Consider the following 56,218-nt stretch of genomic DNA (forward strand, 5'->3'; position numbering starts at 1 on the left):
CGGCCACTGCTTCGAGGCGGTGTACCGGGCCCTGCCCGGCGAGTACGTCCCCAAGCTCGCCCTCGGCTACTGCGCGGAACGGCTCCGCGGGACCGGGCCGGACCGGGGCACGCGGGGGCACCCCGATCCCCGGACCGCCCGGGCCATGAAGTTCTACGAGGCCGTCTGGCAGCGGGACTCCGCCCACGCGGCGGCCGCCTTCGGGCTGGCCCGCGGCCATCTGGCCTGCGGACAGCGGGACGACGCGGTGCGGGTCCTCGACCATGTCCCCTCGACCTCCCGGCACCACGACACGGCCCGGATCGCCGCGGTGCGCATACGCACCGGCACCCTGCACGGCACCGCGCCGTCCGTGTCCGACCTGCGGGACGCCGTGCGGCGGCTGCCCGAACTGCGGCTGGACGGTGGAGCGGCCGAGGGCGAGTCGCGGGCCCGGCTGGTCGCCGAGGTGCGGGAGAACGTCCTCGGCCGGCGGCCGGCCGGGGGATGGGGGCCGGCGTTCCCCACCGGGACCGTGCTCGGGTCCGGCGCCGAGGACCGGCTGCGCGCCCTCCTTGAACAGTCCTTCCGGCAGCTGGCCGGTCAGGCCCGCACCGCCGACGAGCACGGCCGCCTGCTCGACCTGGCCAACGCCGTCCGGCCCATGACCACCTTCTGACTTCTGGACTTCTGGACTTCCGAATCCCATGACGAGCCGTCGAAAGGGAACACCGTGATGAGCGAGGCCGGTGGCATCGAGGTGACACTGGCGGTCGGCCAGAACAAGTACCTGTCCGCTCCGCCGACAGCCGCCGGTCCGCCCGGGGACCAGGAGATGCACGCCATCCTGGAGATCGGGGTCGGCCACACCGGTGCCGGACCGCTGCCGGGACGCCCCGGCGGCTCGGGGGCCGCCCTCGCCGAGGTGCTGATCATCGACACCTCCAGGTCGATGCTCCACCCCGACACGAAACTGCGCGCCGCGAAGGACGCCACCGTCGCCGCCGTCCGGCTGCTCCCCGACGACACGGCCTTCGCCGTGCTCTCCGGCCGCTTCGACGCGACCGTGGTCCACCCGGCCCCCGCCCCCGGCGCCGAGGCGATGGCCGTCGCCGACCAGCGGCAGCGCGAGGCCGCCGAGTACGCCGTACGGGTGATGGACGCGGACGGCGGCACCGCCATCGGCACCTGGCTCGACCTCGCGAGGCGCCTGCTCAACGGGCAGGACGCCCCCATCAAGCACGTGCTGCTGCTCACCGACGGGCGCAACGAGCACGACGACCGGGGCGCCATGCGGCTGGACACCGCACTCGACGCCTGTGAGGGACGGTTCATCTGCGACGCCTGGGGCATCGGCGACGGCTGGGACGCCGAGGTGCTGCTGCGCATCGCCCGGCGGCTGCACGGAAGGGCGGACGCCGTCCGCCGGGAGTCGGAACTGCCCGCAGCCTACGAGGAGTTGGTGAGCGGTCTGCTCGGCACGGCCGTCCCCGAGCTGCGCATCCGGCTCGTCCCCACCCCGGGTACGGTGATCCGGCAGGTCAAGCAGGTGGTGCCGAGCGAACAGGAACTCCTCGCCGTCGGCACCGGGCCGGGCGAACACGGAGCCGAGTACGTCACCCGGGGCTGGGGCGACGAGGTCCGGCACTACCAGGTCGTCCTCGCCGCGGACCCGTCCGGCCGGGAACTCGGCGAGGACCTCCAGCTCGCCGCGGTGGAACTGCTCGTACCCGACTTCGGCCCCACCGTACGGCTGCCCGCCCCGCAGCCGGTCCTGGTGCACTGGACCGACAACCCGGCCGACGCCTCCCGGCAGCACCCGGGAGTCCGCCGCCACCAGCTGTACGAGCGGTCGGGCGCGGCCGTGGCACGGGCGTACCGGGCATGGCTGCGCGGCGCGGACGGCCGGGCGGAGGCGGACGCCGAACTCGGCCGGGCCCTGTCCCTGGCGCGCGACATCGACGACACCCAACTGCTGCGCGCCCTGCGGCACATCGCGGACGAGGGCCGGCCGCCCGCGGGCCGGGTCACCGTACGCGAAGGGCTCAAGGACGTCGACTGGCAGCACCTGATCCTCTCCAGCGCCATGACCACTCCGCCGGACCCGGCCGCCGAATCCCAGGAGCCCCCGGCCGGATCCGGGGACCCCGGCGTGGCCGGTGAGCAGGGCGAGGATCTCGTGGAGTGCCCGGACTGCAAGTGGCTGGGCCCGGCCGGCTCCGTCTACTGCGGCGGCGACTGCGGTCGTCGGCTCGGGGAGCACGTATGAGCACGGACACCGTGCCCCGGGACACGACGGTCCCCGCCGCGCCGACCGGCCTCGCCCGCCTCCTGGAGCGCGTCCCCGGCAGACGGCACCGCCCGCCGGACGGCGGCAGCACGACCGCCCGCGAACTGGCCCTGCGCCGAAGGCTGCTGCTGGGCCTCACCGCCGCGCTCACGCTCAGCCTCTTCGTCTCCTACGAGGGCGTGCACGGCGACGCCGACCCGCTGCGCACCTCCAGCGCGCCGGCCGTCCTCTCCATCGCCGCCGCGCAGCACGCGCTCGGCCAGGCCCAGCGCGAGGCCACGGCCACCCCGCCGTCCACCAGCGGGTTCCAGGAGCAGATCTCCGTCGCCGCCCAGAGCCTGGCCGCCGCGGCCTCCGACGACGTCGGCGGTCCGGAGGGACAGCAGGCACTGCAGACGGTCGCCGGCCTGATCACCGTGTATGACGGCATGGTCCAGAAGGCGCAGCTGGAGACGGCGAGCGAGCTGCTGCGTGACGCCTACCTCACCTACGCGAAGAGCGTCCTCGACGACCCTGACTCGGGTATCACGACGCGGCTGGACCGGCTCCAGGACGAGCAGCGGGGCGTGGTGAAGCGGCAGACCTCCTTCGGGTGGGCGCTCCGGCTCGCCTGGGGCGTGGCCGCACTGCTCGTCCTCGCCCTCGTGGCGGCTCTGCTGGAGACGCATCTCTTCCTGCGCGGGCGGTTCCGGCGCAGGTACAACCGGCAGCTGCTGGCGGCCGGCGCACTGCTGGTCGCGGGGTTCGTGACCCTGGTCCTGTTCACCGTGTGGACGCACGGCGGCATGGCGCAGACCCGCGCCCTGCTCGACCGGCGGCTGACCGGAGAGCACATCATCGACGCGCGGCGGGACACCGCCACGCACCTCGCGCACACCGGCTTCCGGGCGGCGGCCGCGGTGTGGATCGTGATAGGAGGGCTCCTGCTCATGACGCTGGCCGAGACGGGTCTGCGACAGCACATCAACGACTACCGGTTCAGGCCGCAGTGAGCGCGCCCCGACTGCGCGTCCTCACCGTGGTGGCGAGCTGCCTTGCCCTGGTGGCGGCGGTCACGGTCATCGGCGTGCGCGTCCTCGGCCAGAAGCCGACGGTCACGCTGCTGGCCAACTGGACGGGGCACGACGCGGAGACGTTCCGTCGTGCGGTGCTCGACCCCTTCGAGGAGAAGTACGGCATCCACGTCTCCTACCAAGGCAGCTCCGCCGAGAGCCAGGTGCTCAGCGCCGACGTGCAGGCGGGCACCCCGCCCGACGTGGTGGTGCTCACCGGGCCCGGCGAACTCGCCGCCTACGCCCGGCAGGGCCGGCTCGCGAAGCTCAACGGACTGATCCCCGAGAAGGACTTCAGCGAGTCCTGGGCCATCCCGTTCGACCGCGAGAAGCACGTGTACTGGTTCCCGCTCAAGGCCGACCTGAAGAGCATCGTCTGGCACCCCGAGGGCATGACCGGCGGGCAGATCCAGGAAGCCGCCCGGCAGCCGGGCCAGTGGTGCCTGGGGATGGGCTCCGGCGCCACCAGCGGCTGGCCGGGGACCGACTGGATCGAGGACATCCTCCTCCAGCAGACCGACTGGAAGACGTACCAGGACTGGGCGCGGGGCAAGATCCTCTGGGACTCGAAGACGGTCAAGGACGCGTGGCGGAAATGGGGGACCATGGTCGGTGCCGGGAAGAATCCCGACGTCGTCCGGCGGGCCCTGCGGACCGACTACCGGAAGGCCTCCGAGCTCGTCACGAAGACACCGCGGCAGTGCAGCCTGGAGCACCAGGCCTCGTTCATCCGCAACTCCTCCGACTCCTGGAAGACGGTGAACGGGCAGTACGTGCCGTCTTCCCAACTGCTCGGCAAGGGCGGCTCCGGCGCATGGGAGGTCTCCGGCGACCTGGTCGCCCTCCTGCACGCGACACCGCAGGCGAAGAAGCTGATCGGCTACCTGGCCTCCGCGAAGGCCCAGCAGGCGTGGAGCGACAAGAAGTCGGGCTTCTCCGTCGACACCAGGGTGGCGCTCGACACGTACAAACCGGCTGACGGCTATCGTCGTTCGCTCGCCACCATCCTGCGCGACAAGGGGGCGGTGCACTGCTTCGACGCCTCCGACGCCATGCCTCCCACGGTGCGTGACGCCTTCGCCCAGGCGACCATCGACTATCTCGCCCGTCCGGGAGACCTCCCGTCACTGATGCGCAGCCTGGACACCCTCAGCCACCGCAAAGGCCTGACCTGGCTCGGCTCGGTCTGTGACGGGGACGATTGACGGATTGACCGGGGCCTTCGACCGCGGTCGGCTCAGAGCCAGTCCCGCCGTTTGAAGATCACGTACAGGGTGGTGCAGACGATCCCCATCAGTCCGATCGCGAAGGGGTAACCGAACACCCAGTGCAGCTCCGGCATGTTCGCGAAGTTCATGCCGTAGATCGTCCCGACGAGCGTGGGGGCGAAGAGGATCGCCGCCCACGACGAGATCTTCTTCACCTCCTCGTTCTGCTCGAACCCCGCCTCCGCCAGCGCCCGCATCTCCGCGTTCTGCTGCTGGGTCACCAGGGTCGCGTTCACCGTCAGGATCTCGGTCAGGGCCTGGCGGAAGCCGTCGACGCGTTCGCTGGTGTGGGTGACGTGATCGGCGACGTCACGCAGGTAGCGCTGGAGTTCCTCTTCGGTCTCGTACTTGGCGAACCCGGCCATCAGAGCGTGCAGCATGCCGACCAGGGGGCGGGTGGCCCGCTGGAACTCGACCATTTCCCGGGAGAGCTCGTAGATACGGCGGGAGACCGCGGGGTCCCCGCGGAACACCTCGGTCTCGATCTCGTCGATGTCGTTCTGGACGCCCGCGACGACCGGCGCGTAGCCGTCGACGACCGCGTCGAGGATCGCGTACAGGACCGCCTCCGGGCCGAGTTTGAGCAGCTCGGGGGAGTCCTCCATACGGGTGCGGACCGCGGAGAGGTCGGTGGCCGCGCCGTGCCGGACCGTGAGCACGAAGTCCGGGCCCACGAACACGTGCAGCTCGCCGAAGTCGACCTCCTCCGGCGCGTCGAGGTAGCGGGCGGCACGCAGGACGACGAACAGCGTGTCGCCGTACCGCTCCAGCTTGGGCCGCTGGTGCGCCTCCATCGCGTCCTCGACCGCGAGCGGGTGCAGGCCGAACTCCGCGGCCAGCGAGAGCAGTTCACCCTCGGTGGGGCGGGCGAGCCCGATCCACGCCATGCCGGAGGGCTGCTCGCGCAGTTCGCGGTAGGTGTCGGTGAGACCGGCGGGGGAGGAGACGCGTACCCCGTCCCGGTAGAGGGCCGCCTGCACGATGCTGCCCGCCTCGGCCGGCTCCCCGCCCGGCGGCTCGGCCGGGGGCGCGGAGGACGCGGCGGAGGTCTGCGGCTGGTTCAGGGCGCGCCGCCAGACGGACCTGCGGTGGCTCTTGTCAGCGATGGCGGCACCTCCGTACGAGCGCGGTTCGGCCTGATCACGCAGCAGGATATACGCGACGTTCGCCCCGGACCCTGGTCGGGGGGCCGGGATTCGGTGAGAGTTGCGGACAGAAGGTGTCCGCGAGCGGCGCTAGCGTGCGGGTCATGACGAAGACGACGACCGGGACGACGACCAGGTCGACCACCGGGACGACCACCGGGACGACGACCGGTACGGCCCCCGCGCTCGGCATCCGCGCCCTCAACCGCGCGACCCTCGCCCGGCAGCTGCTGCTGACCCGCTCGCCGCTGTCCGCCGAGGCCGCGGTGGAGCACCTGCTCGGTCTCCAGGCGCAGAACGTCAAGCCCCCGTACTACGCGCTCGCCGCCCGCCTCGACGGCTTCGCGCCCGAGGAGCTGTCCGCTCTCCTGGCCGACCGCGAGGTCGTCCGCATCGTCACCATGCGCTCGACCATCCACACCCACACCGCCGACGACTGCCTCACCCTGCGGCCGCTCGTGCAGGCCGCCCGGGACCGGGAGCTGAACGCCTTCCGCAAGGGTCTGACCGGCGTCGACCTGGACCGCCTGGCCGCGCTCGCCCGTGAGCTGGTCGAGGCCGAGCCGCGCACCATGGCGCAGCTGCGCGCGGCCCTGCTCGCCGAGTGGCCCGACGCCGACCCGCAGTCCCTGTCCGTCGCCGCCCGCTGCAGGCTCCCCCTCGTCCAGGTCACCCCGCGCGGTCTGTGGGGCGGGAGCGGACAGGTCGCCCTCACCACCGCCGAGCACTGGCTGGGCCGCCCCGCCGAGCCCGTCCCGGCCCCGGACGCGACGGTCCTGCGCTACCTCGCCGCCTTCGGTCCCGCGTCCGTGAAGGACATGCAGACCTGGGCCGGACTCACCCGGCTCCGCGACGCCTTCGAACGCCTCCGCCCGCGCCTGGTCACCTTCCGGGACCCGGCCGGCGTCGAGCTCTTCGACCTTCCCGACGCCCCTCGCCCCGACCCGGACACCCCGGCCCCGCCCCGCTTCCTCCCCGAGTTCGACAACCTCCTCCTCTCCCACGCCGACCGCACCCGCGTCGTACCGCCCGGGTACCGGGGCCGTGCCTGGCAGGGCAACCAGGCCCACCGCACCCTCCTCGTCGACGGCTTCCTCGCGGGGGTGTGGAAGCTGGAGGCCGGCGCGCTGGTCGTGGAACCGTTCGGGAAGCTGACCGGGGCCCAGCGGGCGGACGTGACGGCGGAGGGGGAGCGGATGCTCACGACGATGCACGGCGGTGCGGCGTACGACATCCGGTTCGGCACCGTCGTGGCCGGTGGCCGCCGCTGAGGAGCCCGGCACGCATGGATAGGGGGGCGCTGCGGGCCGCTCGTGGTGGCTCGCAACGCCCCCCTGGTATTTACCTGAGGGGTTCTCAGGAGTACTTCTGGGTTACGAGTTGACCTGCGTGGTCACCAGGTCCGAGAAGGTGGTCAGCCGGGTGTACACACCCGGGTAACCGGCCTCCGCGCACCCCTCGCCCCAGGAAGTGATCCCTGCCAGGACGCCCCCGATGAGCAGGGGACCGCCGCTGTCGCCCTGGCAGGTGTCTACGCCGCCGGAGGTGTATCCGGCGCAAACCATGTCGGTCTGGACGAACTCCGAACCGTAGGAGCTCTTGCAGCTGGAGTCGGACACGATCGGCACGGTCGCGGTCCGCAGCTGGTTGGAGGAGCTGCCGCTCTCCGAGGTGGTGCCCCAGCCGAGGATGCGGGCCGTGGTGCCGGCCGCGTACACGCTCGTCTGGGAGGAGGAGACGTACGACGCCGGCGTGTACGACATCGAGGTCGACAGGGTCAGCACGGCCACGTCGTCGCCGTTGGTGGCGTCGGTGTAGTCGGGGTTGACCCAGATCTTGCTGACCCGGCTGACCGTGCCGTTCGTGCCGTTGAGGTACGTACGGCCGCCGACGACGCGCACGCCGCTGGTGGTCTCGCCGGCCATACAGTGCGCGGCGGTGACGACCTTCGTGGCCGAAACCAGGGTGCCGCCGCAGAACTGGTTACCCGACGAGTCGGTGATCTGCATCATGAACGGGTACGCGGTCGTCGTGGTCGTCGTGCCGCCCACGATGGGCTGCGGTGCCGCGACAGCGGTGGGGGCGCTGAGCAGTGCGGTCGCGGCAGCGGCAGCGGTCGCCGCCACCACGGCGGCGGTCTTCTTTGCGCGAGTGAGCCCGAACATGAGTCTCCTCAGTGGGGGTTGCCGGTGGGGGGACGCACGGGTGTGGGGGGTTCAGCACGGGGGCCGCGGGACCGACCCCCGTATGCCCGGGCGAGCGGCACGCCTTTAAGCTATGGCCGGGTGCGGCCTCCTCCCAATGAGGGAACCCCCTAAGGGAGTAGGGCAGGGAAAACCCTCGGTCCGGCCCAGTTAACCGGCAGCTTTCTCACTTCGCGCGCCGCTCCGCCGCCAAACGGACTATGTCCACCCGCGAGCGGATCCCCAGCTTGCGGTAGACCCGGGTGAGGGTCGCCTCGACCGTCTTCACACTGATGAAGAGGCGCGCGGCGATCTCCCGGTTGGTCGCCCCCTCCATGACGAGCGCCGCGACCTGACGCTCCATCGAGGCCAGGCCCTCCAGCCCGTCGAGTCCGCCGAGCGCGGCCGCGGCGGCGGCAGGCTCCGGCTCGGGCGCCGCGAGGGCCGCGTCCACCTGGCGCAGCCAGGGCATCGCACGGCACCGCCGGAACAGCCGGGTGGCCTCGTCGTACGACGTGGATCCGGGCCGTCGGTCGCGCAGCGCGGCCAGCGCGAAGGCGGCCCGTGCCTCCTCCAGGCCGTACCCCAGTTTGGCGAGCCGGTCCTGAGCGGACGTCAGCTGGGAGGTGGCGGCCTCCAGGTCGCCGTGGTCCGCGCGCACCAGCGCCTCCGCCCGGTCCAGGACGGCGAGGACGCTCTCCCGGCCGAGCCGCAGCGCGTGCTCGCGGGTGACGTCGATGACGTCCTGCGCCTCGGCGGCCTCACCGATCCGGACGAGGGCCTCGGCGAGGTCGCCGTGCCAGCGGCCGCGCGCCGGGTCCGTGATCCCCAGGCCCTGCTCCAGTTCGCGCACCCGGCGCAGCGAGCGGACCGTGCCCGCCGGGTCCCCGGCCACCAACTGGGCGTATCCGAGGGCGCCCAGGGCCCGGGACAGGTACATCTGGTCACCGTCCTCCTCGGCGTGCTCCACCGCCTCCCGGGCCAGCGCCAGCGCCCGGTCCACGTCCCCGCCGGAGGCCTCCGCGAGCGAGGTGAGCATGGCCGAGGCCGTCTCGCCGATCCCGGAGTCGCGGGCCAGCCGGAGGCTTTCGCGGGCCAGGTCGAGCGCCCGGCCGCAGTGCCCCGCGCGCAGTTCGGTCTCGGCCAGGCCGCGCAGGAAGTGCACCTCGCTCTCCACCGAGCCGCGCCGCCGCACCTCGCGCAGCAGGGCGGTCACCGTCGTCCGCGCCTCGGACAGCTGGTCGCCCATGACCAGCCAGCGGAACCGGGCGCTGCCGGCGCCGTTGTGGTGGCAGGCCACCTTCGGGTCCTGGGGCTCCTTCAGCGCGCGCTTGATGGTGACGGGGGCGGCCGGATGACCCATGAGGGTCTCGGTCTGGGCCTGGAAGGCCAGCGCGAGGAGTTCGGTGCGCCGGTCGCCGCCGCGCCCGGCCAGCTCCGCGGCGTGCGCGGCCGCCTCGCGGGCCTCGGTGAAGTCGCCCTCCACGATGAGGGCCCGCCAGGCCAGCTGGTAGTGGACCAGCGCGAGCAGCCGCGGGTCGTCGCCGGCGTCGGCCAGGGCCTGCGGGAAGACCTCGTCGACCTCCGTCATGGTGTGGCCCGCCGTGTCGATCACGATGATCCAGGCCCGCACCCGGTCCGCGGGGACGCTCGCCCGGGTCAGTACCTCGCGGGCGATGTCCCGGGCGAGGTCGACCTCGCCGGCGGTGATGGCGTCCTCGGCGGCCTGGAGCCGGCGCTCGTCCGGGCCGGGCAGGGTGTCGGCGGGGGTGTGGCGGGCGGCGAGCAGGCCGAGCTGCGCGGCCACGGAGGGAGCGCCCCGGTCCCGGGCCTGCGCGGCGGCCTCGGCGAGCCGGGCGGCCACCTCCGGGTCGGTGCCGGTGGTGGCCAGGGCGAGGTGACGGGCCCGCTCGATGGGGTCGAAGGCCGCGGTGGACAGCGCGGCGTGCGCGGCCCGTCTCTCGTGGGCGGGGGCCTCCGCGTAGAGGGCGGCCGAGATGAGCGGGTGCGCGAACCGTACGGTCGGGCCGTCGGGATCCGTGGCGAGCAGCCCGAGTTCGGCGGCCTGGGCGCACTCGGCCTCGACGTTCTCCCGGCCGGCCGCGAGCAGCAGCGCCGGTGTGGGACGCGCGCCGGCGCTGGCCACCAGCAGGGTGCGGCGGGCCTCGACCGACAGCATGTCGAGACGGCTCAGCACCAGGGCGCGCAGGGAGGTGGGCACGGGCAGCGGCTCGCCCGGCCGGGGCGGGGTGGGGCTCTCGGCGAGGGCGCGGCCGAGCTCCAGGGCGAAGAGGGGGTTGCCGCCGCTGGTGCGGTGGATCTCGCGGACCGTGGAGCGGGTCAGGCCGGTGTAGCCGCGGTGGTCGAGCAGCGCGGAGACCTGGTTGCGGGAGAGGGGGTTGAGGCGTACGGCGACGGTGTCCGGCGGGCACGCGCGCAGATGGCGGTCGTACTCCTGACCGTCGGTGCGGACCGCGCAGAGCAACTGCACAGGGGTGCCGCCGAGGCGGCGGGCGGCGAATCCGAGCAGCTCCGCGCTGGCCGGATCCAGCCACTGCAGGTCGTCGGCGACGATCAGGACGGTGCCCTCGGCGGCGAGGGCGCGCAGCGCGGACAGCACCGCCAGGCGCAGGGCCAGGCCGTCGCGCTGGAGGGTGGATTCGCCGCGGCCGGTGAGTGCCGACTCCAGGGCGGTGCGCTGGGCCGCGGGGAGCCGTGCGGAGACCTGGTCGAGGACCAGGCCGAGCAGGTCGGCGAGCGCGAGGAAGGGGAGGTGCGATTCGGACTCGGTGGCCGAGCAGCGCAACACGGTGCGGGCGGCAACGGCGTATTCCGCGGCCAAAGCCCGCAGGACGGTCGATTTCCCTATTCCGGCGGGGCCGTGCAGCAGCACACTCCCGCCCGAGGTGAGCTGGTCACGTGCGGCGCCGAACAGCTCCTCCCGGCCGATGACCAGGTCGGGGCGGCATCTGGCAGGCTCCTGGAAGTCCCGTCGCACGGTCACCGCTCCCCTCGTGTGTCGTGTCCGGGCCAAATTCTAGGCAACGAACCTTGTAATTCGGACGGACCGCGTCGTGAGGGAAATAACAGAGGTCAAGCATAGGGAAATTCACAGCGCGGGCGAATGAATGGGCAGGTTTCCTGACGGTTACGGCAGCAGGCCCGACCGGCGTGCGGCCGCCACCGCCTCCCCGCGCGTGTGGGCGCCCAGTTTGCGCATCGCCGAGCGGAGATAGCCCTTGACCGTCTCCGGGCTCAGGCCCAGCCGGTCCGCCACCGCGGCGTTGGTCGCGCCCTCGGCCACACAGGCCAGGACGTCCAGTTCACGCGGCGCCAGGCCGACGTCGCCCGCCGGCGCCGGCGCGGTCAGCAGACCGCAGGCGGCGAGGAGTTCCGACCGCAGCCCGGGGTCCGCGATCCGGGGCGCCAGGGCACGCAGCGCCGCGTGGGCCTCGCGCACCCGCTCCCAGGACGGGTTCGCACCCGCGTCGGCGACCGGCTCCGGCCGGGCCGCCGCCAGCAGGCCCCGCGCCTCCTCCCGTACGACGAGCGCCTGCTCCACGTCCCGCGCCACCGCCACCGCCGCGCTCAGCGTGCGGTCGCCCAGCGGCTGGGCCGCGCGCAGGGCGCCGTACAGCACGCCCCGCACCCGGCGCCGTACCACCACCGGCACCGCGAACACCGAACGGATGCCCTCGGCGGCCACCGGGACGTCGTACTCGTGGCTGATCTGCCGCGACGAGGAGTAGTCCGTCACGGCGCACGGGCGGGCCAGCGCCACCGCCTTGCCGCCCAGACCGTTGCCCGAGGTCACCCTGAGCGAGCGCAGGGCCATGGTGCTGGTGCCGCTCAGTTCGCTGATGCGCATCTGCGGCCGGCCGGACTCGACCAGGCCGCCGAAGGCGACCGGGAGCCCGGTGGTGCGCCGCAGCCGGCCCAGCGCACTGCGTATCTCCACCGCCCCCGCGGCGTCTGCTGCCACCTGTTTGCCCCTTCGTCGCCGCTTTTGTGCGGTCCACACCCCCGTTCGGGGGTAGTGAGACCTGCGTCACGGATTACACGATGCCAGAGAGCCGCCCGGCAATGGTCCGTTAACGAGGAGGACAGATGACGACGGCGACGGAGCTCTTCCGCAGCGCGCGGGACTTCCTGCTGGAGCACCGCGAGGACTACGCCACGGCCTACGAGGGCTTTGCCTGGCCGCGCCCGGAGCACTTCAACTGGGCCCTGGACTGGTTCGACGTCATCGCGGACGGCAACGACCGCACCGCCCTGCACATCGTCGAGGAGGACGGCAGCGAGACCCGGCTGTCCTTCGCCGAGCTGGCCGAACGCTCGAACCGGGTCGCCAACTGGCTGCGGGCGCGCGGCGTCAGCGCCGAGGACCGCCTCCTCGTCATGCTCGGCAACCAGGCCGAGCTGTGGGAGACCGCACTGGCCGCGATGAAGCTGCGCGCCGTCGTCATCCCCGCGACCCCGCTGCTCGGCCCCGCCGACCTGCGCGACCGCGTCGAACGCGGCCGGGTCCGGCATGTGCTCGTCCGCGCGGCCGACTCCACGAAGTTCGACGAGGTGCCCGGCCGCTACACGCGCATCGCCGTCGGCGGCGCGCCCGAGGGCTGGCAGGCGTACGAGGACGCGTACGCCGCCCCCGCCGACTTCACGCCGGACGGCGAGACCCTCGCCGACGACCCGCTGATGCTCTACTTCACCTCGGGCACCACCGCCCGCCCCAAGCTGGTCGAGCACACCCACGCCTCGTACCCGATCGGGCACCTGGCCACCATGTACTGGATCGGCCTCAAGCCCGGTGACGTGCACCTCAACATCTCCTCTCCCGGCTGGGCCAAGCACGCCTGGTCGAATCTCTTCGCCCCGTGGAACGCGGAGGCGACCGTCTTCATCCACAACTACACGCGCTTCGACGCGGCCCGTCTGATGGCCGAGATGGACCGGGCCCGGGTCACCTCCTTCTGCGCCCCGCCGACCGTGTGGCGCATGCTCATCCAGGCCGACCTGACCGAGCTGCGCACCCCGCCCCGCGAGGCCGTCGCCGCGGGCGAGCCGCTCAACCCCGAGGTCATCGAGCAGGTGCGGCGCGCCTGGGGCGTCACCATCCGGGACGGCTTCGGGCAGACCGAGACCGCCGTGCAGGTCTCCAACAGCCCCGGCCAGCAGCTGAAGACCGGCTCCATGGGCCGGCCCAGCCCCGGCTACCGCGTCGAACTGCTCGACCCGGTCTCCGGTGCCCCCGGCGCGGACGAGGGAGAGATCGCGCTCGACCTGTCGGCACAGCCGGTGGGTCTGATGGCCGGCTACCACGGCGACGCCGACCGTACGGCGGAGGCGATGGCGGGCGGCTACTACCGCACCGGCGACATCGGCTCCCGCGACGCCGACGGCTACATCACCTACGTGGGCCGCGCGGACGACGTCTTCAAGGCCTCCGACTACAAGATCAGCCCGTTCGAGCTGGAGAGCGCCCTGCTGGAGCACGAGGCGGTCGCCGAGGCGGCCGTCGTGCCCGCCCCGGACGACCTGCGCCTGGCCGTACCCAAGGCGTACGTCGTCCTCGCCGAGGGCTGGGAGCCCGGACCCGACACCGCCAAGGTGCTCTTCGAGCACTCCCGCCAGGTCCTCGCCCCCTACAAGCGCATCCGCCGCCTGGAGTTCGCCGGGCTGCCCAAGACCGTCTCCGGCAAGATCCGCCGGATCGAGCTGCGCGAGGCCACGGCCGCGGGCTCGCAGAACGAGTACCGCGAGGAGGACTTCCGGTGACCGAACCGTCGTACACGCGGCTGTCGTACACCCACGGGACGAGCGGAACCGCCCTGCTCGGCGACACCATCGGTGCCAATCTGGACCGGGCGGTCGCCGCCTGGCCGGAGCGGGAGGCGCTCGTCGACGCGCCGTCCGGGCGGCGCTGGACGTACGCCGAGTTCTCCGCGGACGTGGACGAGCTGGCGTACGCCCTGCTGGCGAGCGGCGTCGCCAAGGGCGACCGGGTGGGCATCTGGGCGGTCAACTGCGCCGAGTGGGTGCTGGTCCAGTACGCCACGGCCCGCGTCGGCGCGATCATGGTCAACATCAATCCGGCCTACCGCACCCACGAGGTCGAGTACGTCCTCAACCAGGCCGGCGTCCGTCTGCTCTTCGCCTCCGTCGGCCACAGGACCAGCGACTACCGCGCGATGGTCGACGAAGTGCGGGGCAGATGCCCGCAGTTGCGGGAGACCGTGTACATCGGCGACCCGGGCTGGGAGGCGTTCACCGGGCGCGGGACGCCGGAGCGGCGCGCGGAACTGCTCGCGCGGGCCGCCGGGCTGTCCTGCGACGATCCCATCAACATCCAGTACACGTCGGGGACGACGGGCTTCCCGAAGGGGGCCACGCTCTCCCACCACAACATCCTCAACAACGGTTATTTCGTAGGTGAGTCGATCTCCTGCACGGAACAGGACCGGATCTGCATCCCCGTCCCGTTCTATCACTGTTTCGGCATGGTCATGGCCAATTTGGCCGCTACGTCCCACGGTGCGTGCATGGTCATTCCGGCGCCGGCCTTCGACCCGAAGGCGACGCTGGAGGCGGTCCAGCGGGAGCGGTGCACCTCGCTGTACGGCGTCCCGACCATGTTCATCGCGGAGCTGAACCTCCCGGACTTCGCGGCGTACGACCTGTCGTCCTTGCGCACCGGGATCATGGCGGGGTCGCCCTGCCCGGTCGAGGTGATGAAGCGGGTGGTGGCCGAGATGCACATGGAGGAGGTCTCCATCTGCTACGGCATGACGGAGACGTCCCCGGTCTCCCTGCAGACGCGGATCGACGACGACCTGGAGCACCGCACCGGTACCGTCGGCCGGGTCCTGCCGCACCTGGAGGTGAAGGTCGTCGACCCGGTGGACGGCGTCACCCGGCCCCGGGGCGTCGCGGGCGAGTTGTGCACCCGCGGCTACAGCGTGATGCTCGGCTACTGGAACGAGCCCGAGAAGACCGCCGAGGCCGTCGACGCGGGGCGGTGGATGCACACCGGGGACCTGGCGGTGATGCGCGAGGACGGGTACGTCGAGATCGTCGGCCGCATCAAGGACATGATCATCCGGGGCGGCGAGAACATCTACCCGCGCGAGATCGAGGAGTTCCTCTACGCCCACCCGAAGATCAGGGACGTCCAGGTCGTCGGCGTGCCGCACGAGACGTACGGCGAGGAGGTCCTCGCCTGCGTCATCCCGCACGACACGGCGGACCCGCTGACCCTGGAGGACCTGCGCGCCTTCTGCCAGGGGCGGCTCGCGCACTACAAGGTCCCGAGCCGGCTGTGGATCCTCGACGCCTTCCCGATGACGGTGTCGGGGAAGGTGCGCAAGGTCGAACTGCGGGAGAAGTACGGCGAGTAGGCCGGGCCAGGTCAGGCGCCGGCGGCGTTCAGGTCGTCGGCGCGGCTGTTCACCGGCTGCGGGGTGCCCGTGAGGTCCAGGACGAACAGGGGGACGCCCAGGGAGTCGGCGCGGCCGCGGGCGTCGTCGGTGTACCCGGCGAGGGAGAAGTAGACACAGTCCGCGGACTCCGTCATCGCCGTCAGCCACAGGCATTCCACGTCCCGCAGCGAGGCCGGGGTGATCGTGGGGTCCACCTGGGCCACGACCCCGCGGGCGGCCAGCCCGATGCCGGACGGCGGCCGCTGGTCGGCACGGCGGATGTCCCGGTAGCCGAGCCACCGCAGATAGAGGGCGGCGGCGGTGACCACGTCGCGGGCGGTGCGGATCGCGACGGGCTGAAAGGCGGGGCGACGCGGCGGCGTCCCGGGGGCGGGCCGTGAGCCGGAACGGCCCCGGGGTGTGCGGCGCGCCGCGCCGGAGCGACCGGAGCCGGCGTTCCCGCCCGCACCCGGGCCGGGCCCCGTGCCCGCGCCCCCGCTTGCGCTTCGGTCCGGGCCGGGGCTCGCGCCCGCGGGGTTTGTGCCCCCGCCCGCGGGGCTCGCGCCCGCGCCTGCGCTTCGGTCCGGGTCCGAGCCTGGGCCCGTATCCGCGCGGGGGTCTGCGTCCGGGCTTGCGTCCAGGGCTGCGTCCGGGCTTGCGTCCAGGGCTGCGCCCCGACCGGCTTCCGCGCCCGGGTGCTGATGCGAGCCCGGCTTCGGGTCCGGACTCGTGTCCGTGACCGGAATGCGCAGCAACGTGCCGCACTCGCACCCCAGTTCCGGTCGCGGCCACTCGTCCCGGCGTCCGCAGGACGGGCAGCTCACGGTGACCCAGTCCTGGTCCCACACGCGGTGGGTGGCGATCGTCGCCGGGGCTCCGCGGTCGAGCCGCGGTGCGACCGCGGCACCGCACGCGCAGGGATACGACGGCGCGGCGTAGACGTGCTCGCGCCGACAGGCCGGACAGCGCACCGGCACGCTCTCGGACATGGCTCCCATCGTCCACGAGAAACCCCCCGCTTGTCCCTCCCTTGACGACCTTCGCCCACCCTCTTACATTACTTTCAGATAGTAGAAATTATTTTCCGTAATGCGGAAGTGCTACCGCGGGGCGCGACGGGAGTACGCATCCGACAGCCGAAGCAGGAGTACTCGATGGCTCGAATGACCGCTGCCCGCGCGGCAGTTGAGATCCTCAAGCGCGAGGGCGTCACCGACGCGTTCGGCGTGCCGGGCGCGGCGATCAACCCCTTCTATGCGGCGCTCAAGGCCTCCGGCGGCATCCACCACACCCTCGCCCGTCACGTCGAGGGCGCCTCGCACATGGCCGAGGGCTACACCCGGACCCACCCGGGCAACATCGGCGTCTGCGTCGGCACCTCCGGCCCCGCCGGCACCGACATGATCACCGGTCTGTACTCGGCCATCGGCGACTCGGTCCCGATCCTGTGCATCACCGGCCAGGCCCCGACCGCGGTGATCCACAAGGAGGACTTCCAGGCCGTCGACATCGCCTCGATCGCCAAGCCGGTCACGAAGCTGGCGGTCACCGTGCTGGAGGCGGCACAGGTCCCGGGCGTCTTCCAGCAGGCCTTCCACCTCATGCGCTCCGGCCGCCCCGGCCCCGTCCTCGTCGACCTGCCGATCGACGTCCAGCTCACCGAGATCGAGTTCGACCCGGAGACGTACGAGCCCCTCCCGGTCTACAAGCCCGCCGCGACCCGCCCGCAGATCGAGAAGGCGATCACGCTCCTCAACGAGTCCGAGCGCCCGCTGATCGTCGCCGGCGGCGGTGTCATCAACGCCGACGCCGCCGAACTCCTCGTCGAGTTCGCCGAGTTGACGGGCATCCCGGTCGTCCCCACCCTCATGGGCTGGGGCGTCCTCCCCGACGACCACGAGCTCAACGCCGGCATGGTCGGCCTGCAGACCTCGCACCGGTACGGCAACGCGACCTTCCTGGAGTCCGACTTCGTCCTCGGCATCGGCAACCGGTGGGCCAACCGCCACACCGGCAGGCTGGACGTCTACACGGCCGGCCGGAAGTTCGTCCACGTCGACGTCGAGCCCACCCAGATCGGCAGGATCTTCGCGCCCGACTACGGCATCGCCTCCGACGCGAAGGCGGCGCTGAAGCTCTTCGTCGAGGTGGCAAGGGAGTTGAAGACGGTGGGCAGGCTGCCCGACCGGTCCTCCTGGGCCGCCGCCGCACAGGAGAAGAAGGCCACCCTCCAGCGCCGTACGCACTTCGACGACATCCCGATCAAGCCGCAGCGTGTCTACGAGGAGATGAACAAGGCCTTCGGCCCGGAGACCCGGTACGTCTCCGCCATCGGCCTGTCGCAGATCGCCGGGGCCCAGCTGCTGCACGTCTTCAAGCCGCGGCACTGGATCAACTGCGGTCAGGCGGGCCCGCTCGGCTGGACCGTCCCGGCCGCGCTCGGCGTCGCCAAGGCCGACCCGGAGGCGTCCGTGGTCGCCCTGTCCGGCGACTACGACTTCCAGTTCATGATCGAGGAGTTGGCGGTCGGGGCGCAGCACAGGATCCCGTACGTCCACGTCCTCGTGAACAACTCCTACCTGGGCCTGATCCGCCAGGCGCAGCGGGCGTTCGACATCGACTTCCAGGTCGCGCTGGAATTCGAGAACGTCAACTCGCCCGAGCTGGGCGTCTACGGCGTCGACCATGTCAAGGTCGCCGAGGGGCTCGGCTGCAAGGCGATCCGGGTGACCGACCCGAACGAACTCGGTGCCGCCTTCGAGCAGGCCAAGAAGCTCGCCGCCGAGTTCGGGGTGCCGGTGGTCGTCGAGGTGATCCTGGAACGCGTCACCGACATCTCGATGTCGACGACCAACGACATCTCCGACGTCGTCGAGTTCGAGGAGCCGCCCACAGAGCCGTCCCACGCCCCGACGTCGATCAGGACGCTGAAGGTCTGAAGGTCTGAAGTTCCGACGGGGACGGACCGCCCCCTTGTATACCCTCGGGCGCATGCGGATGACCGTTGCCACAGCGCTCGGAGACGTCGCCGTACGCTGCGACGGCCCACCCGGCGCCCCCGCGCTGCTGCTCCTGCACGCCAACCCCGGAGACGGGCGCGACTACGACGCCGTGCTGCCCGCCCTCGCCGCCCGCCACCGCACCTACGTGGTCGACTGGCCCGGCTACGGCGACTCGACCGCGCCCGACCCCGGGCTGGTCTCCCCGGAGGGTTTGGTGGAGGTGGCCGAGCGGGTCCTGGACGCGCTCGGCGCAGAGAGCGCGGTGACCGTGGTCGGCAACAGCGTGGGCGGGTACGTGGCGTGCCGGCTCGCCGAAGGGGCCCACGTGGAGCGGATCGCCGGGCTCGTGCTGGTCGATCCGGCGGGCTTCACCGCCCAGAACGCGCTCACCCGCTGGTTCTGCCGCGAGGTCATGGGCCGCCCGGCCGTGGCCCGGCGGCTCGTGGTTCCGCTGGCCCGTGCCTACCTGGGCCGACGGCGCACCCCGAGCGCCCGCGCCACCTTCGGGCGCGCCCGCGGGCTGCCGTACCGGCGCGAGCGGCTGGCGGTGCACTGCGCGATCTGGCGCGGCTTCGCGGACCCGGGGTTCGGCCTGACGGACCCGGGCGCCCTCGACATACCCGTGCTGCTGCTGTGGGGCCGCCGCGACCCGGTCGTCCCGGCCTTCCTGGACGGCCGCCGGGCCCGGCGGGCCCTGCCCCGGCACACGGTGAGCGTGCTGCTGCCGACGGCCCACGAGCCGTACAACGAACGCCCGGACCTGTTCCTGCGGCACACGCTGGCGTTCCTGGAGGATCCGCGGGCCATCACACCGACCCGCAGGTGAACCCCCCTCCGCCGCCGGAGGACCTCGGCAGCTCCCGCTCGGTGGTCCCGCCGCGGCCGGTCAGCCCCGCCTCCCGTGCGAAGCGCGGAGTGAGTGCGGTCAGGGCCCGGTCGCCGTACAGGGCGACCGCGAGCAGGGTGTCCTCCGCCGACAGCCCGGCCCGGCCGGCGGGCAGGGGATGGCGTTCGCGCAGTTCCTTCAGTGCGCGGCGGGCGGCGCGGGTGCGGCCGGGCGGGAAGGCACGGAGCAGTCCGGCGGCCGCGAGTTCGCGGCGCAGGTCGGCGAGCGCCGAGCGCACGCCCTGCCGGTCCAGCAACTGCCGTAAGCCCGCGGGCCGGTAGAGGGCCGCATGCACGGCCTTGGTCAGGGGCGGCAGTGTCTTCCCGGCTTGCCCCGCCTGGCCCTTGACGGGGCCCGAAGACCGCATCGTGCCCGCCCGGCCCGCGCCGACCGCGCCGCGCAGATGCAGGTCGAGCACGCTGACCTGCACGGCGGCCCGGGGACCGCCCCGTATCCAGGCGATCTCGTGCGGCTCCAGCCGGATCGTCGAACTGCCGCTCATGGCACACCCCCGTGCGGGGGCCCGCCGCCCCCGTGCCGGCAGGCCCCGCATGACGGGTACGTGCCCACCGGCGGGGGTGGTTGAAGCCTCGGCGGCCGTGTTCAGAGGTTGAATTGAGGATGGCGTAGCCGACGGTACGCCCGGTGCCGTACGCGTCTCGTCACGGCTCGGGCTCCGACAGCCCCGGCCACTCGTCCGGCCCGCCGCCCTGCCATTCGATGAGGTCGCTCTCCTCGACCTCGATCCGGTCCAGGTCGGCCATGCGCAGGATCTCGACCACGTCGTCGAGGTGGGAGGCGATCCCGAGGGTCACCTCGCCCTCGGTCACCCGCCGGGAGCCGTCCAGGGCGGGAGAGTGCACCACGATGTGCGGATACTCCGTCGGTGGATACGTCATGCCTCAAGACTCCTGCGGGGCGGAGGAATCCGCACCCCGGACGGTGGTGGGGCCTCACCTGTTCCGGGCGGCGCCGACGCCTGGGCGCGACAGGACAGTTGTCGGCGGCGGCGCCGCCCGGAGTCTGGGTGGCCGGGCTCAGGCCCGGGCGCCGGAGAGGCGCTCCACGGCCCGCAGCAGGGCCGAGTGGTCCAGCCCGCCGTCGCCCTGGGCACGCAGGCTCGCGACCAGTTGGGCGACCACGGCGCCGGCCGGCAGGGCCGCGCCGACGGCGCGGGCGGCGTCCGTGACGATGCCCATGTCCTTGTGGTGCAGGTCGATGCGGAAGCCCGGCTCGAAGTCGCGGTTCAGGAAGTTGGCCTTCTTCCGTGCCAGCACGGTCGAGCCCGCCAGGCCGCCGCCCAGGACCTCCAGGGCGGCCGGCAGGTCCACGCCCGACTTCTCCAGGAAGACCACGGCCTCGGCGCACGCCTGGATGTTCACGGCGACGATCAGCTGGTTGGCGGCCTTCACGGTCTGACCCGAACCGTGCGGACCGCACAGCACGACGGTCCTGCCGAGCGCCTCGAAGACCGGCCTCGCCTCGTCGAAGTCGGCCTGCTCGCCACCGGCCATGATCGACAGCACGGCCTCGACGGCGCCGGCCTCACCGCCGGAGACCGGGGCGTCGAGGACGCGCATGCCCCTCTCCCGGGCGGCCGCGGCCAGGGCGACGGAGGTCTGCGGGGTGATCGAGGACATGTCGATCAGCAGCGCGCCGGACCGCGCGTTCTCCAGGATGCCGTCCGGGCCGTAGGAGACCGCCTCGACCTGGGGGGAGGCGGGCACCATCGTGATCACCACGTCGGCGTCCCCGACCGCCTCGGCGATCGAACCGGCCGCGGTGCCGCCGGCGGCGGCCAGGCGGTCCAGCTTGTCCTGTTCCAGGGTGTAGCCGGTGACGTCGTAACCCGCCTTGATCAGGTTCTCGGACATGGGGGAGCCCATGATGCCGAGGCCTATCCAGGCGATCCTGGGAAGTGCGTTGCTCATGGGGTTCCCTTCCGTACGGGTGGTCAGCGGGGCAGCCAGTCGAAGGCCTCGGCGCTCGGGCGGTCGCCGGGCTTGTACTCAAGGCCGATCCAGCCGTCGTAACCCGCCTTCGTCAGCCGGCCGAGGAGGTCTTCGAGGGGCAGCGAGCCCGTGCCCGGCGCTCCGCGCCCCGGGTTGTCGGCGATCTGCACATGGCCGGTCTTCGCGGCGTACCGCTCGATCACCGACGGCAGGTCCTCGCCGTTCATGGACAGGTGGTAGAGGTCCATGAGGAAGCGCGCGTTGCCGAGGCCCGTCGCCTCGTTCACCCGGTCGACGATCCCGACCGCCGCCGGGGCCGACACCAGCGGGTACAGCGGTGACTCGGGCCGGTTCAGCGCCTCGATCAGCAGGATCGCGCCGATCCGGTCGGCGGCTCGGGCCGCGAGGACCAGGTTCTCCAGCGCCAGCGCGTCCTGTTCGGCAGGGTCGACGCCCTCGACGCGGTTGCCGTAGAGCGCGTTGAGGGCCCCGCAGCCGAGCGACCGCGCGAACTCCGCCGTCACCTCGATGTTGGCGCGGAACCGCTCCGACTCCTCGCCGGGGACCGACAGGGCGCCGCGGTCCGGGCCGGGCAGCTGCCCCGCGTAGAAGTTCAGACCCGTGAGCCGCACGCCCGCGTCCTCGATCGCCGTCCTCAGCGCGTCGAGCTCGGACCGTTCGGGTGTGGGCGAGTCGGTCCAGGGCCACCACAGCTCCACCGCGGTGAAACCGGCCGCGGCGGCCGCCGCGGGGCGCTCCAGGAGCGGGAGTTCCGTGAAGAGGATCGACAGGTTGACGTCGAAGCGCCGGTCTGCGGCTGTGCTCGATCCAGGACCTGACATCGGGGCCGCGCTCCCTTCCGTTCAGTAAATTCCGTATTGCGGAAATTAGTTTCTGTGTAATGGAAGATTGCAGGGCTGGTTCGGGGCTTGTCAAGGGGGCCCGGCGGGAACGGCGGTGGCCCGGACAGCGCGGTGCCCCGTTCCCGCCGGACGCGGAAACGGGGCACCTGGGATGCGTTTGTACAGGTGAGAGCCTATGTCGTGAGGAAGCGGGTGATGCGCAGCCGCATGCCCGCGCTGCCCAGCCCGTGCACGATGGCATGCTGGCGCGGACTGCCGTAGCCCCGCACCTCGTCCCGGCTCACGCCCAGGGACAGCAGTCGGTGCGGCCGGTCCGGCAGCGCCTCGGCCACCTCCCCGGCCGAGGTGCCCGCCAGACAGGGCTCGGCCAGCACGACGTTCGCCGCCTCCTGGCCGGCCAGCACCGCGCGCAGGGTCGCGGCGTCGAAGGGCCGGACGGTGGCCGCGTACAGGACCGTCACGTCCAGACCCTCGGTGGCCGCGAGGACGGAGTCGGCGAGCGGTCCCACCGCGATCACGGTGGCCGCGGCGCCGGTGCGCAGGACGCGGAAGCCCGGTCGCCCGTCGGCTGCGAGAGGGCGCTCGTTGGACTGGTTGGACAGGCGGACGTAGACCGGGTCGTCGCCGCGGGCCGCGGCGCGCAACTGGGCCTCGGCCTCGTCGGGGTGGCCCGGGACGTGGATGGTCCACTCCGGCAGCGTGGACAACAGGGCGACATCCCCCGGGGACTGATGGGTGCGGCCGCCGCCCGCGATGTCGTACGAGGCTCCGGCGCTCACCAGGATCGCGCCGACCCCCTGGTGGTTGAGGTCCAGCTTGATCTGCTCGAAGGGCCGCTCGATCAGGAACGGCGCGAAACTGTGCGCGATCGGCCGCATCCCGGCCAGGGCGAGCCCGCCCGCCACCCCGATCAGCAACTGCTCCCTGATGCCCAGGTTGATCACCCGGGACGGATGAGCGGCCCGCGCCTCGTCGAAGAGCCTGGCGCTCAGGTCGGCGGTCACCACCGCCAGCCGTTCGTCGGTGCCGAGCAGGTCGGTGGTCACTTCGGCGAAGCGCTCGCGCATGGCACCGGGCATGGGGTCCTCCGCATTCTGGTCGGGCGGCGCGGCGGTGGCCGGCCGGGGCGGGGCGGCTCAGTGGTGGTCGGCTCAGTGGTGGTCGACTCAGTGGTGGTCGACTCAGTGGTGGTCGACTCAGTGGTGGTCGGCTCAGTGGTGGTCGACGGGCTCGTCGACGTCGGCGACCACGAGCGCGGGCCGTCCGGGGGCGGGCGTGTTCATCGCGGCCGCCAGAGCGCCGTGGTCGCGGCCGTCGACGCGGGCGGTGGCCCAGCCCTCGACGGCGAAACGGGATTCCAGGCCGCCCGGCCAGCCCTGGGTCGCCGAATGGTTGTCGATCACGACGACCCGCAGGCGGTCCAGGCCGGCCCGGGACGCGTACGCGATCGCCTCGAAGTTGGAGCCCTCGTCCAGCTCGCCGTCCCCCATGAGCACCCAGACGTACGGCTCGTGCAGACCCCGGGCGCGCAGTCCGAGGGCGGTGCCGACGGCGAGCGGCAGGCCGTGTCCCAGCGAGCCGCTGGAGATCTCCACGCCCGGCACCAGCATGCGGTCCGGGTGGTGACCGAGGCGCGAGCGGAAGGCGCCGAAGGTGCCGAGCTCCTCCGGCTCGAGGAAGCCCCTGGCGGCCAGCACCGCGTAGTACGCCATCGGGCCGTGGCCCTTGGAGAGGTAGAACCGGTCGCGGTCCTCGGCCAGGTCCGGGGTCACCCGCAGCACGCGGTCGTAGAGCACCCACAGCACGTCGAGCGTCGAACTCGCGGCCGGGGCGTGCTTCTCGTCGCCGGTCATGCGCGCCATCAGCGCGGGCAGGTCCGCCCAGCCGTACGGGGCCGTCGTGGCGGCCGTCACCGGTTCCGTGGTCGTCGTCATGAGGGGCTCCCGGTGTTCAGGCGGCTTCGGCGAGCGCGGAGGACGGGGCGGCGGACCCGGGCGCGGCGGCGTCCGGCCGGTGCCGTTCGGCGGACCGGGCGACCGGCACGACCGCCGCGGCGCACACCAGCACCGCGCCCGCCACCGCGGCCCAGCCCCAGCCGCCCCAGGACATCGTGGCCGCCGCCACGACCCCCGGCCCCAGCACGCTCTGGAGGATCATGTGCAGATGGAAGGTGCCGAGGTATTCGCCCTGCGCGTCGTCGGGGGCCAGCCCGTGCGCCAGCCCCCAGCCCGAGGCGGCCTGCTGCAGCTCGGCGACGGTCAGCAGCAGCATGGCCGCGCCCAGCGCCACCGACGCGGTGAGCGCGTCGCCGGTCGCCGCGGCCGCCGCGGCGGCGCAGGCCGCGGCGAGCCACAGCCCGGAGCGCCGGGCCAGCCGCGCGGCCCCGGCCACCGTGTCCGCGCCGCGGCTCGCCGCCACCTGGAAGGCGATGACGAAGACCGTGTTGGCGATCATCAGCAGCGGGATCAGCCCGTGCGGGGCATCCGTGCGCTCCACCGTCCACAGCGGCAGGACGACCAGGATGATCGAGGCGTGCAGCGCGAGCGGCGCGGACAACGCCGTGACCCCGACGAACCGCAGGTCCCGCAGGGCACCGAAGCGCCGGGCACGCCCGCCGGCCGCCCCCGTGCGCCCCTTCGGGAGCCGGGCCACGAGCAGGGCGGCGCCGACCCACAGCACGCTGCTCGCCCAGGGCAGGGCCCGTACGAAGGAGCCGCCGCCGAACAGCGCGAGCGCCGCGAGTCCGCTGCCCACGCTGAACCCGATGTTGAACATGGTGCGCAGGATCGCCCGCACCTTGACCCGCTCCTCGGGCTCGACCACCGCCGAGACGAAGGCGCCGAAGCTGGGCCCGACCCCGTACTCCACGAAGCCCACGGACACGATGAGCGAGTAGAACGCCGTCGTCGAGTGCACCGCGGGATACAGCGCGAATCCCACCGCCTGGAGCAGGAAGACCACCGCGAGCATGCGCCGGGCGCCCACCCGGTCGGCCAGCACGCCGAGGAGCAGGGAGGCCACGAAACCCGACAGCGCCGCGGCCGAACTCCCCAGCGCCACCTGCCCGGCGGACAGTCCGGTCACCGTGGTGAAGTAAACGACGCTGCCGCTGAGGAAGACGCCCCGGCCCACCGCATAGGCGAGGTTGACGAGGGACAGCAGACGTTCCGGACCCGGCCGTGGTATCAGCGCGTTCCTGACGTGCTGTAATGCGGGCATCCTCACCACGCTCCTTCGGATCCGATTCGCTGGAGAGGGTAGGAGAAGCGGAAAGAGCCCTGCCGGAAAGGGACTTGAGAGCCGCTGGAGGCGGGGGCGGGAACCGCGTCGAGGCCCGCAAGACGAATCGCGGCCGGTCCGGACAGGGCCCCTACGCTGCCCGCCATGAGGCATCGGAGACTGGGCGGGAGCGGGCTGCGGATCAGCGAGATCACCTTCGGCAACTGGATCAACCTCACCGAGGGATCGGCCGAGGAGGTCGCGCGCACGGCGCTCGAAGCGGGCATCACCACGTTCGACACCGCCGACGTGTACGCGGGGACCCTCGCCGAGACGATCCTCGGCCGCGTCCTCGGCAAGGCGCGCCGGGAGTCCGTGGTCATCAGCACCAAGGTGTGCGCGCCGGTCGGGACCGGCCCCAACGACCGCGGCCTGTCCCGCAAGCACGTCATGGAGGCCGCGCACGGCTCGCTGCGCCGGCTCGGCACCGACTACATCGACCTCTACCAGGCCCACCGCTACGACGAGAACACCCCGCTGGAGGAGACGCTCCGCGCCTTCGACGACCTCGTGCGGCAGGGCAAGGTCCTCTACGTCGGCGTCTCGGAGTGGACCGCGGACCAGATCTCCGCGGCCCTCGGGATCGCCGGGGAGATGGGGCTCGACCGGATCGTCGCCAACCAGCCGCAGTACAACATGCTGTGGCGGGTCATCGAGGCCGAGATCGTCCCGTTGTGCGCCCGCGAGGGCATCGGCCAGCTCGTCTGGTCGCCGCTCGCCCAGGGGCTGCTGACCGGCAAGTACCGGCCCGGCGTGCCGCTGCCGGCCGACTCGCGCGCGGGCGGCCCGGCACGCTCGCAGTTCTCCGTCGGGGCGCTCACCGAGGACGTCCTCACCCGGATCGGCCGGCTCGGCGAGATCGCCGACGACCTGGGCATCGGCATGGCGCAGCTGGCCGTCGCCTGGGTGCTGCGCAACCCCGCCGTCTCCACCGCGATCGTCGGCGCCACCGAGCCCCGGCAGATCATCGAGACCGCCGCCGCCTCGGGGATCGACCTCGACGACGCGGCGGCGGAGCGCATCGACGAGATCCTCGCCCCGATCGTCGAACGCGACCCGGCCAGGACTCCGGCACACCCCACCGACTACCGCAAGTAGGGGGGGTAGGGTGCCGACGGCCGCTCGAACACCGCACCCCGCCCCTGGCAAGGAGCAACCGACCCGTGACGTCCGCACCCACCTCCGTACGGCTGGTCGAACCGTCCGACGCCCCGGCGCTCGCGGCCCATCTCGCCCGTGACGCCGCCGAGTTCGCCCGCTGGCAGCCCGCCCGCCCGGACGGCTTCGCCACCCCGGCACACCAGGCGGAGCGCATCGGGACACTGCTGCGGGGCCACCGGGACGGCGACGGCTGGCCGGGGGTGGTGGTGGCCGGGGCCGAGGTGATCGGGCAGGTGACGGTGAGCACCGTCCTGCGCGGCCCGCTGCAGAAGGGGTTCCTCAGCTACTGGATCGCCACTGCGCACCAGGGCCACGGCCATGCCCGCCGCGCGGTGGCGCTCACGCTGCGGGTCATGGCCGGGGAACTGGGCCTGCACCGGGCCGAGGCGCACACCCGCACGGACAACCTGGCCTCGCACGCCGTGCTGAAGGCCAACGGCTTCACGTCCTGGGGCATCGCGCACCGGCACATCCACATCGGCGGCGTCTGGCACGACGAGATCTTCTGGGAACGCCACCTCACCGAGGGATGAGTTCCCGGTCGCCGACGCCCGCACCCAGCGCCGCCCGTACGGCCGCGATGCCGTCCAGCCGTTTGCGGTCCCAGGCGTCCCGCCGCTCGTCCGCCAGTTCCGGCTCCAGCACCTCGGCCGACGCCGCGGGCAGGTGCGTGCGCCACCGCTTCAGCAGCAGGGACGGGCGCCGGTCCCGGAAGTGCAGACCGTGCGCCACCCGCAGTGCCGCCTCGGCCGCGGCGGGCGTCAGCAGTCCCTCACGCGTCTTCGCGGTCAGCAGCCAGCGGACGTTCACCAGCGGGATCGTCACCGGTTCGTAGCCCTCGGGGTCGTACAGCAGGGCCACGTCGCCGTCGGACTCGATCGCGCCCGACAGGTACTGCTCGTACACCCAGCCGCTGCCGGTCATGCCCAGCGTGCGGCACTCCACCGCCCGTAGCGCGCCCATCGACGACGCCCCGGACAGGGGCTGTCCGGCGGCCAGCACGGCGCGGATCTCGGTGATGCTGACCGCCAGGCTCTGCCCGAACTCCCCGTCCAGCATGAGCACTTCGTGCTGTCCGGCGGAGTCGAGCAGCCCCAGCAGGTCGAGCCGCCGCACCGGTGGCCGCAGTTCGAGCGTCCGGCCGTGCCGGCCGGCCAGGTGACCGAGCTCGCGCAGGTCGGCGCTGCGCAGCGACGGCCCGGCGAACACGACGACGCGCCCGGCGCCGGCGGCGTGTCCGCTCGCGGTGCCTGCGGTGCCTGCGGCGCCGATGGCGCTCGTTGTCCCCGGAGTTCCCGTCGCCCCCGTAGTTCCTGTCGTCCCCGTCGTCCCCGTCGTCCCTGTGGGGCCCGTCGTTCCCGTGGTGCCCGTGGTGCCCGTGAAGCCCGTCACAGCAGATCCTTCGCCATCCCGGCCCGCACCATCTCGCGGTGCAGGCGAACTCCCAGCCGAGCCCGGTCGTGGTGGTACACCTCCAGCCCCGGGACGATCACCTTCGTCACCGAGAACGGCAGGTCGTCCGGGGCCAGTTCGGTCGCGAAGACCAGCGGCAGGCCGGCCTCGCGCAGGTTCTCCATCACCTGGTCGAGGTCGCCCGCCGTGGTGCCGGTGCTGTTGTCCGGCAGCCCCGAGAAGTCGGTCTCGTCGCGGTCCGCGCTCCAGGCGTGCAGCATCTCGCGCATCGCCGGGTACGAGGCGTGCCTGCGGTAGGCCTGGCCGTTGAGGTCCTCCCGGGCGCCGTTGATCACGGCGAGCCGGGACTGGGCCGCCTCGGTCAGCGCGCGGGTGACGGCCACGACGGGGTCGGGGTGACAGCCGGCGCCGCCGTTGATCAGCATGCCGTCGGCGGCGTGCGTGTCGTCCGTGGTCGCGAACACCGTGGGCACGCCGACCGCGTTGGCGTAGGCGAAGACCTGGACGCGCACGCCCTGCCGCTGGAATCGGTCGACGATCCCGGCGGGCACCTCGGGCAGCGATTCGAGCCGGATACGGCTGCCACGCCGCAGCGTCTCCCCGAAGGCCGTGCAGTCCTGCTCGACGGCCTCCAGGAGTCCGTGCAGCAACGCCTCCTGGGGGCTGTTGCCCACCGCGAGCCCGATCGTGTTCGAGTTGAACAGGCCGCACTCGTGCGGCCAGGGCACGAACACCGACAGCGCGGGCACCATGACCTCGGTGTCGGTGTACAGCTCGCGCACCGGCCACCAGCCCAGCTCCGCCTCCTCGGTCCAGGTGTGGCCCCGCCGGGGCACCAGCCGCCGGGGGTCGAGGACCCGCACGCCCTCCCGGCGCAGCCGGGCGTACGAGGTGTGCCTGGCCGGCGCGTGTGCGGGCGCCTCGCACCAGGTGCGCTCGATCGCCTCCATCAGCGCCGAGACCCGGGCCGCCTGCTCGGTGGCCCCCTTGCCGCTGGTCACGGTGTTCAGGCCCGGCGCGGCGGCGGGCCGCATGGTGTGGAAGACCGGGATGCCGAGCACGTCGAGGTCGGTGACGGCCGCGATCCGGGTGATGCCGCAGCGCTCCATGGAGGCGCGGGCCAGCGCCTCGGTCTCCTCCAGGGTCCGGGTGCGCAGCGAGGTGCCGCAGGCGGTGAGGGGGCCGGTGGCGGCGGGCGGGAACCAGTGGCTGCGCGGCGCACTGGTGACGGCGGTCGACGCGGCGGGGGTCATCGGATGAGCGCCTCCTCGGGCGGGTACGGCGTCGCCAGCACGCTCCGGCAGGCCCGGAGGATCCAGCGGGACCAGGCGGTCAGGTTGTCCGGCCGGCGGATGGCGTGTGCCTCGCCCGGCAGCAGCATCAGTTCGACGGCGACGCCGTGGCCGTCCAGCGAGCGGTGCATCGCCCGCGACTCGCCGACGGGCACATGGGGGTCGTCGCACCCGTGCGACAGCAGCACGCGCACGCCGGGGTCGAGGGCGGTCAGGTCCAGGCTCTCGGTGCGGTAACCGGGCGCGGTGTCCACCGGCCCGTACTCGCGCAGCCAGTGCCAGTGGAGGTCGCAGCCGCGGGCCACGGCGGCGAAGTCGGCCCACCCGGCGTGGCTGAGGACCAGCCGGACCTCGGGGAGCAGCGTGGCCAGCGCCAGGGCCAGGTAGCCGCCGAAGCTGGCGCCCATGGCGGCCACGCGCCGGCCGTCCAGGCGCGGGTCGTCCAGCGCGGACCGGACCTGACGCGCCGCGACGGCGGCCACCTCGGACGTCCAGCGGCCCCAGCCGCGCTCCACCGCCCGCTGCCCGTAGCCGACGGACAGCGGCGGGTCGGGCATGAGCACGGCGTACCCCTCGGCCACGAACGGCCACGGGTTCCACCGCCACGACCAGTCGGTCCAGCTCAGCAGCGGCCCGCCGTGGCACCACACGAGCACCGGCAGCGGCCGCTCGGCCGGCTCCCGGGGCAGACACAGCAGACTGCGCCAGTCCGACCCGTCGGTCTCCCGGTGGGTCAGCCGCTCCACCCGGCCGGTCGGGGAGACGGACCCGGCGGGGGAGAACAGCGCGGGCGGCGGCGGGTACCGGCCCGGCCGGCCCCGTTCCGCCCGCCGCCGTGTGCCGAGCGGCGGCGCGACCACCTCGGGCGGCAGGTCGACCGCCGACTGCACGACCAGCGCCTCGCCGTCGGTGGCCGTCACGTGCTGCGCCGAGCCCGCGAGGGGGACCGCCTCCACGCTGCCGTCGTACGGATCGACGTGCCACAGCCGGCGGCGGCCGTCCTGCTCGCCCACGCACAGCAGCGCGTCCCGGCCCGCCCAGGCCCGCGGGCGCAGCCAGTCGGGGTGACCGGGCGCGGCCCGCACCACCGCCGAGCCGTCGGCCGCCACCAGCGCCGCCTCCCGGCGCGGGCCCCGTCCCGGCCGGGCCACCCGTTCCGCCGTGCACGCGAACCAGGCGCCGTCGGGGGAGGGCACCGGCTCGGACAGGTCGTCCTCGAACCAGACTTCGCGGGCGTCCCGCGGCCGCCGTACGGAGAACAGGAGCAGGCCGTGCCGACGGTGTCCGCCGCGCAGGAAACGGGCCAGGCCCGCGGCGCAGCGCAGCCCGTCCGGGGTGAGCGCCAGCTCGCCGGTCAGCCGCACCCCGGGCCCCAGGGGCAGGGCCAGCACCTCGGGTCCGCCCCGGCGGCCGGGCTCGTGGCCCAGGCGCAGCAGGCGCAGCGTCTCGCCCGGCCGGTGGTAGGCGGACAGGGGCCACAGGTCGGCCTCGACCAGGGTGGCCGTGGAGGGGGCGGCCGGTTCGTGCGCCCGCAGCGCCGCGTCCTCGGCGAGGGTGCGGGCGCGGTCCTTCAGCCACACGGCCGCGACCGCCGCCGTGGCGCCCGCGGCGTACGAGGTGACCCCGACGGGAGTGCCCAGGAGCAGGCGCGGCTCGGGCCGCGCTCCGGGGTGGTGGTGCCACAGGGAGCGGCCGCCGTACCGGTGGCCGGGCCGGTCCTTGGGCCGCAGGTCCGACAGGAACAGGTAGCCGCCGTCGGCGGTGACGGTGACCTCCGCGGCGGCCGCGTGGGCGTGCCGCAGCGTCCAGCCGCCGTCGTCGCGTGCCCCGTAGCCGAGGACGAAGGGCACCAGATCGCGCCGGTTGGCGCGAAGCAGTTCGGCCTCCAGGAGCAGGCCGGTTCCGTGCCGGTGCGCGGCCTGAACGCGCAGCGGTGACTGCAGCGCCTCCAGGAGGGCGCCGCCCGGCCCCTCGTCCTCCTTCACCATGGCCGGGCTCAGGCCTTCTCGGCGCCCTGGTGGGCGCGGACCGCCCGGCTCACCAGCTCGCCGGTGTCCTGCCCGGACAGATACGCGGTCAGCTCGGTGCGCAGCCAGGCGACCTTCTCGGCCGGCGACATGTAGTGGTGGGTGCCCGCGACGGCGTCCGCCACCGCGCTCTCCAGGAACCCGGTGACGGCGGCCACGGCGAACTCGCGCGGCCCCGGCCGGCTCACCGACAGCGCCAGGTGCAGGGACTCGTCGCCGCGTACGCTCCCGGCACGGGTGACCCCGGCGGGGACGTACAGGGCGTCTCCGGCTTCGAGGGCGAAGACCTCCCGTTCGGCCGCGTCGCCGGTTTCCCACACGGTACGGCCCCGCAGCTGCACCACGATCACATGGTCGCGGCGGGAGCGGGCCGGGGCGCCGACGGTGCCGGCCGGGGTGAGGAAAAGGGCGGAGCGGACGGCCGCCCGGAGGTCCTCGCGCACCGCGGCGACCAGCTCCCCGATCCCGGGGTGCCAGTCCTCGGGCTGGTTCAGCCGCACGGTGTGCCCGGTGGCGAAGTGCGCGCGTACGGCGGCCCCGTCGGCGTAGCCGACCCGCGGCTGCTGCTGCACGACACGGGTCTCGGTGACCGCGCCCAGCGGTACCGGCGTGTCGTCGCGCAGCACCGTGAAGTACGGGGTGACGAACAGGCCGCAGTCGAACTGCTCCCAGATCTGTGCCGGCGAGGGCGCGTCGGGCAGCGTACGGCACCGGTAGGAGCGAGGGCGCACGCCCCAGGTCCCGGTGAGGAAGGCGTCCGTGTCGCCGACGATCCCCGCCGGCCCCACCGGCGGAAGCTGCGCCGCGCCCTGCCCGCCGGGTTCGAGCGTCGTGGTCATGGGGTCATGCCTTCCTGGTCCGCATGCGGGTCACGGCCCGCTCGACGAGGGGCCCGGCCTCGACCGAACCCACCTGGTCCAGCAGGGCCTTGGTCACCGCCTCCGCCTCCTCCTCCAGCCCCGCCCCCGGGCGGCCCTGCGGTTCGCGCGCGATGTCCTCGGCGAGGCCCGTCAGCAGGGACTCCAGCAGGTCCCGCGGGGTCGGCTCGGTGATCGTGAACGTCACGTGCAGCGAGGTGCCGCCGCGCGCGGTGGCCACGTGCGGCATGCCGTGCGGCAGGTAGAGCACGTCACCGGGTTCCATGACGAAGGAATGGGAGTGGCTGTCGACATCCACGTCCAGCCCGGAGCGGGCGTCGATCTGGCCCTCCTCGTCGTAGATGCGCCACTCCTTCGCGCCGGCGAGCTGCAGGGCGAGCACATGGGAGCCGTCGCGGTGCGGGAGCATCCCCGTGCTGTCGCGCGGGGTGTAGAAGACGTACGTCTTCACCTCGGCGGGCAACCGGGCCTCGATCTGCTTCAGCACGCCGCGCAGCGGAGCGTGCCAGTCCTCCAGCTGGCTCATCTTCATGGTCGCGCCGGCCGCGAGGAGCGCGCGGACCTTCACCGGGTCGGCGAAACCCGGGACGGGCCGGCCGGCCACCTGCCGGGTCGTCGTGAACGCCGGTATCTCCGGCTGCCGGCCTTCGTTGAGGAGCATGAAATAGGGCCAGCGCAGAAGCCCGGTGTCGAGCATGTCCAGAATTGCGGCCTCGTCGATCAGGCCGTCGACCGGAGAGGCCTTTTTGAACAGTCCGTGTTTCTTGTTCCAGTAGGTGCCCGGCAGGTCTGCCTCGTCGATGAGACGGGCGAGTGGATGATCAGTGCCCACGGCCGTTCCTTCAAGGATGAGTGCTGAACGGAAGCAATTCCGGGGGCGGCCGTCTGCCGTCCCCCGGAATCAGTCCTGGCCAGGACGCGTCACGCCATGTTGATTTCCGAGATGAGGGTCGGGCGCGCGTTCGTCTCCGAGAGCTCCTCGATCTCCGCCTCGGCGGCCGCGATGATGTTCTCTTCCTTCGTGGACTCAAGCCTGTCGTCGTCGAGAGACATTCACATTCTCCTTTGCCCTGAAAGTCGATGACTGCCTCGTGGCGTCGAAAACGCTAACGGCGTGCTGCGGCAGGGTCAACGGAACATTTCGGCACTCCGACGGTGTTCTAGTGCCGTTGTGGTGGGACTCAGGGAATAAGCGGGGCACATTTGGAATGTAATTATTCGAGTGCCGGGCGAGGGGAATTCGAGTCTTCGGGGTTTCCCCTGGCCGGGGCGGTGCCCGCGGCCCCGGATCCTCGGGGTCTGCGTGCGGGCCGCTCCCGCGGGGCGGTCCGTTAAGGTCGTCTCCGAGCGACCGGGGCGAGCGATGCCATGGGGGCACAGTGCGATTGCGAGTGGAGTTCACGACGGAACCCTTCGACCTGGACGAGGCTCCGGCGCACGCGCTGGCGGCCCGCGAGGTCATCGAGGCGGCCGGACTGGATGCGGTGGACGTCGGCCCCTTCGGCAACACGGCGGAGGGCGGCGCCGACACCGTGCTCACCGCCGTCGACGCCCTGCTCCGCAGGACCCTGGAGGCCGGTGCGACCCGGATCTCGCTCCAGGTCAATGTGATCGGGGAGGCCGAGTGACCCGGACCGGGGACGAGCCCTTCATCGCGGCCGTGAAGCCGCTGGTCGACGCCATGGGCGGAGAGCTGCTCCCGCCGGACGAGGCCGGCCCCGACGACGTCGTCCTCTCCTGGGAGGGCGCCGACGTGGTCGCCGTACGTCTGCCGCAGCTCGCCGACTCCCTGGATCACATCCTGGCGGCCATGGAGCGCAAGAAGGGCAAGCCCCTGGCCGATCTGGACCGCAAGTCCAAGCAGGAGGTCGTACGGATACTGGAGGCGCGCGGCGCCTTCTCGGTACGGCACGGCGTGGAGACCGTGGCGAGCGCGCTCGGGGTGAGTCGCTTCACTGTCTACAACTACCTCAACCGCGAGAAGGGGAGCTGACCCGCGGGGGTTGTAACGCGGAATTTTCAACAAAGTGTTGACGCGGCGTTCCGGAGGGCGTTAGCTGACGGAAGCCCGTTCGGCACGAGGGCCGTTCGCGGCCACGGAGGCTCCCGTGACTTCGACTTCCACGCCCCCGGCCCTGGCCCGGTTCAACGTCCTGGAGGAGCACGCGGCCCTCGCCGTCCTCCACGAGGCGTGCGCCTCCACCACCTGGGCCGCACGACTGCTCGGCGCCCGGCCCTACGCCTGTGCCGACGACCTCTACTCCGCCAGTGACGCCGCCATGGCCGAGCTGACCGCCGAGGACCTGGCCGAGGCGATGGCCGGGCACCCGCCGATCGGCCGCCCCAAGCCCGGCGACCCGGCCTCGGCGCGGGAACAGCGCGGCATGGCCGGCGCCTCCGAGGAGCTCAGGGCGGAGATGCTGGAACTGAACCTGGCCTACCAGGACAGGTTCGGCCATGTCTTCCTCATCTGCGCCACCGGGAAGACCGGAGAACAGATGCGGGACGCGGTCAGGGCGCGGATCGGCAACTCGCCGGAGCAGGAGCGGGAGACCGTCCGCACCGAGCTGGGAAAGATCAACCGCATCCGGCTGGCCCGACTCGTCGAAGAGGACGCCTGACACCATGAGCACCAGCACCACCGCCTCCGTGTCCACCCACATCCTGGACACCAGCGTCGGCCGCCCCGCCCCGGGTGTCGCGGTCCTGCTCTCCGCCCGCACCGGGCGAGGGGGAGACTGGCGGACGCTCGGCGGTTCCGCGACCGACGCGGACGGACGGTGCAAGGACCTTCCGGCGCTGCCGGAGGGGACCACCCATGTACGGCTCGACTTCGCCGTCGAGCGGTACTTCGAGGAATCCGCGAAGAAGCAAGCCGATGCGCAGCAGGACGCCCCCGCGAACCGGGACAGCGGAGCCGGTGTGTTCTTCCCGGAGGTGGCGGTCACGTTCGCCGTCGTACCGGGCGAGCACTACCACGTGCCGCTGCTGCTCAACCCGTTCGGCTACTCCGTTTACCGAGGGAGCTAGCGCACATGCCCATCCTGGGACAGAACCAGTACGGCAAGGCCGAGAACCGAGTCGTCAGGATCACGCGGGACGGCGCCACCCACCACATCAAGGACCTGAACGTCTCCGTCTCGCTCTCCGGCGACATGGACGAGGTCCACTACTCCGGTTCGAACGCCAACGTCCTGCCGACGGACACCACCAAGAACACGGTGTACGCGTTCGCCAAGGAGTACGGCATCGAGTCCGCCGAGCAGTTCGGCATCCACCTAGCCCGGCACTTCGTGACCGGCCAGGAACCGATCCACCGCGCCCGTATCCGCGTCGAAGAGTACGCTTGGGAGCGGATCGAGGCCTCCGGCGCCAACTCCGGGTCCACCGGCGCGGACGAGGCCAGGCACTCCTTCGTCCGCAAGGGCCAGGAGACCCGGCTGACCCAGATCACCTACGACGGCTCGTCGTGGGAGGTCGTCTCCGGTCTGAAGGACCTGGTCGTGATGAACTCGACGAACTCCGAGTTCTGGGGCTACGTCAAGGACAAGTACACGACGCTCCCGGAGGCGTACGACCGCATCCTCGCGACCGAGGTGTCCGGCCGCTGGCGGTTCAACTGGACCGACGACGAGCAGCGGATGCCCGACTGGGAGGAGTCCTACGAGCAGACGAAGAAGCACATGCTCCAGGCCTTCGCCGAGACGTACTCCCTCTCCCTGCAGCAGACTCTGTACCAGATGGGTTCACGCATCATCGACAACCGCGGTGAGATCGACGAGGTCCGCTTCTCGCTGCCGAACAAGCATCACTTCCTCGTCGACCTGGAGCCGTTCGGGCTGAAGAACGCCACCGAAGAAGGTGCCGTGTACTTCGCCGCCGACCGCCCGTACGGCCTGATCGAGGCCACCGTCCTGCGGGACGGCTGCGAGGCGCGGATCCCCGTGGACCTCACCAACCTCTGAACCACAGCGTTTTCGGCACCCGTGGCCGGAGAGGCGGAATCTCCGGTGATCTCTGGTCATCGCCGGTTGTCTCCGGGCTTCCGGCCGCGGCACTCAAATCTCCCAGGGTCCTGCCGTGCCCTCTCCACATCAGCGCAAAGGACGAACCATGGCAGCAGACCGGCGCATCGTCATCGAGAACTGTTCGATCGCGACCGTGGACGCCGATGACACCGAGTACGCGAACGGGCACGTCGTCGTCGCCGGCAACCGCATCGAGTCGCTCGGTGCGGGCAGGGCTCCCGAGGGCCTGGAGAACGTCGACCGCCGTATCGACGCCACCGGGCACCTGGTCACCCCCGGACTGGTCAACACCCACCACCACTTCTACCAGTGGATCACCCGGGGCCTGGCCACCGACCACAACCTCTTCAACTGGCTCGTCGCGCTCTACCCGACCTGGGCGCGCATCGACGAGCCGATGGTCCGCGCGGCCGCCGAGGGCTCCCTCGCCATGATGGCCCGCGGCGGTGTCACCACCGCCATGGACCACCACTACGTCTACCCCGAGGGCTCCGGCGACCTCGACGGCGCGATCATCGGCGCCGCCCGCGACATGGGCGTCCGCTTCACACTCGCCCGCGGCTCCATGGACCGCAGTCAGAAGGACGGCGGCCTGCCGCCGGACTTCGCCGTCGAGACGCTGGAGGGCGCCCTCGCCGCGACCGAGGAGACCGTCAAGCGGTACCACGACGCCTCCTTCGACGCGATGACCCAGGTCGCCGTCGCCCCCTGCTCGCCGTTCTCCGTCTCCACCGAACTCCTCCGGCAGGGCGCCGAGCTGGCCCGCAGCCTCGGGGTGCGCCTGCACACCCACGGCTCGGAGACCGTGGAGGAGGAGAAGTTCTGCCACGAGCTGTTCGGCATGGGCCCGACCGACTACTTCGAGTCCACCGGCTGGCTCGGCGAGGACGTGTGGATGGCCCACTGCGTCCACATGAACGACTCCGACATCGCCGCCTTCGCCCGTACGAAGACGGGTGTCGCCCACTGCCCGTCGTCCAACGCACGTCTGGCGGCCGGCATCGCCCGCGTCCCCGACATGCTGGCGGCCGGCGTCCCGGTCGGCCTCGGCGTCGACGGAACGGCGTCGAACGAGTCCGGCGAACTCCACACCGAACTGCGCAACGCGCTTCTGATCAACCGCCTGGGCGCCCACCGCGAGGCCGCCCTGAACGCCCGCCAGGCGCTGCGCCTCGGCACGTCCGGCGGCGCCCAGGTGCTCGGCCGCGCGGGCGAGATCGGCTCCCTGGAGCCGGGCAAGCTCGCCGACCTGGTGCTCTGGAAGCTGGACACCCTCGCCCACGCCTCCATCGCCGACCCGGTGACCGCCCTCGTCCTCGGAGCGGCGGCACCGGTCACAGCCTCGTTCGTGAACGGCCGTCAGATCGTGGAGAACGGCCGCCTGCTGCACGTCGACGAGGACGGCATCGCCCGCTCCACGCGGGAACAGGCCCAGCGCCTTGCCCGGATCACCGCCCAGGGCTGATCCGCCGAAGGACCCCGGCCGGGAGGGACGGCTCCCGGCCGGCGGCCGTGGACCCGAGAGGGGTCCACGGCGGCCGTCTCCGGGGCGCGCGCGTCGCCGCGCGCCCCGGAACGGTCCCCGTCCGCCGGTCCGGCACAACGCACTCACCCGGCGGTCCGATGGGGCACCCTGTGTGCCATGACAACCGAGTCCAGCCGCGTCGAGGCCTTCAGCGACGGTGTCTTCGCCATCGCCATCACCCTGCTCATCCTGGAGATCAAGGTCCCCGAGGCCGGTGAACACGGAGGCCTGTGGCACGCGTTGGGCGCGCAGTGGCCCTCGTACGCCGCCTATGTGGTGAGCTTCCTGGTCATCGGCATCATGTGGGTCAACCACCATCAGCTGTTCAGCTACGTCGCCCGCGTCGACCGCACGCTGATGTTCCTGAACCTGCTGGTGCTGATGGTGGTCGCCGCGGTGCCGTGGCCGACCGCGATGCTCGCGGAGTACCTGCGCGAGGACGAGGCCTCGCACGTGGCGGCCGCGGTCTACAGCATGGTGATGGTCGCGATGGCGGCGGCCTTCCAGGCCCTGTGGTGGCATCTCACCCGCACGGGCCACCTGTTCGACGCCCGCGTCGACCCCGTGGCGGCCAGGGCGACCCGGGCACGCTTCGCGCTGGGCTCCCTGGCCTACCCGGTGACGGTGGGCCTGGCCTTCGTCTCGGCCCCCCTCACCCTCGCCGCGCACGGACTGATAGCCCTGTACTACGGCTTCAACCAGGCACCGGTGCCGACCCGGGACCCGGCCACATCATGAGGTTGGCCAGCAACTCGGCCTGCTCGACGGCGTCGTCCAGCGCGTGATGCGTGTGACGGCGCCTCGACAGCAGGTGCCGCGGCATCGTCCCCTTCGCGACCGCCCGCAACGGCAGCCCGGCCTTCGCCGCGTACAGCGTCTTCATGTCCAGACAGCCCGAGTGGCCGAAGGGGCTCGCCCCGGTGAAGCGGATCAGGTACCAGTACAGGAACGTCCAGTCGTACGACGCCGGGTAGCCGCACATCACCGGCTGGGCGCCCGCGCTCACCTCGCGCACCCAGTCGGAGAACTCGGCGAGCGCGACGGCCGGTTCGGCTCCCTCCGCCATCAACCGTCCCCGGTCGAGCCCGCTCACCGCCAGCGCCTCGGGCACGAACTCCTCGCTGATCGGGCGCAGCTCGCGATAGAAGGTCAGCTGTTCGGGATCCGTGGCGGTGAACCCGTCGGCGTCCTGCGTCCCGGCGACGGCCGCGCCCAGGCTCAGCATGGAGTACGGGCCCGGGATCGGGCCGTCGGCCTCGATGTCGACGGAGACGTACAGGCTCGGTCTGACGCGTCGTGCGGGCATGGGACCGCAGCATCGCAGGGACGGGTGCCCGCCGCATCCGAATTCAGGTGCGGGGGCCCATGGTGCAGGGAGTGGTCGCGGGCAGCCTGCCGGTGAAGTACGAGCGCGGCGGGACGCCCATCAGGGCGCGGAAGTCGGACGTCATGTGCGACTGGTCGTAGTAGCCGGTGGCGGCGGCGAGTTCGGCCCAGGGCGCGGACGTGGCGTGGGTGAGCACCGCGCGTACGCGGTCGATGCGGGCGTAGTGCTTGGGGGACAGACCCACGCCCTCCGTGAAGAGGTTGCGCAACTGCCTCTCGCTGACGGCCAGTTCCCGGGCGACCTGCCGGACCTGCTCCGGTGCGTGGCCGATCCGCACCGACAGCGCCTCGGTGCCGGCCCGTACCAGCTCGGTGCGGGTGCGGTCGGTCTTGGCGGTCAGGCGCTCGGGCAGTACGTCGGCGAGGTGGGCCACCGTCTCGTCGGAGGTCAACCACCGTAACTCGTCGTCCAGTTGACGTGCCGCGCCGCTCGGCAGCGCACGCAGTGGCACGACCTCGCCCACCAGCTCGGACGCCGGGACGCCCAGCAGGGGGAGGGCCGTGCCCGGCGCGAGGCTCAGCTCCACGCAGGAGGCGAGGACCTTGCCCTCGTGGTACGAGGCCCGCACCCGTGGACCGATGGCGAGGACGTCACGGTGCCCGGACACGCCCACGCGTACGACGACCTTCGTGGAGGCGTCCGGGAGTCGGACGAACGCCTCCTCGGACGGCCGCGCGACGGACATGGTCCTGATCCCGGTGATCCAGGGACGCAGGGCCTCGGGCATGGGCAGGGCGGGCTCGGCGCGGGTGTTCGTCACCCCTTCACCGTAAGCGAGCCGCACGGCCCGGAAGGCGGGCGAACCGTGCCGGAATTTCCAAGAGATCCGGGCTCATCCGGCTCACCGTGGAGACCATGATCCTTGTGACCGGTGCCACGGGCACCATCGGCAGTGAAGTCGTACGACAGCTCGCGGCGCGCGGTGAGAAGGTGCGTGCCCTGACCCGGGACCCGGCGAAGGCCCGCGTGCCCTCGGGGGTGGACGTGGTGCGCGGGGACTACCTCGACCCGGCCTCCCTCACGGGTGCGATGCCGGGGGTGACGGCCGCCTTCCTGCTGGGCGCACCCGGTCCGGACTCGCGGCACGACCAGGAACTGGTGGCGGCCGCGCGGGCGGCGGGTGTCCGTCGGCTGGTGAAGCTCTCCGCGATCGGGACGGGCGATCCCGAGGTGGGCCCTTCCGGCACCTGGCATGTGGCGGGCGAGCGGGCCGTGCGGGACAGCGGTGCCGAGTGGACCGTGCTGAGGCCCTCGTCGTTCGCCTCCAACACGCTGAGCTGGGCTCCGGCCGTCAAAGAGGGCAAACCGGTGGCGAACATGACCGGTGACGGGCTGTCGGGGGTGATCGATCCGCGGGACGTGTCCGAGATCGCGGCACGGATCCTGGCCGAGGGCGGGCACGCCGGGCGCACCTACACCCTGACCGGGCCGGAGACGATCTCCGTGCCCCAGCAGGCCGATGTGCTCGCCTCGGTGCTCGGCCGCCCGGTCACCACGCAGGACCTGTCGCCGGACGGGACACGCGAGCACCTGCGCACCGTCTGGGGTTTCGACGACGCGCAGGCGGAGGGCGTCCTGGCCGGCGTCACCTTCGTCCGCGCAGGCGGCAACGCGGTCGTCACCGAGGACGTGCCGGAGCTGCTGGGGAGGCCGGCCCGGACCTACCGGGAGTGGGCGCAGGACCACGTGGCGGCGTTCGCGACGGCCTGACACGCGGGGCGGGGCGGCGGACACGGGGGCCGCGCCGCCCCGCCTCCCCTCACGCCCGCGGTCGCAGCACCCCCGCGGCCACGGCCAGCGCCCCCACCGCGATCCCCGCCGCCACCCGGAACGCCAGCCGGTAGCCCTCCGCCGTGGCCGGTATCAGTTCCACGCCCCGGCCCAGGAGCCCGTCCGTGTCGCTCGCCGCGAGCGTCGACAGGGCCGCCAGACCCAGCGAACCGCCCACCACCTGCGTGGTGTTGAATAGACCGGAGGCCAGACCCGCGTCCTCCTCCCGGACCCCCGACATGGCGAGCCCGGTCAGCGCGGGCATGGCGGCCGCGAACCCGGCGGAGAGCAGGAGCAGCGGCGGCAGCACGTCGGGGAGGTACGAGCCGTCGGCGGGCGCGCGGCCGAGCAGCGCCATTCCGGCGGCGATGAGCGTCAGCCCGGCGAGCAGCACCCGGTACGCGCCGAACCGGCCGACGGTCCGCGCGGACAGGCCCAGCATCAGCACGCCGATCGCGACCGGGGCCGGCAGGAACGCCGCGCCGGTCGCCAGTTCGCCGTATCCGAGGACGCGTTGCAGATACAGCGCGCCGATGAACTGGAACCCGTACATCGTCGCGATCATCAGGACCTGGACCGTGTTCGCGCCGGTCAGCAGCCGGGAGCGGAACAGCCGCAGCCGCAGCAGCGGGCGTGCGGTCCGTGCCTGGCGGACGGCGAACGCCGCGAACAGGCCGAGGGCGAGCAGGGCCAGGAGCAGGGTGGCGGTGAGGCCGCGGTCGCCGGAGCCGACGATGACGTACACCGTGAGCATCAGCGCGCCCGTGACCAGCGCGGCCCCCGGGAAGTCCGCTCCCTCGCCGAGCCCCGTACCGCTCTGAGGGGCGAGGACGCGGACGGCGGCCAGCCAGGCCGCGATGCCGATCGGCAGGTTGATCAGGAAGATCCAGTGCCAGCCGAGGGCCTGGGTCAGCGCCCCGCCGAGGAAGGTGCCGAGGGCCCCGCCCGCCGCGCCGACCGCGCTGAACACGGCGATGACGCGGGCCTGTTCGCGAGGCTCGGGGAAGAGCGCGACCAGCATGCCGAGCACCACGGCGGAGGCCATCGCCCCGCCCGCTCCCTGCAGGGCGCGCGCCGCGATCAGCACGCCCTGGCCGGTGGCCGTCCCGGCCAGTACCGAGGCCGCGGTGAACACGGCGAGTCCGGCCGCGAACATCCGCCTGCGGCCCACCAGGTCGCCGAGCCGGCCCATCAGCAGGAGCAGTCCGCCGAAGGGGATCAGGTACGCGTTGACGACCCAGGCGAGCCCCGGCCCGCTGAAGCCCAGGTCGCTCTGGACGGCGGGCATCGCGACCGTGACGATGTTGCCGTCCAGGACCGTCATCAGCGTTCCCGCGCACAGGACGGCGAGGGACGCCCAGCGGGAGTACGTTCGGGACGGCGCCGGCGTCTTCGCCGGTGACTCGATCGTGGTCGGCATGGCTCCGGACCTCCTCATGGTGCACGACTTGTAACGGGGTTCATCGTGAGTGACCATGAGGGGAGGCGTAAGGAGGCAGTCCGATGTCCCAGAGGAACACCGGTGTTACCGTCCAGGCAGTGAACGCGCACGCGTGCCCGGTGCGCGAAGTTCTTGACAGGGTCGCCGGAAAATGGAGCGTCCAGATCCTGGTCGCCGCGGCCCAGGGTCCCATCCGTTTCACCGAGTTGGAACGCGGAATCGAGGGCATCAGCCGTCGCATGCTGACGCTCACCCTGCGCAACCTGGAGCGCGACGGGCTGGTGACGCGCACGGTGTACCCGACCGTTCCGCCGAAGGTGGAGTACGAACTCACCCAGGTCGCACGTGAGTTGCACGACACGCTCCAGCGGCTGACCGACTGGGCCGAGCGCAACCGCGTCCACGTCGCCGAGTCGCGGGCGGCCTACGACGCCGAGCACCAGCCGGAACTGCTCGACGCGTAGGTGACGCGAGGGCGCGGGAGCGTACGGCGGCTACAGCCCGAACAGGGCCGGATCCGTCGTCAGCTCCTTGAATATCTCCCGCGGGTCCGCGACCAGCTTCCGCTCCTTGAGGTCCATGATGCCGCCGACCGCGGTGATCTCGGCCGCCACCGTGCCGTCGGTCCTGCGTAACGTCTGCTGGATCCGGAACGTCCTGCCGTCGCCCCATGCGAAGGCACATGTCACGTCGACCTCGTCGCCCGCGAGCAGCTCGTGCCGGTAGCGGATGGTCGTCTCCAGCGCCACCGGGCCCACGCCCCGGCCGACGAGCCGGGCCTGGCTCACCCCGGCGGCCTGGAGCAGCGACCAGCGGGCGTGCTCCGCGTAGTTGAGGTACACCGCCTGGTTGAGGTGACCCAGCACGTCGGTCTCGTACCCGCGGACGGTCACGCGGACGGAATACGGTTCGCTCACGACTTCCCCTTCTCGTGTACGGCGCGTTGATCCCCCGATCCTGGCACGCCGTTCACACCCGGCGCGGGGACGCCAGCAGATAGCGCGCCCGGGTCCGCGGCTCCGTGTACTCACCGGCCTGCCAGCCCGCCCCCTCCAGCGTGGCCGCACACGCCCGCAGGGCCTCGCCGTCGGGCGCGTACACGGCGACCGCCTCCGGCTGCGGGGTCGCGCGCACCCGGTACCCGTCGGCGTCCTTCCGCGCCGGCCGGTGCCCGGCCGCCTCCAGGGCGAGTGCGGCGGCCCGCACCAGATGCGTGCGCTCCCACCCGCACGGCCGGTCCGTGGCACCGTCCGGATTGGTCATCCTGCGCAGCTCGAGGAGTCCCTGCCAGGCGCTGTGCACCTCACGCACCCGGGACGGACCGGACCCGGCCCCCGGCTCTTCCCCTTCCTCCTCGCCGCCGACGCGCGCCGCGAAGACCCCGCCGGCCGGGGCGGGATCCACCGGGCCGGCGGTGCTCTCCGGCACCGCCTCCCGTACGCGATGTCCCGCCGGTGTCAGGAAGTGGTCGTGCGGCGGACGCGGGTGCCGGAAGGCGAGCCCCCGCTTCACCAGCGCCGCGAGCTGCGCCTCCGTGCCCCGCAGCCGTCCGGTGACCGGGTCGGCGGCGTCGATGACACGCCGCTGCGCGGCGGTCGGCGGTCCTGTCACGGCCTGTTCCTCCCCGGTGCCGGCCCCTGTGGCCGCCTGCCGGGCGGCCCACTCGAAGACTACGGCCGGGGTCCGACAACGGGGCGGGCCGCCGGCACCCGGGGCCACGGGCCCGTGCGCGCGGTTACGCGGGTCCGTGCGCGCGGTTACGCGGGTCCGTGCGCGGCTATTCGGGCGAACCGGGCGGCCGGAGGTTCCACCCGGCGATCACCGGCCGCTCGTGCTCCGTGCTCAGCATGCACAGCGTCCCGGTCGCGAGCTGGAACAGCGCCCCGTGCGACGGGTGCAGCCCGAGGCGGCGTGCGGTGAGGACCCGCAGGAAATGGCCGTGCGCGACGAGGAGGACGCCCTCGGCGCCGGTGAGGGCCGCGTCCACCTCGGCCAGGACGCGGTCGGCGCGTTCCCCGACCTGCTCCGGGGTCTCCCCGGGGTGCTCCGGCGGCCCCGGAGCGACCCCGTCCCTGAACAGGAACCAGCCGGGCCGGGTGCGCTGGATCTCGGCGGTCGTCACGCCCTCGTAGCCGCCGTAGTCCCATTCCCGCAGGTCGGCATCGACGCGCGCGTCGCGCGCGCCGATGAGCTCGGCGGTCTCGCGCGCCCGCAGCAGCGGGCTGACGAACGCGGTCCCGATCCGGTGGGAGCGGATCAGCGGTACCAGCCCGCGTGCCTGCTGCCGCCCGTGCTCGGTGAGCGGCAGGTCCGTCCAGCCGGTGTGCCGCCCGGACCGTGACCACTCGGTCTCACCGTGCCGGACGAGAAGGAGATCACCCATGAGCCCCACACTAGGAGGCCGTTACTGCCGGTACCCGCTCAGGAACCGCCCGATCCGCCCTATGGCCGCCTCCAGGTCGTCCGCGTGGGGGAGGGTGAGGATGCGGAAGTGATCCGGCGTCGGCCAGTTGAAGCCCGTCCCCTGGACCACCTGGATCTTCTCGCGCAGCAGCAGGTCCAGGACGAACCTCTCGTCGTCGTGGATCGGGTGGACCTTGGGGTCGATCCGCGGGAACGCGTACAGCGCGCCCTTCGGCTTCACGCACGACACACCCGGGATCTCGTTGAGCTTCTCCCAGGCCACGTTGCGCTGTTCGTGCAACCTCCCGCCCGGCGCGGTGAGTTCCCGGATGGACTGGCGGCCCCCGAGCGCGGCCTGGATGGCGTACTGGGCGGGCGCGTTGGCGCACAGACGCATGGAGGCCAGCATGGTCAGGCCCTCCAGGTAGTCCTTCGCGTGCTGCCGCGGGCCGGTGACGACCAGCCAGCCCGAGCGGAAGCCCGCCACCCGGTAGGTCTTCGACAGGCCGCAGAAGGTGAGGACGACCAGGTCGGGGGCGAGGGCGGCGGCCGAGTGGTGGACGGCGTCGTCGTACAGGATCTGGTCGTAGATCTCGTCGGCGAAGACCATCAGGCCGTGGCGGCGGGCGAGGTCGAGGATGCCCTCGACGATCTCCTTCGGGTAGACCGCGCCGGTGGGGTTGTTCGGGTTGATGATGACGACGGCCTTGGTGCGGTCGGTGATCTTCGACGCCATGTCGTCGAGGTCCGGGTACCAGTCGGCCTGTTCGTCGCACAGGTAGTGGACCGCCTTGCCGCCCGCGAGGGTCGTCACGGCCGTCCAGAGCGGGAAGTCGGGGGCGGGGATCAGGATTTCGTCGCCGTCCTCCACCAGCGCCTGCACCGCCATCGACACCAGCTCGGACACGCCGTTGCCGAGGAAGACGTCGTCGACGCCGACCTCCAGGCCCAGCGCCTGGTAGCGCTGGGCCACGGCGCGGCGGGCCGAGAGGATGCCGCGCGAGTCCGTGTAGCCGTGTGCCTGCGGGAGCATCCGGATCATGTCCTGGAGGATCTCCTCCGGCGCCTCGAAGCCGAACAGCGCCGGGTTGCCGGTGTTCAGGCGCAGCACGCTGTGGCCCGCCTCCTCCAGCGCGTTCGCGTGTTCGATCACCGGGCCGCGGATCTCGTAACAGACCTCGCTGAGCTTGTTCGACTGCCGGAACTCCATGCGCCCCTCCGGAAACTCGTGTTACTTGGTTTTACCAAGTGTGAGCTTGGAAAGTCCAACAACACGTCTAGACTGCGTCGCATGTCACCTCGCCGAAGCTACGACCAGTACTGTTCCGCAGCCCGCGCACTCGACCTCGTCGGCGACCGCTGGACCCTGCTGATCGTCCGGGAGCTGCTCGCCGGTCCGCGCCGCTACACGGACCTGCACGCGGACCTGCCGGGGGTCAGCACGGACGTACTCGCCTCGCGGCTGAAGGACATGGAGCGGGACGGTCTCGCGACGCGGCGCCGCCTCCCTCCGCCGGGTGCGGCCTACGTGTACGAACTCACGGCACGGGGACGGGAGTTGCTGCCCGTGCTGCAGGCGCTGGGGAAGTGGGGGGAGCCCGAGCTGGGGGAGCGGCGGCCCACCGACGCCGTACGGGCGCACTGGTTCGCGCTGCCCCTGACGCGCGGGCTGGAGGGTGCGGGGCTGGTCGAAGTCCACTTGGAGGAAGGGGACTTCCATCTGTTCCTCGGAGCCGAGGAGGGTGCCGTGTACGGCGACGGGCCCGCACCCGCCGAGCCCGACGCGCGGCTCGTCCTCGACTCCGCCACCTGTACGGCCGTCATACGGGGCGAGTCGGACGTGCTGGACGCGGTGCGGGACGGCCGGATCGCGGTGACCGGTGACGGCGCCCTGGCCAAGGCGCTTCGGGAGGCCTGAAAAGGACCGTGCAAGGACCGTGCAAGGACCGTGAAAGGGAAAGGGTCCGCCACGCGAGCGTGGCGGACCCTGTGCGGTGACTCAGACGCCCGGCGGCACCCGGGACGGCCGCCCCGAACCGCGCGTCAGCGCGTACCCGCCGATACCGGCGAGTGCGGCCAGTACGCCGCCCAAGGCGGTCCACACCCAGCGGTCGGTCCACCAGCCGGAGGACCAGCCGTCGCCGGGCTCGATGCCGGACAGCACGGCGGGCTTCGCCGAGTCCGAACCGTCGTCCCCGGACTCCGACTTGACGGCGATCCCGGGGACGAGCGGCTTCGCCAGCGAGCCGTCCACCGCGGCCGAGCCGCCGATGTCCTTGGAGTCGACCCGGACCTCGGCGCCGACCGGCTGACCGAGGTCGGACGCGCCGAGGTTCACCACCGTCAGCCGGATGTAGTACGTGCCCGGCAGCGGGTCGTTGGCCCACGGCTCCGACCAGGCACGGACCGTGCGCAGCACGCAGGCCAGCTCCACCGAGGACGCGCCCTGGGCGGCGGTGCGGCTCTGGGCGCCGTACTGGCAGGCCTGCCGGCGGCGCAGACCGTCGTACACGTCGATCTGCCACGTCTCGGCGCTGTGCGAGTCCGGCAGCTTCACCGTCGCCTTGACGGTGGGGCGCTGGCCGGCGTCGGCCGGGAACGACCAGTACATGTAGTCGCCGGTGGAGCCGCTGGCGGTGGCCTGCTCGCCCTGGTCGATCTCGGTCGCCGTACGGAACGAGGTGCCCGCCCGGGTGGGTGCCTTGCTGTCGTCAGTGGCACTCGGGGAAGGGGAGGAGTCGGCGACGGCCGGACCCGCGGCCAGTCCGACGGCCAGCAGTGCGGCACTCAGCACATGTGTGATTCTCATCAGTTGGTCCTCCAGACCGCTACCCGCCAGCGCGACAGCCAGCCCCACAGCAGACCCGCGACGAAGCCGGCCAGTACCAGCGCGCCGAGCAGCCACCAGCCGCGTCCGAGGCCGAAGGAGGCCACGTCGCCCGCCTTGTCCGGACCGTCCACGACGTCGACGGTCAGCTCCAGCGGCAGACCTGGCGTGGTCTTCACGCCGGCCGCCGCCGAGAAGGAGTTGGTGACCTGGAGACACACCGTCTCGGCCGTCGCCGTGTCGTCGTCGCTCTCCGGCCTCGGATAGCGCAGACCCGTGGAGATCATGTCCGTACGGCCGTCGCCCGCGGCCTCACCGCGCACGATCTCGCGGCCGTGCACCGTGACCGCCCGCAGCAGCACGCCGTAGTCGGGGTCGGTCGCCCGGTCGTCGGCCACGCTCACGGAGGCGCGCAGCTCCTGGCCGGGGTTGACGGCCACCTTGTACCAGCGCTGCTGCCCGAACTCCTCGTGGTCCGTGTAGAGGCCGGACTTCAGCGCGGGCGCGTTCGCGCACTGCGCCGCACCCTCCGTGGCCACCGGTGTCACCACCGGATCGGCGGCCCGGTCGACCAACTCGCCGACCCGGTCGCTGAGTTCCTCCTTGTGCCGCACGTCGGTGTAGGTGCCGCCCGTCGCGTCCGCGATGCAGCTGAGCTGGTCACGGGTCTTGGCGTCCGGCACCAGGCCGAGGGTGTCGATGGTCAGCCCGATGCCCTTGGCCGCGATCTCGCGCGCCACCTCGCACGGGTCCAGCGGCTGGCAGGTGTCCTCGCCGTCGCTGATCAGGACGATCCTGCGGGTGCCGTTGCCGCCGTTCAGGTCGTCGGCGGCCTTCAGCAGCGCGGGACCGATGGGGGTCCAGCCGGTCGGCGTCAGCGTGGCGACCGCGGTCTTCGCCTCGGTGCGGTCCAGCGTGCTGACCGGGTAGAGCTGTGCGGTGTCCTTGCAGCCCGTCTTCCGGTCGTTGCCGCGGTAGTTGGCGCCCAGGGTCCGGATGCCGAGCTGGACCTCCTCGGGCGTCGCGTCGAGCACCTCGTTGAACGCCTGCTTCGCCGCGGCCATCCGCGACCCGCCGTCTATGTCCCGTGCGCGCATGGAACCGCTGACGTCGAGGACGAGTTCCACCTTCGGAGCGGCCTGGTCCGTCTCGTCGGCGACCGCTCCGGCGGGGAACGCGATCCCGGCCGTCAGGGCGGCGAGCAGGGCGCAGACTCCTGCCGCCAGCCGTTGTGTTCTGATCATCGGCGGATCTTATTGATCAGAGGTGTCGGGCTCCAAAACGAGCGGGTTCGGCAGGCCGAACCACTGGTCGCCGGGAGTCTGCGGCGACAGCCGCATCAGCGTCAACGCCTTCGCCGGCAGCGGCTCCTCGCACAGCGCCGTCAGATCGGGGGTGCGCGGCAGGTCCCGTACGGCGGTCTCCAAGGCCGTCCGCAGCGCGGCGCCCGAGCCCGCCGTACCCGCCAGCGCGCCCGCCACCAGGGAGCCGAACAGCTTGCGGCGCAGGGCCGTTTCGTCGTCCGTGACCAGGCGGCCCGACAGGCCGGGCGGGCGGATGCCGTGGCGGGCCAGGCGGGCGGGGCTGACGCGGATGTCGGCGAGGTCCCGGTAGACCAGGCGCAGGGGAGCGCCCGTTGCGGAGAGCACCACGAGGAGGTTCTGGCCGTGCGCCTCCAGGGCCACACCCAGTTCGAGGAGGCGCAGGCCGACCCCGAGGGCGAGGCGGGTGAAGCCGGCCAGCCAGGCGGGGGAGTCCTGCAGGCCCGTCGTGGCCAGGGCCCCCACCGGCAGGACGTGCTCGCCCGGCCCGGCGTACAGCCGCGGCGACTCGCGCAGCACGGCCGCCAGGTCCGGGGAGTGGGCCGTCACCGCGCCCAGCGTGCGCGTGACGTGCAACAGCCCGTCCGTACGGGCCGCCAGGTCCTCCGCGAAGGACGACAGGGTCGCGGACACCCCGATCGAGTACTCCGAGATGTCCCGCACCGAGGACGTGAGCCGTGTGCTGAGCGCGGTCTTCACATGCGGCCCGTCGGGCAGGGCGAGGGTGCGCAGGGACATCAGGGGGTGTGCGGGCTGCCCGCCCTCGCCGGAGAGCTTGAGGACGTGGGCCGCCTGCCAGGGGTGCACCGGGATCAGCAGACGCTCCCCGTCCGCCGGCCACGACCCGGTCAGCAGGCACTCGTCCCGCGGGACGGGGACGGTCCTCAGCTCCACCACCGGCCCGTGCTCCGGGCCGTACGCGAGCTGCTCCGCCACCGAGAAGCCGGGACGGGAACGGCAGTTGGGATGGAACGGATGCCCGTCGACCACGCGCTGCTCCCACTCCCAGTCCCGCGCGGGCCACTCCTTCGGGTGGGCCGGGTGTCCGGCCCGGGACAGCGCCAACGAGGCCACGCTGTGCCCGAGTTCGGCCGCGAACCCCGCCGAGTGCGGCACCGCGAGGTCGGTCATCAGGCGTGCCGGGTCGTCGTACTGCTCGTCGTCGAGATGTACGGCGGTGACGTAGGCGCCGGTCGCGTACGGGTCCGCGCGCGGCCCGTGCAGCGCGCGGCCGTCGGCAAGGCGCAGCGCAAGGCCCTGGGGGCCGGGCGCCCGGCGGGTGATCCAGGGCAGCGGTTCGTGGGCGAGCGCCCGCCACAGACGGGTCAGCACGGCCGCCCGGGCGCCTGGCAGCTCGGCCGAGTACCGGGGCACGAGGCCGGGCCGGGCATCGGCCAGCTCGGCGGCGACCTGCGCCTCGACGGTGGGGGGACGGTGCACGGGCGGGCTCCTCGGGGAATGGACAGGAGGGTCACGATGGTCAGCGACGACGGAGGCGACGGAGACGACCTGAACGACAGACATACTGATCGCGATCGGACCCTGTGGACGCAAGAGAACGAATGGATCGCGTGGACCTCATGCCCCCCAGCGACGACGTCGGACGGCGTGCCGACGCGTACGCGGCAGCTCCCCTGCTCAACTGCCTGCTGCGGGAGGTGGCCCAGCCGCTCCCCGGATCCGGGGAACCGCGGGTGTACCGGCTGCCGGGCGGCCGTCTGCTGCGCGTGCGCGGCGGCCGGCGGCCCGCCGGCCCCGAGGTGCACACGGACGGCGCCTGGCAGCCCCTCGGCCACGCCGATCTGGTGAAGCTGGTCGCCGACGAGCTGCGCGGGCACACGGGACTGTCCAACGACGAGCTGCCGGTCGAGATGACCGACAGCCGGGACGCGGTCGCCGCGCTGCTCACCGCACGCGCCGGGGCGACGCCGCCCGACGACCTGTATCTGCGCTCCGAGCAGTCCCTGATCACCGGCCATCCGTACCATCCCGCTCCCAAGGCCCGCGGAGGCGGCCCCGTCGCGGGCTGGCTGCCGTACGCCCCCGAGGCGCACGCGCGCTTCCCACTGGTGCTGCTCGGCGTACGTGAGGACACGGTCGTCGAGGAGGGCGACACCTCCGCGCTGGACGCCCTCGGCACCGCCCCGCCCGGCTACCGGCTGCTGCCCGCCCACCCCTGGCAGCTCGACCTGGTCGGCCGGGACCTCGCCCCCGCCTTCGCGGACGGCCGCCTGGTCCGGCTGGGCACGACCGCGTTCGAGGCGCGGCCCACGGCCGCGATCCGCACCCTGTACGTGCCGCGGGGCGACTACGTGCCGCGGGCTGATCTCTTCGTGAAATTCAGCCTCGATGTGCGCATCACCAACGACATCCGCCGCCTGTGGCGCCACGACCTGCTGAGACTGCGCCGCACCGACACGGCCGCGACCCGGGCCTTCGCCGCGATCGACCCGCCGGCCGCCTGGCTGAGCGACCGCGGCTACCGCACCGCCGGCTTCGCCTTCGAGGAGCTGGCCGTCCTCGTCCGCGACGGACTGCGCGGCCACCTCCTGCCCGGTGCGACCCCGCTGCTCGCCGCGGGCCTGGCGGAGGGTTTCGACGGCAACCCGCTGGCCACCGCCCCCGACCCCGCCACCTGGTGGGAGGCGTACCTGCGCCAGGTGGTCCCCCCGGTCCTGGCGGCCTTCGCGGACCACGGCGTCGTCCTGGAGGCCCACCTGCAGAACACCCTGGTCGCCGTGGACGCCTCCGGCGTCCCGGTGCAGGCGCTGTTCCGGGACGCCGAGGGCGTCAAGCTGCTGCCGGACGTGTCCCGGGCCGCCGGGTGGGAGCGCCTGGTGTACTGCCTGGTCGTCAACCACCTCGCCGAGATCGCCGCCGCCCTGGCCGAGCACCACCCGGGCCTCGACCCCTGGCCCGCCGCCCGCCGCGAACTCGCCCGCCACGACCTCCCCGAGATCGCCGCGCTGCTCAACTCGCCCACCCTGCCCGGCAAGACGAACCTCCTGCTGCGCTGGACCGGCGCGGACGGTGCCGACGCCCGCTACCTGCCGCTGCCGAACCCGCTCGCCGGCGCCGTGGTGGTGCGGCGGCCCGGGGAGTGAGACCCTGTTCCTGCTCTGGCGCGGGCCATGGGCCGGGAGCCGACGACGAAGTCCTGTGGATCACACGGGAGCGCAGCGAAGTGCACACTGGAAGTACTTGGCTAAGCAAGTATATGCTCCCCAATGGGGGCAGTTGGGGCAGAGGGCCGCACGTCTCCGGGAGAGCCGTGCCGCCATCGCCTGTGATCGGTCCACGGCTCGGCAACATGTCCAGCGTGTCGCTGTTTGCGCCGGTCGACCGCCGTCCGGCGCGGACGTGCGTCGAGCTGTCCGGTGGCACCGCAGCGATATCGATGTCATCCACCCCTGGAAGGAAGTGCCGTGGCACCGGTGCTTGTCGGGCTCCAAGGTCTGCTGGCGGGAGAGCGCATCCCGATCCTCGACACCCGCGTCACCTTCGGACGCAACTCCGAGAACACCGTCGTCATCTCCAGTCTGAGCGTCTCGCGCTTTCATGCGGAGATCGTCTTCGACGAGGACGAGGGATACGTGCTGCGCGACTGCGAGAGCAGCAACGGCACGCTGGTCAACGGGGAGGAGGTGGAGAACCGGCTGCTGCAGCCCGGTGACGAGATCACGTTGGGGGACCAGGAGTTCCGCTTCGAGGTGGCGGACGCCATGGAGACCCTCATGGCGCTCTCCCTGCCCCGGTCCGTGACCCACGGTGCCGAGGGGGAACAGGGGCCGGTGCTGCGGGTCACCGTCGTGGGCGGGGGCCCCGTCGGGCTGTCCTTCGCCCTGCTGCTGGAGCACTTCCTCGGGGCCCAGGCGCAGATCACCGTCTACGAGGGCAGATGGCGCAAGCAGGGTCGCACCGTCGTCTGGAAGAGCCAGGACGAAGGCAATGTGCGGCGCCAGCAGGTGGTGACCGTGCAGAGCCGCCAGTACCTCGCGTGGCCGGAGGAGGTCCGGGCCCGCCTCTTCGATCCGAAGCATTACACCGAGATGTGGCCCTCCGGCCCGGACTCGGTCGGCGACCACCACCCGCGCAACATGCGTATCGCCTACATCGAGGACCGGCTGCTGGAGCTGGCGAACGAGAAGCGGGACCGGATCCGGCTCATACCCGCCCGGTTCGACCCGGCGGAACAGCAGGACGCGCTCACCACGCAGCATGTGCTCGCCATCTGCGACGGCGGGCGGTCGCGCACCCGGGAGCACTTCGCCGCCCGGTTCGGCAAGGCCGACGAGTCCATCTACTCGCTCGACGGCCGCCATCTGCAGGACGTCATCCTCGGCCTGCGCGTGCAGTCCGGCCTGCCCGACCCCATGGCGGTCCTGCTGACGGTCGCCCAGAACCGCTTCCTGCTCAACTCGCTGCGCGGCGAGGGCTTCCTCAACATGCGGCTGACCGACGCCGAGGCGGCGGAGGTCATCGGCCTCGACCCGGTCCGCCGCGTCTTCGAGGAGTGCATAGCCTCCCGGCCGTGCCTGATGAACCGCGACGAACACGGCGACTTCCAGTGCTCCACCCACGGCACGCTGTTCCTGCCCGCCCTGATCAAGGGCTCGCCCCTGTGGAAGCGGGTGCGCGAGGGACTGCTGCTGTTCGGCGTCCAGTCCGACGACCTGACCGCGGTCACCAGCTTCCGCCTGGACATGGTGCAACGCCCGCGCTTCTCCGCCGAACTGCTGCCCCCCACCGCCAACTCGCCCGGTACCTACGGCTTCCTGCTCGGCGACGCCGCCAACGCCATCCACTTCTGGCCGGGCCGCGGGCTCAACAGCGGTCTCGCCTCGGCCATATCGCTGGCCCGCTCCCTCAACGGGGCCTGGAACGGAAGGGCTTTCCGGGACGCGGACTTCCTGCGGCACGAAGCCGCCATGTCGATGCTCCAGTACCGGCACAAGAGCCGTGCGTGGAAGGCGATGGTCACCACCGACGACCAGGGTGTCACCTGGGCGATCAAGGACATCATCGAGCACGGCATCAACGGGATCACCGATGAGCCCGACCGCGAGTCGGACACCGCGACGCTTCTGGAACGCATGCGGGCCATTCGTGAAAGGCTCGCCTCCCGTCTGCCCGGAATGCCGGACGACGAGGCGATCCTGGAACGCCTGGGCACCCTGCAGCCCGCCACGCTGCGCATGCTCGTCCTCAGCGGCGCCTGGGACACGTTGACCATGGGCGGCGAAGAAGTCGACATCGACATCTTCTACGGCCAGGACTCCTCCGCGGCCGCCGCTGCCGTCGAAGCGCTGGAGCCGGCCGCCCAGCCGTAGTCCGGACAGTTCCGGGCGCTGTTCCGTGACCGGCAGCGCCCGGCTGTCCGGTGTGACGAGGCCGCCCGGGCCGGCCGCCTCCCTTGAGGATTCGCTCCGGTCACACGGCGACGGTGGCGTGCATCTCCCACACGAGGATCTCGGCGGGCCCGGTGGCGCTGATCCGGTGGCCGCCCGTGGCGGTGAAACGCACGGCGTCGCCCTGGTGGAGTGCGCCCGTGCCCTCCAGGTCCACCGAGCCGCGGGCGACGAACAGGTGCAGGTACGGTGCCTCGGGCAGGGCCACATGCTGTCCGGGGCGCAGCCGTGCCGCGTGCAGCGCGGCATGCCGGTTCCGGATCCGGATGGCGCTCGCGCCTTGGTCCCTGTCCATGCCGGACGCCACCGTGACCAGCCCTCCGGACAGCAACTCGCCGTCGATTTCGAGCTGTTCGTAGCCCGGCGCGACGCCGGCCTCGTCGGGCAGGACCCACATCTGGACGAAGTGCACCGGGTCGGTGGGAGGTTCGCCGGTCGCCCTGTAGGAGTCGTTCTTCTCCGAGTGCAGGATGCCGGTGCCGCCACTCATCCGCTGGGCCAGCCCGGGGTAGATCACGCCGGAGTGGCCGGTGGAGTCCTGGTGGACCAGCGAGCCCTGGAGAACCCAGGTGACGATCTCCATGTCCCGGTGCGGGTGCGTCTCGAAGCCCGTACCCGGCTGCACCAGGTCCTCGTTGTTGACCAGCAGCAGACCGTGGTGCGTGTTGGCCGGATCCGGCTGGTGGGTACCGAGGGAGAACGAGTGCTTGGAGTCGAGCCAGGACAACCGGCTGGCCGGCCGCCGGCCGGCGCGTCGTACGTCCACGCTGGGTGCCGGCAGTGCGCTCATGGTGCGCTTCCTCTCCACGAGGGTCCAAAAGTTTCAATGTTCAACATTCTGAATTCACGATACGCCTGGATCGCTTGAATGTTAAAGTCATTGAACGAAACGCTCGGCCGGGAAGCCCCGGCCGAGCGTTTTGCCCCCTCGGTGGCGTCACTGTGTGGGCGGCAGCTCCGTGGTGGCCCCCTCGTCGCCGATGGCGACGGGGGTGTCCGGCAGTGGCGTGGGCTCCTCCAGCGGCACCGCGTCGTCCGGCAGGTCCACGCCGGGCACCTCGGTGAGAGTGGTCTGCTCGTCCGTGCCTTCGCCGGTCTTGAGGTCGCGCACCTTGGTGGGGGTGGCCGGCCGAATGTGGTGCGGGTGGGGGTTGCCGGACACCTTGGTGATGGTGACGCCGTCGTGCTTGGCCGTGCCGTGATCGCCCGAGGCCGCCGCCGCGGCCACTCCGCCCGAGGTCAGGAGGGCGGCCACCGTGCCGGCCAGCACCATGCCTCGCCGACGCGAGATGCCGTGCCATCGCGTGTTCATGGGATCAGCTCCTTCGCGAGGGGGCCCAGGCGTGCCGGCCTTGATCCGGCCCCGGTCCCGCCGGGATCGAGTACGGGGCAACTCTTGCTCCCGGCGGCTGAGGGGCCGCTGAACGTCCTGAAGATCGCGTTCAGCGCCCGATGCGATCAGTCGGGCAAGGGGTGGGGCGACGGGTCCGGCGCGATTGCTCGGGCGCTCCTCACCAACTGTTACGCTCGGTCACTATGGTCGTTTCGTGTCGGAGGCCGGAAGCAAGGGGCGCACCGCCTGTTGGGGGCTGGACGTGGAATGTAAGGCGATAGCGCCGTGAGGTCTGGGAAAACGCTGAGGCGGGTGACTGCAACCCGCTACATCGAGCCCCTGAGGTCCGGAGGCTCCGTGCCCGGAGTCGTCGAGGCCGACGACCTGGGGACGTACGTCGTGAAGTTCACCGGCTCCGCGCAGGGCCGCAAGGCGCTGGTCGCCGAGGTGATCGTGGGCGAGCTGGCCCGCGTGCTCGGCCTTCGCTTCCCCGAACTGGTCCTGGTGCACTTCGACCCGGCGGTCGCCGACGCCGAGCCGCACCAGGAGGTACGGGACCTGCACGCCGCCAGCGACGGCCTCAACCTCGGCATGGACTTCCTGCCGGGCGCGAAGGACTTCACCCCGGAGGCCGCGAAGACCTTCCGGGTCGATCCCCTGGAGGCGGGCCGGATCGTCTGGCTCGA

The 56,218-nt window shown here is 72.3% G+C and carries 54 protein-coding genes (2 of these 54 cut by a window edge); 24 read left to right on the plus strand and 30 right to left on the minus strand.

All coding sequences use genetic code 11. The features are described from left to right. The 4 genes in view from ACIPSA_RS11445 to ACIPSA_RS11460 are tightly spaced (at most 57 nt apart) and all read left to right on the plus strand, a layout consistent with a single transcriptional unit that may run on beyond the window. Positions 1 to 658: the 3' portion of a tetratricopeptide repeat protein gene (locus ACIPSA_RS11445; protein WP_402632043.1), read on the plus strand. The gene continues 1,646 nt to the left of window position 1, outside the view; only the last 658 of its 2,304 coding nucleotides appear in the window; its start codon lies beyond the left edge, outside the window; it ends in the stop codon at positions 656 to 658. 57 nt (positions 659 to 715) lie between these two features. Further along, entirely contained in the window at positions 716 to 2,248 is a 1,533-nt protein-coding gene (locus tag ACIPSA_RS11450; protein WP_402632046.1) for a VWA domain-containing protein, read from the plus strand. Beyond that, positions 2,245 to 3,261, plus strand: a complete 1,017-nt coding sequence (locus ACIPSA_RS11455) for a hypothetical protein (protein WP_402632049.1) — start codon at positions 2,245 to 2,247, stop codon at positions 3,259 to 3,261. Before ACIPSA_RS11450 ends, ACIPSA_RS11455 begins: the two co-directional genes overlap by 4 nt. Beyond that, complete coding sequence (locus tag ACIPSA_RS11460; RefSeq protein ID WP_402632052.1) at positions 3,258 to 4,526, plus strand: ABC transporter substrate-binding protein; 1,269 nt, start codon at positions 3,258 to 3,260, stop codon at positions 4,524 to 4,526. The genes ACIPSA_RS11455 and ACIPSA_RS11460 overlap by 4 nt, the downstream gene beginning before the upstream one ends. A 32-nt stretch (positions 4,527 to 4,558) precedes the next feature. Here the strand turns inward: ACIPSA_RS11460 and ACIPSA_RS11465 are convergent, their stop codons facing one another. After that, on the minus strand, positions 4,559 to 5,695 hold the full coding sequence (locus tag ACIPSA_RS11465) for a magnesium and cobalt transport protein CorA (RefSeq protein ID WP_402633728.1): 1,137 nt from the start codon (positions 5,693 to 5,695) through the stop codon (positions 4,559 to 4,561). Positions 5,696 to 5,838: 143 nt separating this feature from the next. On the opposite strand from ACIPSA_RS11465, the gene ACIPSA_RS11470 reads away from it, so the two are divergent. Beyond that, the gene (locus tag ACIPSA_RS11470; RefSeq protein ID WP_402632055.1) at positions 5,839 to 7,005 is read left to right on the plus strand and encodes a winged helix DNA-binding domain-containing protein; all 1,167 of its coding nucleotides are present in this window, start codon (positions 5,839 to 5,841) and stop codon (positions 7,003 to 7,005) included. Positions 7,006 to 7,107: 102 nt separating this feature from the next. Here the strand turns inward: ACIPSA_RS11470 and ACIPSA_RS11475 are convergent, their stop codons facing one another. The 3 genes from ACIPSA_RS11475 to ACIPSA_RS11485 all read right to left on the minus strand — a co-directional run bounded on the left by ACIPSA_RS11475 (position 7,108) and on the right by ACIPSA_RS11485 (position 11,899). After that, on the minus strand, positions 7,108 to 7,899 hold the full coding sequence (locus ACIPSA_RS11475) for a S1 family peptidase (RefSeq protein WP_402632059.1): 792 nt from the start codon (positions 7,897 to 7,899) through the stop codon (positions 7,108 to 7,110). Between the two features lie 205 nt (positions 7,900 to 8,104). Beyond that, positions 8,105 to 10,921: an AAA family ATPase gene (locus ACIPSA_RS11480; protein WP_402632061.1), complete on the minus strand. Its 2,817-nt coding sequence runs from the start codon at positions 10,919 to 10,921 to the stop codon at positions 8,105 to 8,107. A gap of 144 nt (positions 10,922 to 11,065) precedes the next feature. After that, positions 11,066 to 11,899 (minus strand): response regulator transcription factor, encoded by an 834-nt coding sequence (locus tag ACIPSA_RS11485; protein WP_402632064.1) that lies wholly within the window; start codon positions 11,897 to 11,899, stop codon positions 11,066 to 11,068. Positions 11,900 to 12,024: 125 nt separating this feature from the next. Between ACIPSA_RS11485 and ACIPSA_RS11490 the strand changes: the two genes are divergently transcribed. Beyond that, complete coding sequence (locus ACIPSA_RS11490) at positions 12,025 to 13,695, plus strand: AMP-binding protein (protein WP_402632067.1); 1,671 nt, start codon at positions 12,025 to 12,027, stop codon at positions 13,693 to 13,695. Further along, the gene (locus ACIPSA_RS11495) at positions 13,692 to 15,314 is read left to right on the plus strand and encodes an AMP-binding protein (protein ID WP_402632070.1); all 1,623 of its coding nucleotides are present in this window, start codon (positions 13,692 to 13,694) and stop codon (positions 15,312 to 15,314) included. Before ACIPSA_RS11490 ends, ACIPSA_RS11495 begins: the two co-directional genes overlap by 4 nt. Positions 15,315 to 15,325: 11 nt before the next feature. Here the strand turns inward: ACIPSA_RS11495 and ACIPSA_RS11500 are convergent, their stop codons facing one another. After that, the gene (locus ACIPSA_RS11500) at positions 15,326 to 15,664 is read right to left on the minus strand and encodes a hypothetical protein (protein ID WP_402632073.1); all 339 of its coding nucleotides are present in this window, start codon (positions 15,662 to 15,664) and stop codon (positions 15,326 to 15,328) included. A gap of 825 nt (positions 15,665 to 16,489) precedes the next feature. Between ACIPSA_RS11500 and gcl the strand changes: the two genes are divergently transcribed. Both gcl and ACIPSA_RS11510 read left to right on the plus strand, forming a co-directional pair. Further along, entirely contained in the window at positions 16,490 to 18,274 is a 1,785-nt protein-coding gene (gene gcl / locus ACIPSA_RS11505; protein ID WP_402632076.1) for a glyoxylate carboligase, read from the plus strand. 52 nt (positions 18,275 to 18,326) lie between these two features. After that, entirely contained in the window at positions 18,327 to 19,163 is an 837-nt protein-coding gene (locus ACIPSA_RS11510; RefSeq protein WP_402632079.1) for an alpha/beta fold hydrolase, read from the plus strand. Here ACIPSA_RS11510 and ACIPSA_RS11515 read toward each other — a convergent pair. The 7 genes from ACIPSA_RS11515 to ACIPSA_RS11545 all read right to left on the minus strand — a co-directional run bounded on the left by ACIPSA_RS11515 (position 19,144) and on the right by ACIPSA_RS11545 (position 25,257). After that, positions 19,144 to 19,776 (minus strand): TIGR04222 domain-containing membrane protein, encoded by a 633-nt coding sequence (locus ACIPSA_RS11515; RefSeq protein WP_402632081.1) that lies wholly within the window; start codon positions 19,774 to 19,776, stop codon positions 19,144 to 19,146. The two genes, ACIPSA_RS11510 and ACIPSA_RS11515, sit on opposite strands and share 20 nt — an antisense overlap. A gap of 109 nt (positions 19,777 to 19,885) precedes the next feature. Continuing rightward, positions 19,886 to 20,122, minus strand: coding sequence for a hypothetical protein (locus ACIPSA_RS11520; protein WP_402632084.1), 237 nt, complete (start codon positions 20,120 to 20,122; stop codon positions 19,886 to 19,888). A 138-nt stretch (positions 20,123 to 20,260) separates the two neighbouring features. Then, complete coding sequence (locus ACIPSA_RS11525; protein ID WP_402632087.1) at positions 20,261 to 21,154, minus strand: 2-hydroxy-3-oxopropionate reductase; 894 nt, start codon at positions 21,152 to 21,154, stop codon at positions 20,261 to 20,263. A 23-nt stretch (positions 21,155 to 21,177) separates the two neighbouring features. Beyond that, positions 21,178 to 22,017 carry a TIM barrel protein gene (locus ACIPSA_RS11530; protein WP_402632090.1) on the minus strand — a complete coding sequence of 280 codons (840 nt, stop codon included), beginning with the start codon at positions 22,015 to 22,017 and terminating at the stop codon, positions 21,178 to 21,180. A gap of 194 nt (positions 22,018 to 22,211) precedes the next feature. Beyond that, a complete protein-coding gene (locus ACIPSA_RS11535) occupies positions 22,212 to 23,117 on the minus strand; it encodes a transketolase family protein (RefSeq protein ID WP_402632093.1) in 906 nt (301 codons plus the stop codon). 132 nt (positions 23,118 to 23,249) lie between these two features. Further along, positions 23,250 to 23,972, minus strand: a complete 723-nt coding sequence (locus ACIPSA_RS11540) for a thiamine pyrophosphate-dependent enzyme (RefSeq protein WP_402632096.1) — start codon at positions 23,970 to 23,972, stop codon at positions 23,250 to 23,252. Positions 23,973 to 23,988: 16 nt separating this feature from the next. Then, entirely contained in the window at positions 23,989 to 25,257 is a 1,269-nt protein-coding gene (locus ACIPSA_RS11545; RefSeq protein WP_402632099.1) for an MFS transporter, read from the minus strand. Between the two features lie 165 nt (positions 25,258 to 25,422). Here ACIPSA_RS11545 and ACIPSA_RS11550 point away from each other — a divergent pair, with 165 nt between their 5' ends. Together ACIPSA_RS11550 and ACIPSA_RS11555 are read left to right on the plus strand one after the other, a co-directional pair. After that, positions 25,423 to 26,415, plus strand: coding sequence for an aldo/keto reductase family protein (locus tag ACIPSA_RS11550; protein ID WP_402632102.1), 993 nt, complete (start codon positions 25,423 to 25,425; stop codon positions 26,413 to 26,415). 65 nt (positions 26,416 to 26,480) lie between these two features. After that, positions 26,481 to 27,011, plus strand: coding sequence for a GNAT family N-acetyltransferase (locus ACIPSA_RS11555; RefSeq protein WP_402632105.1), 531 nt, complete (start codon positions 26,481 to 26,483; stop codon positions 27,009 to 27,011). Here the strand turns inward: ACIPSA_RS11555 and ACIPSA_RS11560 are convergent. From ACIPSA_RS11560 to ACIPSA_RS11585, 6 genes are all read right to left on the minus strand, one after another. Then, a complete protein-coding gene (locus ACIPSA_RS11560) occupies positions 26,998 to 27,870 on the minus strand; it encodes a TfuA-like protein (RefSeq protein ID WP_402632108.1) in 873 nt (290 codons plus the stop codon). The two genes, ACIPSA_RS11555 and ACIPSA_RS11560, sit on opposite strands and share 14 nt — an antisense overlap. After that, positions 27,867 to 29,144: a YcaO-like family protein gene (locus ACIPSA_RS11565; protein ID WP_402632111.1), complete on the minus strand. Its 1,278-nt coding sequence runs from the start codon at positions 29,142 to 29,144 to the stop codon at positions 27,867 to 27,869. The genes ACIPSA_RS11560 and ACIPSA_RS11565 overlap by 4 nt, the downstream gene beginning before the upstream one ends. Next, entirely contained in the window at positions 29,141 to 31,171 is a 2,031-nt protein-coding gene (locus ACIPSA_RS11570) for an alpha/beta hydrolase family protein (protein ID WP_402632114.1), read from the minus strand. Before ACIPSA_RS11570 ends, ACIPSA_RS11565 begins: the two co-directional genes overlap by 4 nt. Before the next feature lie 8 nt (positions 31,172 to 31,179). Further along, positions 31,180 to 32,049 carry a hypothetical protein gene (locus ACIPSA_RS11575; RefSeq protein WP_402632117.1) on the minus strand — a complete coding sequence of 290 codons (870 nt, stop codon included), beginning with the start codon at positions 32,047 to 32,049 and terminating at the stop codon, positions 31,180 to 31,182. 4 nt (positions 32,050 to 32,053) lie between these two features. Further along, positions 32,054 to 32,920, minus strand: a complete 867-nt coding sequence (locus ACIPSA_RS11580; RefSeq protein ID WP_402632120.1) for a JmjC domain-containing protein — start codon at positions 32,918 to 32,920, stop codon at positions 32,054 to 32,056. A gap of 89 nt (positions 32,921 to 33,009) precedes the next feature. Then, positions 33,010 to 33,141, minus strand: coding sequence for a hypothetical protein (locus ACIPSA_RS11585; protein ID WP_402632123.1), 132 nt, complete (start codon positions 33,139 to 33,141; stop codon positions 33,010 to 33,012). A gap of 326 nt (positions 33,142 to 33,467) precedes the next feature. On the opposite strand from ACIPSA_RS11585, the gene ACIPSA_RS11590 reads away from it, so the two are divergent. From ACIPSA_RS11590 to ACIPSA_RS11620, 7 genes are all read left to right on the plus strand, one after another. Further along, positions 33,468 to 33,716 (plus strand): hypothetical protein, encoded by a 249-nt coding sequence (locus tag ACIPSA_RS11590; protein WP_402632126.1) that lies wholly within the window; start codon positions 33,468 to 33,470, stop codon positions 33,714 to 33,716. After that, positions 33,713 to 34,081, plus strand: coding sequence for a helix-turn-helix domain-containing protein (locus tag ACIPSA_RS11595; RefSeq protein ID WP_402632129.1), 369 nt, complete (start codon positions 33,713 to 33,715; stop codon positions 34,079 to 34,081). The genes ACIPSA_RS11590 and ACIPSA_RS11595 overlap by 4 nt, the downstream gene beginning before the upstream one ends. Before the next feature lie 115 nt (positions 34,082 to 34,196). Next, the gene (gene uraD / locus ACIPSA_RS11600; RefSeq protein ID WP_402632132.1) at positions 34,197 to 34,709 is read left to right on the plus strand and encodes a 2-oxo-4-hydroxy-4-carboxy-5-ureidoimidazoline decarboxylase; all 513 of its coding nucleotides are present in this window, start codon (positions 34,197 to 34,199) and stop codon (positions 34,707 to 34,709) included. A 4-nt stretch (positions 34,710 to 34,713) separates the two neighbouring features. Then, a complete protein-coding gene (uraH, locus tag ACIPSA_RS11605; protein ID WP_402632135.1) occupies positions 34,714 to 35,118 on the plus strand; it encodes a hydroxyisourate hydrolase in 405 nt (134 codons plus the stop codon). Between the two features lie 5 nt (positions 35,119 to 35,123). Continuing rightward, positions 35,124 to 36,053, plus strand: coding sequence for a factor-independent urate hydroxylase (gene pucL / locus ACIPSA_RS11610; protein ID WP_402632138.1), 930 nt, complete (start codon positions 35,124 to 35,126; stop codon positions 36,051 to 36,053). A 148-nt stretch (positions 36,054 to 36,201) separates the two neighbouring features. Then, positions 36,202 to 37,581, plus strand: coding sequence for an 8-oxoguanine deaminase (locus ACIPSA_RS11615; protein ID WP_402632141.1), 1,380 nt, complete (start codon positions 36,202 to 36,204; stop codon positions 37,579 to 37,581). Between the two features lie 177 nt (positions 37,582 to 37,758). Further along, positions 37,759 to 38,379, plus strand: coding sequence for a TMEM175 family protein (locus ACIPSA_RS11620; protein ID WP_402632144.1), 621 nt, complete (start codon positions 37,759 to 37,761; stop codon positions 38,377 to 38,379). Here the strand turns inward: ACIPSA_RS11620 and ACIPSA_RS11625 are convergent. Continuing rightward, complete coding sequence (locus ACIPSA_RS11625; RefSeq protein WP_402632147.1) at positions 38,336 to 38,947, minus strand: exonuclease; 612 nt, start codon at positions 38,945 to 38,947, stop codon at positions 38,336 to 38,338. The two genes, ACIPSA_RS11620 and ACIPSA_RS11625, sit on opposite strands and share 44 nt — an antisense overlap. Before the next feature lie 43 nt (positions 38,948 to 38,990). Continuing rightward, complete coding sequence (locus ACIPSA_RS11630; RefSeq protein ID WP_402632150.1) at positions 38,991 to 39,788, minus strand: helix-turn-helix domain-containing protein; 798 nt, start codon at positions 39,786 to 39,788, stop codon at positions 38,991 to 38,993. A gap of 86 nt (positions 39,789 to 39,874) precedes the next feature. Between ACIPSA_RS11630 and ACIPSA_RS11635 the strand changes: the two genes are divergently transcribed. Next, positions 39,875 to 40,738 (plus strand): NAD(P)H-binding protein, encoded by an 864-nt coding sequence (locus tag ACIPSA_RS11635; protein WP_402632153.1) that lies wholly within the window; start codon positions 39,875 to 39,877, stop codon positions 40,736 to 40,738. A gap of 49 nt (positions 40,739 to 40,787) precedes the next feature. Here ACIPSA_RS11635 and ACIPSA_RS11640 read toward each other — a convergent pair whose 3' ends face one another. Continuing rightward, positions 40,788 to 42,218 carry an MFS transporter gene (locus ACIPSA_RS11640; RefSeq protein WP_402632156.1) on the minus strand — a complete coding sequence of 477 codons (1,431 nt, stop codon included), beginning with the start codon at positions 42,216 to 42,218 and terminating at the stop codon, positions 40,788 to 40,790. Between the two features lie 83 nt (positions 42,219 to 42,301). On the opposite strand from ACIPSA_RS11640, the gene ACIPSA_RS11645 reads away from it, so the two are divergent. Beyond that, positions 42,302 to 42,703 (plus strand): winged helix-turn-helix transcriptional regulator, encoded by a 402-nt coding sequence (locus ACIPSA_RS11645; protein ID WP_402632158.1) that lies wholly within the window; start codon positions 42,302 to 42,304, stop codon positions 42,701 to 42,703. 30 nt (positions 42,704 to 42,733) lie between these two features. On the opposite strand, the gene ACIPSA_RS11650 is transcribed toward ACIPSA_RS11645, so the two are convergent. The 4 genes from ACIPSA_RS11650 to ACIPSA_RS11665 all read right to left on the minus strand — a co-directional run bounded on the left by ACIPSA_RS11650 (position 42,734) and on the right by ACIPSA_RS11665 (position 45,852). Continuing rightward, a complete protein-coding gene (locus ACIPSA_RS11650) occupies positions 42,734 to 43,156 on the minus strand; it encodes an acyl-CoA thioesterase (RefSeq protein WP_402632161.1) in 423 nt (140 codons plus the stop codon). 52 nt (positions 43,157 to 43,208) lie between these two features. Further along, positions 43,209 to 43,850: a hypothetical protein gene (locus tag ACIPSA_RS11655; RefSeq protein WP_402632164.1), complete on the minus strand. Its 642-nt coding sequence runs from the start codon at positions 43,848 to 43,850 to the stop codon at positions 43,209 to 43,211. Between the two features lie 166 nt (positions 43,851 to 44,016). After that, on the minus strand, positions 44,017 to 44,622 hold the full coding sequence (locus ACIPSA_RS11660; protein WP_402632166.1) for a histidine phosphatase family protein: 606 nt from the start codon (positions 44,620 to 44,622) through the stop codon (positions 44,017 to 44,019). 21 nt (positions 44,623 to 44,643) lie between these two features. Beyond that, on the minus strand, positions 44,644 to 45,852 hold the full coding sequence (locus ACIPSA_RS11665) for a pyridoxal phosphate-dependent aminotransferase (protein ID WP_402632169.1): 1,209 nt from the start codon (positions 45,850 to 45,852) through the stop codon (positions 44,644 to 44,646). Between the two features lie 81 nt (positions 45,853 to 45,933). Here ACIPSA_RS11665 and ACIPSA_RS11670 point away from each other — a divergent pair, with 81 nt between their 5' ends. After that, entirely contained in the window at positions 45,934 to 46,560 is a 627-nt protein-coding gene (locus ACIPSA_RS11670) for a winged helix-turn-helix transcriptional regulator (protein ID WP_402632172.1), read from the plus strand. Between the two features lie 81 nt (positions 46,561 to 46,641). Here ACIPSA_RS11670 and ACIPSA_RS11675 read toward each other — a convergent pair whose 3' ends face one another. Genes ACIPSA_RS11675 through ACIPSA_RS11685 form a run of 3 tightly spaced genes read right to left on the minus strand, consistent with a single transcriptional unit; the run spans position 46,642 to position 50,231 of the window. Next, on the minus strand, positions 46,642 to 47,451 hold the full coding sequence (locus tag ACIPSA_RS11675) for a hypothetical protein (RefSeq protein ID WP_402632175.1): 810 nt from the start codon (positions 47,449 to 47,451) through the stop codon (positions 46,642 to 46,644). Then, positions 47,451 to 48,713 (minus strand): VWA domain-containing protein, encoded by a 1,263-nt coding sequence (locus tag ACIPSA_RS11680; protein WP_402632177.1) that lies wholly within the window; start codon positions 48,711 to 48,713, stop codon positions 47,451 to 47,453. The genes ACIPSA_RS11675 and ACIPSA_RS11680 overlap by 1 nt, the downstream gene beginning before the upstream one ends. A gap of 9 nt (positions 48,714 to 48,722) precedes the next feature. After that, on the minus strand, positions 48,723 to 50,231 hold the full coding sequence (locus ACIPSA_RS11685) for an IucA/IucC family protein (RefSeq protein ID WP_402632180.1): 1,509 nt from the start codon (positions 50,229 to 50,231) through the stop codon (positions 48,723 to 48,725). Positions 50,232 to 50,353: 122 nt separating this feature from the next. Between ACIPSA_RS11685 and ACIPSA_RS11690 the strand changes: the two genes are divergently transcribed. Next, the gene (locus ACIPSA_RS11690; RefSeq protein WP_402632183.1) at positions 50,354 to 51,895 is read left to right on the plus strand and encodes an IucA/IucC family protein; all 1,542 of its coding nucleotides are present in this window, start codon (positions 50,354 to 50,356) and stop codon (positions 51,893 to 51,895) included. A gap of 321 nt (positions 51,896 to 52,216) precedes the next feature. Continuing rightward, positions 52,217 to 54,121, plus strand: a complete 1,905-nt coding sequence (locus tag ACIPSA_RS11695; RefSeq protein ID WP_402632186.1) for an FHA domain-containing protein — start codon at positions 52,217 to 52,219, stop codon at positions 54,119 to 54,121. A 100-nt stretch (positions 54,122 to 54,221) separates the two neighbouring features. Here ACIPSA_RS11695 and ACIPSA_RS11700 read toward each other — a convergent pair whose 3' ends face one another. Continuing rightward, a complete protein-coding gene (locus ACIPSA_RS11700) occupies positions 54,222 to 54,989 on the minus strand; it encodes a pirin family protein (protein WP_402632189.1) in 768 nt (255 codons plus the stop codon). 147 nt (positions 54,990 to 55,136) lie between these two features. After that, positions 55,137 to 55,511: a hypothetical protein gene (locus ACIPSA_RS11705; RefSeq protein ID WP_402632192.1), complete on the minus strand. Its 375-nt coding sequence runs from the start codon at positions 55,509 to 55,511 to the stop codon at positions 55,137 to 55,139. A 324-nt stretch (positions 55,512 to 55,835) separates the two neighbouring features. Here ACIPSA_RS11705 and ACIPSA_RS11710 point away from each other — a divergent pair, with 324 nt between their 5' ends. Then, on the plus strand, positions 55,836 to 56,218 hold the 5' end (the start) of the coding sequence (locus ACIPSA_RS11710; RefSeq protein ID WP_402633731.1) for a HipA family kinase. Its footprint extends 529 nt past the window's final position; the window shows 383 of its 912 coding nt (coding positions 1–383); its start codon is at positions 55,836 to 55,838; the stop codon falls past the right edge of the window.

The organism is Streptomyces sp. NPDC086549 (genome assembly GCF_044746205.1).
GTDB lineage: Bacteria > Actinomycetota > Actinomycetes > Streptomycetales > Streptomycetaceae > Streptomyces.

Coding starts and splice junctions, on each gene's coding strand:
- ACIPSA_RS11540 (WP_402632096.1), bottom strand. CDS start 23,972: ATGACGACGACCACGGAACCGGTGACGGCCGCCACGACGGCCCCGTAC.
- ACIPSA_RS11545 (WP_402632099.1), bottom strand. CDS start 25,257: ATGCCCGCATTACAGCACGTCAGGAACGCGCTGATACCACGGCCGGGT.
- uraH (WP_402632135.1), top strand. CDS start 34,714: ATGAGCACCAGCACCACCGCCTCCGTGTCCACCCACATCCTGGACACC.
- ACIPSA_RS11520 (WP_402632084.1), bottom strand. CDS start 20,122: ATGACGTATCCACCGACGGAGTATCCGCACATCGTGGTGCACTCTCCC.
- ACIPSA_RS11660 (WP_402632166.1), bottom strand. CDS start 44,622: ATGGGTGATCTCCTTCTCGTCCGGCACGGTGAGACCGAGTGGTCACGG.
- ACIPSA_RS11515 (WP_402632081.1), bottom strand. CDS start 19,776: ATGCGGGGCCTGCCGGCACGGGGGCGGCGGGCCCCCGCACGGGGGTGT.
- ACIPSA_RS11625 (WP_402632147.1), bottom strand. CDS start 38,947: ATGCCCGCACGACGCGTCAGACCGAGCCTGTACGTCTCCGTCGACATC.
- ACIPSA_RS11455 (WP_402632049.1), top strand. CDS start 2,245: ATGAGCACGGACACCGTGCCCCGGGACACGACGGTCCCCGCCGCGCCG.
- ACIPSA_RS11665 (WP_402632169.1), bottom strand. CDS start 45,852: ATGGAGTTCCGGCAGTCGAACAAGCTCAGCGAGGTCTGTTACGAGATC.
- ACIPSA_RS11510 (WP_402632079.1), top strand. CDS start 18,327: ATGCGGATGACCGTTGCCACAGCGCTCGGAGACGTCGCCGTACGCTGC.
- ACIPSA_RS11640 (WP_402632156.1), bottom strand. CDS start 42,218: ATGCCGACCACGATCGAGTCACCGGCGAAGACGCCGGCGCCGTCCCGA.
- ACIPSA_RS11615 (WP_402632141.1), top strand. CDS start 36,202: ATGGCAGCAGACCGGCGCATCGTCATCGAGAACTGTTCGATCGCGACC.
- ACIPSA_RS11700 (WP_402632189.1), bottom strand. CDS start 54,989: ATGAGCGCACTGCCGGCACCCAGCGTGGACGTACGACGCGCCGGCCGG.
- ACIPSA_RS11645 (WP_402632158.1), top strand. CDS start 42,302: ATGTCCCAGAGGAACACCGGTGTTACCGTCCAGGCAGTGAACGCGCAC.
- ACIPSA_RS11565 (WP_402632111.1), bottom strand. CDS start 29,144: ATGACCCCCGCCGCGTCGACCGCCGTCACCAGTGCGCCGCGCAGCCAC.
- ACIPSA_RS11585 (WP_402632123.1), bottom strand. CDS start 33,141: ATGTCTCTCGACGACGACAGGCTTGAGTCCACGAAGGAAGAGAACATC.
- ACIPSA_RS11575 (WP_402632117.1), bottom strand. CDS start 32,049: ATGACCACGACGCTCGAACCCGGCGGGCAGGGCGCGGCGCAGCTTCCG.
- ACIPSA_RS11525 (WP_402632087.1), bottom strand. CDS start 21,154: ATGAGCAACGCACTTCCCAGGATCGCCTGGATAGGCCTCGGCATCATG.
- ACIPSA_RS11450 (WP_402632046.1), top strand. CDS start 716: ATGAGCGAGGCCGGTGGCATCGAGGTGACACTGGCGGTCGGCCAGAAC.
- ACIPSA_RS11680 (WP_402632177.1), bottom strand. CDS start 48,713: ATGATCAGAACACAACGGCTGGCGGCAGGAGTCTGCGCCCTGCTCGCC.
- ACIPSA_RS11535 (WP_402632093.1), bottom strand. CDS start 23,117: ATGCCCGGTGCCATGCGCGAGCGCTTCGCCGAAGTGACCACCGACCTG.
- ACIPSA_RS11690 (WP_402632183.1), top strand. CDS start 50,354: ATGGATCGCGTGGACCTCATGCCCCCCAGCGACGACGTCGGACGGCGT.
- gcl (WP_402632076.1), top strand. CDS start 16,490: ATGGCTCGAATGACCGCTGCCCGCGCGGCAGTTGAGATCCTCAAGCGC.
- ACIPSA_RS11570 (WP_402632114.1), bottom strand. CDS start 31,171: ATGGTGAAGGAGGACGAGGGGCCGGGCGGCGCCCTCCTGGAGGCGCTG.
- ACIPSA_RS11620 (WP_402632144.1), top strand. CDS start 37,759: ATGACAACCGAGTCCAGCCGCGTCGAGGCCTTCAGCGACGGTGTCTTC.
- ACIPSA_RS11470 (WP_402632055.1), top strand. CDS start 5,839: ATGACGAAGACGACGACCGGGACGACGACCAGGTCGACCACCGGGACG.
- ACIPSA_RS11670 (WP_402632172.1), top strand. CDS start 45,934: ATGTCACCTCGCCGAAGCTACGACCAGTACTGTTCCGCAGCCCGCGCA.
- ACIPSA_RS11530 (WP_402632090.1), bottom strand. CDS start 22,017: ATGTCAGGTCCTGGATCGAGCACAGCCGCAGACCGGCGCTTCGACGTC.
- ACIPSA_RS11675 (WP_402632175.1), bottom strand. CDS start 47,451: ATGAGAATCACACATGTGCTGAGTGCCGCACTGCTGGCCGTCGGACTG.
- ACIPSA_RS11490 (WP_402632067.1), top strand. CDS start 12,025: ATGACGACGGCGACGGAGCTCTTCCGCAGCGCGCGGGACTTCCTGCTG.
- ACIPSA_RS11705 (WP_402632192.1), bottom strand. CDS start 55,511: ATGAACACGCGATGGCACGGCATCTCGCGTCGGCGAGGCATGGTGCTG.
- ACIPSA_RS11550 (WP_402632102.1), top strand. CDS start 25,423: ATGAGGCATCGGAGACTGGGCGGGAGCGGGCTGCGGATCAGCGAGATC.
- ACIPSA_RS11475 (WP_402632059.1), bottom strand. CDS start 7,899: ATGTTCGGGCTCACTCGCGCAAAGAAGACCGCCGCCGTGGTGGCGGCG.
- pucL (WP_402632138.1), top strand. CDS start 35,124: ATGCCCATCCTGGGACAGAACCAGTACGGCAAGGCCGAGAACCGAGTC.